Annotated in this window: 59 protein-coding genes, 1 rRNA gene, 1 pseudogene, 1 riboswitch and 2 other annotated features (1 of these 64 running past the window's edge); of the genes and pseudogenes, 47 read left to right on the forward strand and 14 right to left on the reverse strand. The window is 36.5% G+C overall.

Annotated elements, in window-relative coordinates:
• A 5S ribosomal RNA gene (gene rrf / locus JZO71_RS05780) occupies positions 1–89 on the forward strand; the annotation flags it as partial.
• A gap of 61 nt (positions 90–150) precedes the next feature.
• On the opposite strand, the gene JZO71_RS05785 is transcribed toward rrf, so the two are convergent.
• The 4 genes from JZO71_RS05785 to JZO71_RS05800 form a co-directional block, all read right to left on the reverse strand.
• Positions 151–627 carry a glutathione peroxidase gene (locus tag JZO71_RS05785; RefSeq protein ID WP_206898605.1) on the reverse strand — a complete coding sequence of 159 codons (477 nt, stop codon included), beginning with the start codon at positions 625–627 and terminating at the stop codon, positions 151–153.
• Between the two features lie 94 nt (positions 628–721).
• Positions 722–1180, reverse strand: a complete 459-nt coding sequence (locus JZO71_RS05790; protein ID WP_206898606.1) for an S-ribosylhomocysteine lyase — start codon at positions 1178–1180, stop codon at positions 722–724.
• A 116-nt stretch (positions 1181–1296) separates the two neighbouring features.
• Positions 1297–2448 (reverse strand): cystathionine gamma-synthase, encoded by a 1152-nt coding sequence (locus JZO71_RS05795; RefSeq protein ID WP_206898607.1) that lies wholly within the window; start codon positions 2446–2448, stop codon positions 1297–1299.
• 11 nt (positions 2449–2459) lie between these two features.
• Positions 2460–3377, reverse strand: a complete 918-nt coding sequence (locus JZO71_RS05800; RefSeq protein WP_206898608.1) for a PLP-dependent cysteine synthase family protein — start codon at positions 3375–3377, stop codon at positions 2460–2462.
• A 429-nt stretch (positions 3378–3806) separates the two neighbouring features.
• Here JZO71_RS05800 and efp point away from each other — a divergent pair, with 429 nt between their 5' ends.
• The gene (gene efp, locus JZO71_RS05805) at positions 3807–4370 is read left to right on the forward strand and encodes an elongation factor P (RefSeq protein ID WP_206898609.1); all 564 of its coding nucleotides are present in this window, start codon (positions 3807–3809) and stop codon (positions 4368–4370) included.
• 82 nt (positions 4371–4452) lie between these two features.
• Here efp and JZO71_RS05810 read toward each other — a convergent pair whose 3' ends face one another.
• On the reverse strand, positions 4453–4725 hold the full coding sequence (locus JZO71_RS05810; RefSeq protein WP_206898610.1) for a hypothetical protein: 273 nt from the start codon (positions 4723–4725) through the stop codon (positions 4453–4455).
• Between the two features lie 155 nt (positions 4726–4880).
• Here JZO71_RS05810 and JZO71_RS05815 point away from each other — a divergent pair, with 155 nt between their 5' ends.
• The 3 genes from JZO71_RS05815 (at position 4881) to JZO71_RS05825 (ending at position 6733) form a co-directional block, all read left to right on the forward strand.
• On the forward strand, positions 4881–5549 hold the full coding sequence (locus tag JZO71_RS05815; RefSeq protein ID WP_206898611.1) for an NAD(P)H-dependent oxidoreductase: 669 nt from the start codon (positions 4881–4883) through the stop codon (positions 5547–5549).
• A complete protein-coding gene (locus JZO71_RS05820; protein WP_206898612.1) occupies positions 5546–5719 on the forward strand; it encodes a hypothetical protein in 174 nt (57 codons plus the stop codon). The genes JZO71_RS05815 and JZO71_RS05820 overlap by 4 nt, the downstream gene beginning before the upstream one ends.
• A gap of 144 nt (positions 5720–5863) precedes the next feature.
• Positions 5864–6733 (forward strand): LysM peptidoglycan-binding domain-containing protein, encoded by an 870-nt coding sequence (locus JZO71_RS05825; RefSeq protein WP_430733280.1) that lies wholly within the window; start codon positions 5864–5866, stop codon positions 6731–6733.
• A gap of 79 nt (positions 6734–6812) precedes the next feature.
• On the opposite strand, the gene JZO71_RS05830 is transcribed toward JZO71_RS05825, so the two are convergent.
• Positions 6813–8186, reverse strand: coding sequence for an amino acid permease (locus JZO71_RS05830; protein ID WP_206898614.1), 1374 nt, complete (start codon positions 8184–8186; stop codon positions 6813–6815).
• Positions 8187–8436: 250 nt separating this feature from the next.
• On the opposite strand from JZO71_RS05830, the gene JZO71_RS05835 reads away from it, so the two are divergent.
• The 7 genes from JZO71_RS05835 to JZO71_RS05865 all read left to right on the forward strand — a co-directional run bounded on the left by JZO71_RS05835 (position 8437) and on the right by JZO71_RS05865 (position 16039).
• A complete protein-coding gene (locus tag JZO71_RS05835) occupies positions 8437–9180 on the forward strand; it encodes a metal ABC transporter ATP-binding protein (protein WP_206898615.1) in 744 nt (247 codons plus the stop codon).
• On the forward strand, positions 9177–10031 hold the full coding sequence (locus JZO71_RS05840) for a metal ABC transporter permease (RefSeq protein ID WP_206898616.1): 855 nt from the start codon (positions 9177–9179) through the stop codon (positions 10029–10031). The genes JZO71_RS05835 and JZO71_RS05840 overlap by 4 nt, the downstream gene beginning before the upstream one ends.
• Positions 10018–10950: an Mn/Fe ABC transporter substrate-binding lipoprotein EfaA gene (gene efaA, locus JZO71_RS05845; RefSeq protein ID WP_206898617.1), complete on the forward strand. Its 933-nt coding sequence runs from the start codon at positions 10018–10020 to the stop codon at positions 10948–10950. Before JZO71_RS05840 ends, efaA begins: the two co-directional genes overlap by 14 nt.
• A 250-nt stretch (positions 10951–11200) precedes the next feature.
• Positions 11201–11950 (forward strand): hypothetical protein, encoded by a 750-nt coding sequence (locus tag JZO71_RS05850; protein ID WP_206898618.1) that lies wholly within the window; start codon positions 11201–11203, stop codon positions 11948–11950.
• A gap of 60 nt (positions 11951–12010) precedes the next feature.
• Complete coding sequence (gene queG / locus JZO71_RS05855; protein ID WP_206898619.1) at positions 12011–13174, forward strand: tRNA epoxyqueuosine(34) reductase QueG; 1164 nt, start codon at positions 12011–12013, stop codon at positions 13172–13174.
• Positions 13175–13576: 402 nt separating this feature from the next.
• Positions 13577–14182 (forward strand): aggregation-promoting factor, encoded by a 606-nt coding sequence (gene apf / locus JZO71_RS05860; protein ID WP_206898620.1) that lies wholly within the window; start codon positions 13577–13579, stop codon positions 14180–14182.
• Between the two features lie 210 nt (positions 14183–14392).
• The gene (locus JZO71_RS05865; RefSeq protein ID WP_206898621.1) at positions 14393–16039 is read left to right on the forward strand and encodes a phosphoenolpyruvate carboxykinase (ATP); all 1647 of its coding nucleotides are present in this window, start codon (positions 14393–14395) and stop codon (positions 16037–16039) included.
• Positions 16040–16209: 170 nt separating this feature from the next.
• On the opposite strand, the gene JZO71_RS05870 is transcribed toward JZO71_RS05865, so the two are convergent.
• Positions 16210–17322, reverse strand: a complete 1113-nt coding sequence (locus JZO71_RS05870) for an NAD(P)/FAD-dependent oxidoreductase (RefSeq protein ID WP_206898622.1) — start codon at positions 17320–17322, stop codon at positions 16210–16212.
• A 71-nt stretch (positions 17323–17393) separates the two neighbouring features.
• On the reverse strand, positions 17394–18767 hold the full coding sequence (locus JZO71_RS05875) for an MFS transporter (RefSeq protein WP_206898623.1): 1374 nt from the start codon (positions 18765–18767) through the stop codon (positions 17394–17396).
• A 257-nt stretch (positions 18768–19024) separates the two neighbouring features.
• Here JZO71_RS05875 and JZO71_RS05880 point away from each other — a divergent pair, with 257 nt between their 5' ends.
• The 8 genes from JZO71_RS05880 to JZO71_RS05915 all read left to right on the forward strand — a co-directional run bounded on the left by JZO71_RS05880 (position 19025) and on the right by JZO71_RS05915 (position 25340).
• Complete coding sequence (locus JZO71_RS05880; protein ID WP_206898624.1) at positions 19025–19648, forward strand: GyrI-like domain-containing protein; 624 nt, start codon at positions 19025–19027, stop codon at positions 19646–19648.
• Positions 19649–19729: 81 nt separating this feature from the next.
• Entirely contained in the window at positions 19730–20185 is a 456-nt protein-coding gene (locus JZO71_RS05885) for an arginine repressor (RefSeq protein WP_206898625.1), read from the forward strand.
• A gap of 196 nt (positions 20186–20381) precedes the next feature.
• The gene (locus tag JZO71_RS05890) at positions 20382–20588 is read left to right on the forward strand and encodes a hypothetical protein (protein ID WP_206898626.1); all 207 of its coding nucleotides are present in this window, start codon (positions 20382–20384) and stop codon (positions 20586–20588) included.
• 74 nt (positions 20589–20662) lie between these two features.
• On the forward strand, positions 20663–21064 hold the full coding sequence (locus JZO71_RS05895; protein ID WP_067485342.1) for an organic hydroperoxide resistance protein: 402 nt from the start codon (positions 20663–20665) through the stop codon (positions 21062–21064).
• 179 nt (positions 21065–21243) lie between these two features.
• Positions 21244–21918: a two-component system response regulator SapR gene (gene sapR / locus JZO71_RS05900; protein WP_067485340.1), complete on the forward strand. Its 675-nt coding sequence runs from the start codon at positions 21244–21246 to the stop codon at positions 21916–21918.
• Between the two features lie 19 nt (positions 21919–21937).
• Positions 21938–22963, forward strand: a complete 1026-nt coding sequence (gene sapS, locus JZO71_RS05905; RefSeq protein WP_206898627.1) for a two-component system sensor histidine kinase SapS — start codon at positions 21938–21940, stop codon at positions 22961–22963.
• An 88-nt stretch (positions 22964–23051) separates the two neighbouring features.
• Complete coding sequence (locus tag JZO71_RS05910) at positions 23052–23918, forward strand: GRP family sugar transporter (RefSeq protein ID WP_206898628.1); 867 nt, start codon at positions 23052–23054, stop codon at positions 23916–23918.
• Between the two features lie 36 nt (positions 23919–23954).
• On the forward strand, positions 23955–25340 hold the full coding sequence (locus JZO71_RS05915) for an amino acid permease (RefSeq protein ID WP_206898629.1): 1386 nt from the start codon (positions 23955–23957) through the stop codon (positions 25338–25340).
• A 66-nt stretch (positions 25341–25406) separates the two neighbouring features.
• On the opposite strand, the gene JZO71_RS05920 is transcribed toward JZO71_RS05915, so the two are convergent.
• Together JZO71_RS05920 and JZO71_RS05925 are read right to left on the reverse strand one after the other, a co-directional pair.
• A complete protein-coding gene (locus tag JZO71_RS05920) occupies positions 25407–26606 on the reverse strand; it encodes a toxic anion resistance protein (RefSeq protein WP_206898630.1) in 1200 nt (399 codons plus the stop codon).
• Positions 26607–26762: 156 nt separating this feature from the next.
• On the reverse strand, positions 26763–27374 hold the full coding sequence (locus JZO71_RS05925; protein WP_430733281.1) for a 5-bromo-4-chloroindolyl phosphate hydrolysis family protein: 612 nt from the start codon (positions 27372–27374) through the stop codon (positions 26763–26765).
• Positions 27375–27667: 293 nt separating this feature from the next.
• On the opposite strand from JZO71_RS05925, the gene JZO71_RS05930 reads away from it, so the two are divergent.
• From JZO71_RS05930 to JZO71_RS05945, 4 genes are read left to right on the forward strand one after another with little or no spacing between them, the layout of a single operon-like run.
• Positions 27668–28231, forward strand: coding sequence for an NUDIX hydrolase (locus JZO71_RS05930; RefSeq protein WP_206898632.1), 564 nt, complete (start codon positions 27668–27670; stop codon positions 28229–28231).
• A 12-nt stretch (positions 28232–28243) separates the two neighbouring features.
• Positions 28244–28531 (forward strand): cell wall synthase accessory phosphoprotein MacP, encoded by a 288-nt coding sequence (macP, locus tag JZO71_RS05935; protein WP_206898633.1) that lies wholly within the window; start codon positions 28244–28246, stop codon positions 28529–28531.
• A gap of 16 nt (positions 28532–28547) precedes the next feature.
• A complete protein-coding gene (locus JZO71_RS05940) occupies positions 28548–29240 on the forward strand; it encodes a 5'-methylthioadenosine/adenosylhomocysteine nucleosidase (protein WP_206898634.1) in 693 nt (230 codons plus the stop codon).
• A gap of 11 nt (positions 29241–29251) precedes the next feature.
• Positions 29252–29797 (forward strand): isochorismatase family protein, encoded by a 546-nt coding sequence (locus tag JZO71_RS05945; protein WP_206898635.1) that lies wholly within the window; start codon positions 29252–29254, stop codon positions 29795–29797.
• A 272-nt stretch (positions 29798–30069) separates the two neighbouring features.
• Here JZO71_RS05945 and JZO71_RS05950 read toward each other — a convergent pair whose 3' ends face one another.
• The gene (locus JZO71_RS05950) at positions 30070–31977 is read right to left on the reverse strand and encodes a M13 family metallopeptidase (protein ID WP_206898636.1); all 1908 of its coding nucleotides are present in this window, start codon (positions 31975–31977) and stop codon (positions 30070–30072) included.
• A gap of 224 nt (positions 31978–32201) precedes the next feature.
• On the opposite strand from JZO71_RS05950, the pseudogene JZO71_RS05955 reads away from it, so the two are divergent.
• From JZO71_RS05955 to JZO71_RS06015, 13 genes and pseudogenes are all read left to right on the forward strand, one after another.
• A pseudogene (locus tag JZO71_RS05955) lies at positions 32202–32726 on the forward strand (C39 family peptidase); the annotation flags it as partial.
• Between the two features lie 77 nt (positions 32727–32803).
• Entirely contained in the window at positions 32804–33778 is a 975-nt protein-coding gene (locus JZO71_RS05960) for a ribose-phosphate diphosphokinase (RefSeq protein WP_206898638.1), read from the forward strand.
• Between the two features lie 186 nt (positions 33779–33964).
• Positions 33965–35101 (forward strand): IscS subfamily cysteine desulfurase, encoded by a 1137-nt coding sequence (locus tag JZO71_RS05965; protein WP_206898639.1) that lies wholly within the window; start codon positions 33965–33967, stop codon positions 35099–35101.
• A 138-nt stretch (positions 35102–35239) separates the two neighbouring features.
• Entirely contained in the window at positions 35240–35587 is a 348-nt protein-coding gene (locus JZO71_RS05970) for a DUF1831 domain-containing protein (protein ID WP_206898640.1), read from the forward strand.
• A 648-nt stretch (positions 35588–36235) separates the two neighbouring features.
• On the forward strand, positions 36236–36400 hold the full coding sequence (locus JZO71_RS05975; RefSeq protein ID WP_242590442.1) for a CAT RNA binding domain-containing protein: 165 nt from the start codon (positions 36236–36238) through the stop codon (positions 36398–36400).
• 86 nt (positions 36401–36486) lie between these two features.
• A complete protein-coding gene (locus JZO71_RS05980; RefSeq protein WP_242590444.1) occupies positions 36487–36867 on the forward strand; it encodes a PTS sugar transporter subunit IIA in 381 nt (126 codons plus the stop codon).
• A gap of 99 nt (positions 36868–36966) precedes the next feature.
• On the forward strand, positions 36967–37845 hold the full coding sequence (locus JZO71_RS05985; protein ID WP_206898641.1) for a ketose-bisphosphate aldolase: 879 nt from the start codon (positions 36967–36969) through the stop codon (positions 37843–37845).
• 16 nt (positions 37846–37861) lie between these two features.
• Positions 37862–38170, forward strand: coding sequence for a PTS fructose transporter subunit IIB (locus tag JZO71_RS05990; RefSeq protein WP_206898642.1), 309 nt, complete (start codon positions 37862–37864; stop codon positions 38168–38170).
• A 16-nt stretch (positions 38171–38186) separates the two neighbouring features.
• The gene (locus JZO71_RS05995) at positions 38187–39284 is read left to right on the forward strand and encodes a PTS fructose transporter subunit IIC (protein ID WP_206898643.1); all 1098 of its coding nucleotides are present in this window, start codon (positions 38187–38189) and stop codon (positions 39282–39284) included.
• 11 nt (positions 39285–39295) lie between these two features.
• On the forward strand, positions 39296–39802 hold the full coding sequence (locus JZO71_RS06000) for a D-lyxose/D-mannose family sugar isomerase (RefSeq protein ID WP_206898644.1): 507 nt from the start codon (positions 39296–39298) through the stop codon (positions 39800–39802).
• A 466-nt stretch (positions 39803–40268) separates the two neighbouring features.
• Positions 40269–40844, forward strand: coding sequence for an LOG family protein (locus JZO71_RS06005; RefSeq protein WP_206898645.1), 576 nt, complete (start codon positions 40269–40271; stop codon positions 40842–40844).
• The gene (locus JZO71_RS06010) at positions 40844–41284 is read left to right on the forward strand and encodes a nucleoside 2-deoxyribosyltransferase (protein ID WP_206898646.1); all 441 of its coding nucleotides are present in this window, start codon (positions 40844–40846) and stop codon (positions 41282–41284) included. The genes JZO71_RS06005 and JZO71_RS06010 overlap by 1 nt, the downstream gene beginning before the upstream one ends.
• Before the next feature lie 15 nt (positions 41285–41299).
• A complete protein-coding gene (locus JZO71_RS06015) occupies positions 41300–42001 on the forward strand; it encodes a deoxynucleoside kinase (RefSeq protein ID WP_206898647.1) in 702 nt (233 codons plus the stop codon).
• Between the two features lie 43 nt (positions 42002–42044).
• Here JZO71_RS06015 and JZO71_RS06020 read toward each other — a convergent pair whose 3' ends face one another.
• Together JZO71_RS06020 and JZO71_RS06025 are read right to left on the reverse strand one after the other, a co-directional pair.
• The gene (locus JZO71_RS06020) at positions 42045–42224 is read right to left on the reverse strand and encodes a hypothetical protein (protein WP_206898718.1); all 180 of its coding nucleotides are present in this window, start codon (positions 42222–42224) and stop codon (positions 42045–42047) included.
• A 174-nt stretch (positions 42225–42398) separates the two neighbouring features.
• The gene (locus JZO71_RS06025; RefSeq protein ID WP_206898648.1) at positions 42399–42821 is read right to left on the reverse strand and encodes a hypothetical protein; all 423 of its coding nucleotides are present in this window, start codon (positions 42819–42821) and stop codon (positions 42399–42401) included.
• Positions 42822–43022: 201 nt separating this feature from the next.
• Here JZO71_RS06025 and JZO71_RS06030 point away from each other — a divergent pair, with 201 nt between their 5' ends.
• The 6 genes from JZO71_RS06030 (at position 43023) to JZO71_RS06055 (ending at position 49971) form a co-directional block, all read left to right on the forward strand.
• Complete coding sequence (locus JZO71_RS06030; protein ID WP_206898649.1) at positions 43023–44003, forward strand: LacI family DNA-binding transcriptional regulator; 981 nt, start codon at positions 43023–43025, stop codon at positions 44001–44003.
• 17 nt (positions 44004–44020) lie between these two features.
• Positions 44021–45418 carry a glycoside hydrolase family 1 protein gene (locus JZO71_RS06035; RefSeq protein ID WP_206898650.1) on the forward strand — a complete coding sequence of 466 codons (1398 nt, stop codon included), beginning with the start codon at positions 44021–44023 and terminating at the stop codon, positions 45416–45418.
• A 265-nt stretch (positions 45419–45683) separates the two neighbouring features.
• A complete protein-coding gene (locus JZO71_RS06040) occupies positions 45684–46265 on the forward strand; it encodes a hypothetical protein (RefSeq protein WP_206898651.1) in 582 nt (193 codons plus the stop codon).
• Between the two features lie 61 nt (positions 46266–46326).
• Positions 46327–46734, forward strand: coding sequence for a GNAT family N-acetyltransferase (locus JZO71_RS06045; RefSeq protein ID WP_206898652.1), 408 nt, complete (start codon positions 46327–46329; stop codon positions 46732–46734).
• 96 nt (positions 46735–46830) lie between these two features.
• The gene (locus tag JZO71_RS06050) at positions 46831–48909 is read left to right on the forward strand and encodes a sulfatase-like hydrolase/transferase (protein ID WP_206898653.1); all 2079 of its coding nucleotides are present in this window, start codon (positions 46831–46833) and stop codon (positions 48907–48909) included.
• A gap of 192 nt (positions 48910–49101) precedes the next feature.
• Positions 49102–49971 carry a helix-turn-helix domain-containing protein gene (locus JZO71_RS06055; protein ID WP_206898654.1) on the forward strand — a complete coding sequence of 290 codons (870 nt, stop codon included), beginning with the start codon at positions 49102–49104 and terminating at the stop codon, positions 49969–49971.
• A 466-nt stretch (positions 49972–50437) separates the two neighbouring features.
• Here JZO71_RS06055 and ndk read toward each other — a convergent pair whose 3' ends face one another.
• Positions 50438–50893, reverse strand: coding sequence for a nucleoside-diphosphate kinase (ndk, locus tag JZO71_RS06060; RefSeq protein WP_206898655.1), 456 nt, complete (start codon positions 50891–50893; stop codon positions 50438–50440).
• Positions 50894–51092: 199 nt separating this feature from the next.
• Positions 51093–51269, forward strand: a riboswitch (M-box (ykoK) riboswitch).
• Positions 51270–51643: 374 nt separating this feature from the next.
• Between ndk and mgtA the strand changes: the two genes are divergently transcribed.
• The 4 genes from mgtA to JZO71_RS06080 all read left to right on the forward strand — a co-directional run.
• The gene (gene mgtA / locus JZO71_RS06065; RefSeq protein ID WP_206898656.1) at positions 51644–54292 is read left to right on the forward strand and encodes a magnesium-translocating P-type ATPase; all 2649 of its coding nucleotides are present in this window, start codon (positions 51644–51646) and stop codon (positions 54290–54292) included.
• Between the two features lie 214 nt (positions 54293–54506).
• Positions 54507–55808 (forward strand): glycoside hydrolase family 73 protein, encoded by a 1302-nt coding sequence (locus JZO71_RS06070; protein WP_206898657.1) that lies wholly within the window; start codon positions 54507–54509, stop codon positions 55806–55808.
• Positions 55809–56045: 237 nt separating this feature from the next.
• Entirely contained in the window at positions 56046–56723 is a 678-nt protein-coding gene (locus JZO71_RS06075; protein ID WP_206898658.1) for an HAD family hydrolase, read from the forward strand.
• 71 nt (positions 56724–56794) lie between these two features.
• Positions 56795–57033, forward strand: a binding site (T-box leader).
• 35 nt (positions 57034–57068) lie between these two features.
• Positions 57069–57307 (forward strand) — a binding site (T-box leader).
• A gap of 63 nt (positions 57308–57370) precedes the next feature.
• Positions 57371–57671, forward strand: the start of a protein-coding gene (locus tag JZO71_RS06080) for a methionine ABC transporter ATP-binding protein (RefSeq protein WP_206898659.1). Its footprint extends 773 nt past the window's final position; 301 of the gene's 1074 nt are visible here — the first part of the coding sequence; its start codon is at positions 57371–57373; its stop codon lies off the right edge, out of view.

Below are 57671 nucleotides of genomic sequence, written 5' to 3' on the forward strand. Positions count from 1 at the left end.
CCTGTAACCATGCCGAACACAGAAGTTAAGCTTCTTAGCGCCGATTGTAGTGAGGGGTTGCCCCTTGTGAGAGTAGGACGTCGCCACGCAACGGTAAAAAACAGATGAGTGATTAAGCTCATCTGTTTTTTTGTATTCTTTTTACTATGATTATTCAGCAAGAAGTTTTTCAATGTCATCAATCATTTTTTCAGGAGAAGTTTGTGGAGCAAAACGTTTGACGACGTTCCCATCTTTATCAATCAAGAATTTTGTGAAATTCCATTTAATTGCATTGGTCATGGTACCAGGCGCATTTTCCTTCAAATAGGCGAATAAAGGATCAGTAGTTCCCCCATTTACTTCGACTAATTGATGCATTGGAAACGAAACACCATAAGTAGTTCGACAAGCTTGTGCCGCTTCTTCAGCAGAATCTAGTTCTTGTTTAAACTGGTTAGAAGGAAAGCCTAAAACAATCAATCCTTTTTCTTTATAGGTAGTGTAAATTTGTTCAAGCTGCTCAAATTGTGATGCAAGCCCGCATTTTGTTGCAGTATTAACGATGATCATTGGATGGTTTTGGTAGTTGTTTAAAGAGTAAGTGGTTCCATTTTTCAAAGTCGCGTCAAAATCATAAACTGTCATAAAAATTCTCCTTTACGAATTGAGTAAGTACATATTTATTATAGAACAAAAAAACTGAGAAGCTTAGATAAAAGCTCTCAGTTTTTTAGTTAAATTAGGCAAAGACTTCAGACCATTCGTCGCGTTTTGCTAAGAATTCACGTGCTAACTCTTGTGCACCTTCTAAAGTATGGCTTGCAGCCCAACCACATTGTGTTTCATTACTTGCAGGTACTTCAGTAGCTTCAAGAACATCCTTCATTGTTTTTTCTAAAACATCTAGAACATCATCATAGCTTTCATGATTTAGCACAGTTAAATAAAAACCGGTTTGGCACCCCATTGGAGACCAGTCTACAATGTAGTCAGCATGATTACGAATCAGTTCAGCAGTTAAATGCTCAAGTGAATGTAAGCTTGGCATATCCATATGCTCTTTGTTTGGTTGCTTGAAGCGGACATCATATTTAATAATCACATCACCATTTTCACCAGTTTTGCGATCGGCAACACGGATATAAGGTGCTTTTACTTTTGTGTGATCTAGATTGAAACTTTCAACGTTCATTTTCATGTAAATTCCCTCGATTCATTTTTTGTTCAGTGGTAATAGCTAAATTCTAACATTTATTTAGAATAAGTTATAGGTGCATCCATGATTTTTAACCTTATTTCTATAAATGAAGAAATTTACTTAATGATTTTCATTTTATCAAAGGCTTGAGTTAAGTCTGCTAATAAGTCCTCGACATGTTCGATACCTACAGAAAGACGAATCAATCCGTCTTTGATTCCCGCTTTTTCCCGCTTATCTTTTGGAATAGAAGCATGTGTCATAATCGAAGGAACTTCAACTAAACTTTCCACGCCACCTAAACTTTCTGCTAGAATAAATAATTTTAATGATTCAACAAAAGGTACTGCTTCTGCATCTTCTTTTAAGTCAAAAGAGACCATACCACTAAAACCGCTCATTTGTGTTTTTGCAATCTGATAGTTTGGATGACTTGTTAGTCCGGGATAATAAACCGATTCAACAGCTGGATGATTCTCAAGAAAATTTGCTACTGCCAAAGCATTTTTTTGATGTGCCTCCATTCGCACGCCTAAGGTCTTGATCCCACGTTGGATAAGCCAACTATCCTGGGGACCTAAGACTGCACCTATAGCATTTTGTAAAAAACCAATTCTTTCTGCTAAGTCTGCTTTATTAGTGGTGACTAAACCAGCAACAACATCACTATGCCCGCCGAGATATTTTGTCCCACTGTGAACAACGATGTCTGCGCCAAGTGCTAGTGGCTGTTGGAAATAAGGTGTCGCAAATGTATTGTCAACAATCGTTAAGAGATCATGTTTTTTTGCCATAGCAAGGCTGGTTTTTAAATCAGTGATTTTAAGAAGTGGATTACTTGGTGTTTCAAGATAAAGTGCCTTAGTGTTTGACTGAATTGCTTGTTCAATTTGTTCAAGATCACTTGTATCAATAATTGTGTATGCTAAACCAATTTTAGAAAATACTTTATCAACTAGACGGAAAGTTCCGCCATAAACATCATCACCAAGTAAGACATGATCACCGGGTTCAAATAGCGAGAGAACCGTATGGATGCTTGCCAATCCTGAGGAGAAGGCAAAACCTTGGATCCCACCTTCAAGATCTGCAATTAGTTCTTCCAATGCAAAACGTGTAGGGTTACCTGAACGAGAATACTCGTATTTTTTTGGTTGACCAACACCATTTTGTCGATAAGTGGATGTTTGGTAAATTGGAACGCTCACGGCACCTGTAGTTTGGTCTTCACTAATACCACCATGAATTAATTTTGTTTGAATATGCATGTTCATTCCTCCTATAAATAAATGTTTTTTGAAAGATAACGGTCACTTGCGTCTGGGAAAATGGTTACGATCGAGCTTCCTGCAGGTAATCGTTGTGCTTCTTTGAGAGCTGCTGCAAAAGCGGCACCACTTGAACTGCCAACTAATAATCCTTGGTTTTTAGCCAAAGCACGTGTGTAATAAAATCCTTCCTCATCTGAAATAGTTTCAAAACGAGTAATAGCTAAGGAGTCAAGAAATGGAGGAATGAATTCCACACCAATTCCTTCAATTTCATGAGAACCTGCTTTGCCGCCATTTAAAATAGAGCCTTCTGGTTCCACACCGATTAGTCGAATATCACTTAGCTGTTCCTTAAGATAACTTGCTGTGCCAGAAAAAGTACCACCACTACCAATTCCAGCTACGAAACTATCTATTTTTCCTGCTAGTTCGTCACCTAATTCTGGCCCAAGCGTGTGATAATAAGTTGCTGGATTATCAGGATTTTCAAATTGTTTTGGTAGATAAACATTTTCTAATTCAGTTGCTAATTCCTGGCTTTTTTTGATAGCACCGAGCATTCCGAGTGAAGTAGGTGTATGAATGATTTCTGCACCTAACGCTTTCATAAGTTGTTGTTTTTCAATACTAAACTTTTCTGGTACTATGAAGATCGTTTTTAAATGATAATTTAAAGCAGCTAAGGCTAATCCAATTCCGGTATTGCCGGCGGTTGGTTCAATGATTGTTGTATCTTGGTTGATTTTTCCAGTTTTCAAACCTTGTTCAATCAAGTAAAAACCAAGTCGATCTTTAACGCTACCTCCAGGATTCAAATATTCAAGTTTCGCATAGATTTTGGAACCTTTTGGTATTTCATAAGCATTGTGCGTAAATTCAAATAAAGGTGTTTTGCCAATATAATCATGAATCGTTGTTAGTATCATAGCTTCCTCCTAAAAAAATTCGATAAAAAAGGAGCTGACTATTAAATCAGCTCCTAAGTATCATAAATTCGCCGTGTTTTCCAAAAGAATACACGTAAATTATGAAGGGCAGTTAATAGACACGACAAATAGTATGCTGCTTTTTTGCACCATACAACAACAAGTAGTCAATTGGTTGAAGTTACGTTGTTTGTTCATCATGTCTGTTCCTCCAGTAATAATTTCATCAAAAATAGCATGAAAAAATGCCAGAGTCAAAGGATTTGACGATTTTTAGTGATAGGAATAATTGGATAGGGTGCATGATAAAGTGAATCACAGAAGAAAATGAAGAAGTGTTGCTAGATAAAAATGAAGATTTGCTAGTCTTATCCACTGTTGTTTGATACAATAAAAAAGATGATGATAAACAAAAAAGGAGCAATTTAAATGATTTCAGCAAGCGATTTAAAAGCCGGTATGACATTTGTACAAGATGGAAAATTAATTAAAGTTTTAGACGCAAGTCACCACAAACCTGGTAAAGGAAATACGGTTATGCGTATGAAACTAAAAGATGTTCGTTCTGGTGCAACATATGATACAACTTTCCGCCCAGAAGAAAAATTTGAAAAAGCACACATTGATACAAAAGCTGTTCAATACTTATACACAATGGATGATACAGCATTCTTCATGGACTTAGAAACATATGAGCAATATGAGATTCCCGTTGAAACAGTCGAAGAAGAAATGAAATACATCTTAGAAAATATGGAAGTAAAAATCCAATTTTTCGGTAGCGAAGTAATTGGTGTACAATTACCAACAACTGTTGTTTTACGTGTTGTTGAAACACAACCTTCAATCAAAGGTGCGACAGTAACTGGTTCAGGTAAACCAGCGACAATGGAAACTGGCTTAGTTGTCAATGTTCCTGACTTTGTTGAAGTAGATGAATTATTAGAAATCAACACAGCTGAAGGTTCTTATATCAAACGTGCCTCAAAATAATAAAAGATAAAAAAAGCCGCAAATCCCAATGGAGGGTTTTGCGGCTTTTTTTAAGGAGAAAATCAATGTCGAATCTAAATGACTAGTATGTGACAGTAGTATCTTCATTGGTAATTAGTTGAATGACATGAGCCAAAAATTTTTCAGGATCTTCTCCTACTAATTTTTCCTCACGTTTTCCATCAAGTAAATGATATATTTTTTGGTCATCTTGTAAGAGATAGTAGTCATTTTCACCTTCAATATGGAATGCTTGAAGATCATCTGGAAATTCAATATGGATGTCAATTACGCTGATTCCACCTAAACGACTGGTTAAATAATCTTCTACTTCTTTTGCTGTTACAGTTTTCATATTATTCGCCTCTTTGCTTTAATACTTTTATTATATACCTATCAAAAAAGAGTGGGGTAAAAAACGTCTTGCTAAAGATGAGGCATAATGATCAACGAAGTCTATTTGTTATGCTAAACTATGAAACAGTATGAAGAAGAAAGGACGTAATCGTGATGAAGACATTAGTAATTGTCAGCCATCCCAATCTTCAAGAATCATTAAATCAACAATTTTTTAAAGAGGCCTCCAAATCGCTTGCGATTACGTGGCATCATTTAGAATCTGTCTATCCAACCGGAGAAATCAACTTAAATGACGAATTAGCGTTGCTAGCGGCGCACGATCGCATCATCTTTCAATTTCCTCTTTATTGGTATAGTGCGCCTGCACATTTAAAAATATGGCAAGACACAGTTTTGGCTAAAGCAAGCAAAGTGTTGCAAGGAAAAGAATTTGGTGTGGTAGTAACGACTGGCGTGGCGGAAAAAGAATATCAAGCAGGTGGTAAAGAAGAGTTCACCTTGTCTGAATTTTTGCGCCCGTATCAACGAATTGCCCACAAATTTCAAATGAATTATTTGCCTCCATTTGTGTTAGCACAATTTATGTATCAGACTTCTGAGGTGCGATTTGAACGCTTGATTGCTTATCAGCAATATCTTTCTTTAACTGGAAAACCAAGTCTTGTTCAGCGAATCAACTGGTTTCTTGAACAAATAGAAAAAAAGTCGCATTTTTCAGAACCGCAAAAGTCCTATCTTCTAGATGGCTTAAAAGAACAACAAGAAATGATTGAAGATTTGACCTTCACATTGGGTGAATTAAAGGAGGAAAATGAATGAATAGGGAGTGGTTACAACAACAAATTGACGAACTAAATGAAAAAAATGTTCATTATGAAGATGCTGCTTTGTTATTTGAATTAAAAAAATTAGTCAAAGAAAGCGATGAGCGAATCACTCAACTTCAGGGAGAAATTGATGGGAAATCATGGAATCATCGTGAGTGGTAAAAAGGATTAGAAAATTTTAAGAAATAAATGTGCATAACTATTGTTATTTGTTACAATGAAGATAAGGCATAACACTATTTTTAACATAAATTATTGGTGGTGAACTTATTGAAAAACAAAAATGAACGAGATGAAAATGTTCGGATGTCTAGGAGGCGTCAGCAAAAGCAACGAATGCAAAAAAGATTGTTGATTATTGGTGCCTGTTTGGTAGCAGTCTTGGTGATTGGCGGCTCAGTTTGGGGATTGACGCAGTTCGGAAAATCAACTTCTAGTGCCAAAGAAACACCTGAAACAACTGTTTCTTCAACGCAAAAAAATGAAAAAAAAGCGAAGAAAAAACAAAGTAAAAAAGCGACAAAAACAACGGATAGTTCAACAAAATCATCAACAGAAACGAGTAGCACAGATAAAGAGTCAGCAGATGAACTACAAACGATTTTGACGACTTACTCAGAGAAGTTGACTGAACAAACACCGATATTGATTGATGAATATCAAACAGAAATTCAATCAAATCAAAATGGGGTTGCAGGATTATCTTCGATTGCGAATCAGAAAGCATTAGCACTGCAAGCAATTTCAAATGAAGGAATCAGCAAATTAAAAGCTACACACCAAGCAGATACTTCTTCAACTGTCGATATCAATTCTTTAGTTGATCAGTTATCAAGTAAATACACAACTGAAGTAGCAAAAATATCCGATATTTATTTACGAACAAGCAGCGCGCTACAAGCTGAAGAAGCGAACAAACAAGAAACAAGTAGTTCGACTTCAGAAGAAACAATGACTTCCACAGACGAACAGACGGCTGAAACAATAAATAGTCAAACGACCGATACGTCAGAGACTGTGACGAGTCAAGCTGCAACAACTGTTGTCTTAGCTGGTGAAGGCCCTAATCAAGTTGCACAACGTACGGGTGTACCAGTGGAAACGATCTTAGCATTGAATGGGATGACGATGGATGATTACTTCTTAACTCCCGGCGCTGTCCTTCAACTGCAATAAGTAATAAAAAAACTGCGAGATGTTACTACCTCTAGAAAAATTTCTTTTCAAGAGTAGAACAGACTCGCAGTTTTGTTGTTTAAGCTTTCTTCACTCGTTTTTCACGAAGAAAGTAGTGAATCGTCATAAAAAATAAAAAGGCTAAACCAATCAGCAAGGAAATTCTTGTTTCGGGATTGATAAACATAAAACAAAGAATAATAGCTAAAAACAATAAAGTTAAATAATTGGTATAAGGGGATAATGGCATTTTGAATGGATGCTCAGTCATTTGTTCCGCGTGGATTTTACGGAATTTGATTTCACTGATTAAAATGACAATCCAAGGAATCATTCCTGGTAAAATACTTGAACTATAAACAAAGACAAAAATATTTTCAGAGTGAGTAACAAACATTGGTAGCAAATAATTGATGACTAAACCAATCAAGATACCTCCTGAAATTGCAACAACTGGGTAAAAGGGTACCCCATGACGAGACAATTTTAAGAAACGTTTAGACATTTTCCCATTAACTGCCAATGTGTAAATCATGCGACTTGCGCTGAAAATGCCTGAGTTACAACCAGACAAGGCAGCAGTGATTACGACAAAGTTGATCAATCCAGCGGCAAAAGTAATCCCAATTTTTGCGAATGTTTGAACAAAGGGAGACCCAATTTCACCCAGTTGATTCCATGGATAGATACTTACGATAATAAAAATAGCACCAATATAAAAAATAAGAATGCGTCCAATTGTAGATTGAACAGCTTCAACGATTGTTTTTTGTGGATTTTTTGCTTCACCAGCAGTCATCCCAATTAACTCAATTCCTTGATAAGAAGCAATTACGATGGATAAAGCAAAAAAGAAACCTTTCACGCCACCGGTAAAGAAGCCACCATTTTTCCAAAGATTTGAAATACCAATAGGTTGACCGTGATTACCAAAACCAAAGAAGATAACGCCTAAACCAGCAACAATCATTAAAATGATCGTTACGACTTTGATCATCGAAAACCAAAATTCTAATTCACCGAAGGCTTTTACTGAGAACAAGTTAGCTAACATCAAGAAAAGTACTACAGTGATACCAGGAATGATGGTTGGTAAATTCGGCCACCAATAATTCATATACTCACCAACGGCAATGACTTCACTAATTCCAACTACGACATACTGAAAAATATTGCTCCAAGCCGTTAAATAACCAGCAACTGGATGGATATAATCACTTGCGTAATTAGCAAATGAACCTGTAGAAGGGTCGACGTAAAGCATTTCGCCCAGTGCACGCATAATCAAATATAAAAACAATCCGGCAACAGCATAAGCAATCATGACAGAGGGACCAGTCCAGCGAATGGTTGAAGAGGCACCCATAAACAATCCAACACCAATTGTCCCTCCCAACGCAATCATTCGAATATGACGTGCGCTAAGACTTCGATTTAATTTTCCTTCTTCCATACAAAAACTCCTTTCATAATTTAGAGAATAAGCCAACACATTCGATTAAATTTATCAGTCAAAAAAATAAATTATTGATAAATAAAAACAGTTATTAAATTAATCTCTTGATGTGATTTTACAGAAAGGATTCAAAAAACGCGAGAAGAATTTTAATTTAACTACAAATTTTTTTGTTGAAAATGTTTTCTTAATAGGTTAAACTATCTTTAAATAAAAAGTTAGGTAACCCTAAAAAGGAGTGCTTGGAATGGTGAAACCAACAATCAGCGTAGAAAATCTTTCCGTGGCCTATCAAGGAAAGATTGCTTTGAAAAATATATCTTTAACAATTCAATCAGAAAAAATGACAGGAATCATTGGCCCAAATGGTGCAGGAAAATCAACTTTTATGAAATCTTTGTTAGAATTGATTCCCAAATCTTCTGGTACTGTGACGTTTTCAGGGAAATCAGTAAAAGAGGTACGAAAAAAAATTGCTTATGTAGAACAACGAAGTGCAATGGATCTATCCTTCCCAATTGATGTTTTTGGGGTCGTATTGCTTGGAACATATCCTTCGTTAAGAATTGGAAAAAGACCTGGGAAAAGGGAGAAAGAGCGAGCAATACAGGCACTAGTCAAAGTAGGAATGGAAAAATTTGCTGATCGACAAATCAGTGAATTATCTGGTGGTCAATTACAACGAGTATTTATTGCACGAGCGTTAACGCAAGGTGCGGAATGGATCTTTTTAGATGAGCCATTTGTGGGAATCGATGCGGTTAGCGAAAAAAAGATTTTTTCAATTTTACAAGAGTTGCGTGCAGAAGGCAAAACGATTTTGATTGTTCATCATGATTTGCATAAAGTAACTGAATATTTTGATGAAGTGATTTTATTAAATCGCGAGCTAATTGCGGCAGGGACGGTTCAAGAGACCTTTACTTCAAATAATCTGCAGTTAGCTTATGGGGAAGTAATTGGTCAGTTGATAAAGGGGGAGCAAGCATGATTCAATCGTTCGTTGATGGTGTATTAAATTATCAGTTTTTACAATATGCATTGATTACATCTATTTTAGTGGGATTAGCTTCAGGGGTAATTGGTTCATTTATTATTTTACGCGGGATGTCTCTGATGGGCGATGCGATTTCTCACGCAGTTTTACCCGGCGTGGCAATTTCTTATATGTTTGGGTTTAGTTATATTTTGGGTGCAACTGCTTTTGGTGTGCTGACTGCCGCATTGATTGGTTTCGTCACACAAAAAAGTCGCTTAAAAAATGATACGGCAATCGGAATTGTTTTTAGTTCATTTTTTGCACTAGGGATCATTCTTATCTCCTTTGCTCAAAGTGCAACTGATCTTTACCATATTCTATTTGGTAATGTTTTAGCTGTTCGCGAGAGTGATTTATATCTCACCGCAATCGTTAGTGCTGTTGTCTTGTTGTTTATTTTTATTTTTTATAAGGAGTTAAAAATCACTTCCTTTGATCCAATGATGGCAAAAGCCTATGGGTTAAATACAACATTTATTCATTACGCCTTGATGTTCTTCTTAACGTTAGTTGCTGTAGTAAGCCTTCAGACAGTAGGCACGATTTTAGTGATTGCCATGTTGATCACACCAGCTGCAACAGCATATTTGTTAACGAATCGTTTATCGACAATGATTGCTTTATCTGCGAGTTTTGGTGTGTTGAGCGCAATCGTTGGTGTATTTTTCAGTTACAGCTATAACTTACCTTCAGGGGCAACTATCGTATTAGCATCAGCTGTCTTTTTTGCCCTAGCATTTTTATTTTCACCAACAAAAGGTATTTTGTTTCAAAGAAAGGAGCAAACAAATGAAGAAATCTAAATTACTAATCTTGTTATTCACATTAGGAGCTTTCTTAGTAGGATGCTCAACAAAGAGCGAGAAAGCAGAACAAACGAAGGACGGAAAACTGACCGTTGTTGCGACGAATTCCATTCTGGCAGATATGGCAAAAGAAGTTGGCAAAGACAAAGTAACGATTCATAGTATTGTACCTGTGGGAACTGACCCACATGAGTATGAAGTTTTACCAGAAGACATCAAAAAAGCCAGTGATGCAAAAGTCATCTTATACAATGGACTGAACTTGGAAACTGGGAATGGTTGGTTCAATAATTTGATGGAAACAGCTAAGAAAATCGAAGATGAAGACTATTTTGCTGTTAGCCGTGAAGTAGAGCCACTTTATTTAACAAGTGCTGGTCAAGAAACCCAGGCAGACCCACACGCATGGCTAGATTTGTCTAATGGAATCAAATATGTGGAAGAAATCACTCGGATTTTGGGTGAAAAAGACCCAGATAACAAAGAAACTTACGAAAAAAATAGTCAAGAATATCGTCAAAAGCTTGAATCATTGGATCAAGAAGCAAAAGAGTCATTTGCGACGATCAGTGAAGAGAAAAAGTTATTAGTTACCAGTGAAGGCGCATTTAAATATTTTTCCAAAGCGTATCAATTACCAGCGGCTTACATTTGGGAAATCAACACAGAAAGTCAAGGAACGCCTGATCAAATGACTGCAATTATTGACCAAGTCAAAGCATCAAAAGTTCCCGGTTTGTTTGTAGAATCGAGTGTGGATCCCCGAAGCATGGAACGTGTATCGAAAGAAACTGGTGTTCCGATTGCTGAAAAATTATTTACAGACTCAGTCGCTAAAACCGGTGAAGAAGGCGATTCTTACTATGGAATGATGAAATGGAATATCGACGCGATTCATAAAGGTTTATCAAAATAAACAGATCTTAAAGTTGGACAAAAACATTTTTTGTTTTGGTTCAACTTTTTTCTGTTCTTCTGAATTAGTTGTTAAAATAATGTGTCGATGGCAGGCAACGAGTTGAAATAAAAAATCGTCTACAAAAAACATATTTTTAATTCAATGAGCTGGTTACTTGAGATCATAATTTTTCACGTTTTTTTAGACTAATAATGTTTTTTTGCTTCGATTTCCGTTATAGTTAAAGGTAAGAAGGAGAGGTGTAGCTATGAATTTCACACGTAAAGATAAGCATCAAATAAAAGAAGAAGTCTTTCGTTTGCTTGACCAACAAGAAGCGACTGAAAAAGACCAAGACCTTCAATTTCTTGAAACTGAGATGGCAAAATTATTCATAGCGAATGCAACGGATGACGTAGTCGAACCAGAACGTTATGTTGGAAAGTGGATTTTTGATGAGTTTCAGCCACTAGATGAAACGACTGGAATTGGTTACTTTGTTTTCATTTCTGCCGTTGGATTCATACCAGGAGTCTTAGTCAAACAGAATCAAGAAATTCAAACTAAAGCTTGGCCAGCACTTTTTTCTGTCATTGGAACTGAAAATGTTATTCAGAAAATCCAAGCAGCTTATTATAAGAGCTCATTTATTGCACACAGTAAATTAATGAATAGCTATTATAACCAGTTGATGTTAGTAGCACGACCAGGAAAGATCCCACAAACATTTACTTACACACAACAAAAAAATTTACATGAAGATGTTTTATACTCTCGGGATTTATCAGAACTTCCTCAAACAGAGCAAGTACGTTTGCATCAATTGTTGAATACAAAACCAGTTTCTTGGAACTTTTTCCAAGCATTGGATGATAAGAAAAAGTTGATCTCAACGAATTATTGGGAAGTTTTTGTCACTCGTAATCGTTGGTTAAAAGAAAAGAAAGTCGCCGATCAACAAATTGAATTTGTTCAATTGAAAAAAGATAAATTATATTATGGGTTATATAGTCGGTAATCTTGATACCAATAATCTATTACTTAATATAGAAGAAAAATGAAATAAGTGAGGCAATTTATGACTTTAAAGGAAGAAATCATTCGCGAAAGTAAACGACTAGGCATTGATAAAATCGGCTTCACGACTGCGGAACCTTTTGCTCATTTAAGGAAATCTCTGGAAGAACAAAAAGCCGCAGGTCATACTTCGGGTTTCGAACATCCAGTGATTGAAGAACGACTTTACCCAGAAAAAACATTTGATCAACCCCAATCAATTATTTCTATTGCATTGGCGTATCCTACAAAAATTCATGAGGAAATTCCAAAAGATGAAAAAAGAGGACAGTTTGCCCGTGCTTCTTGGGGAATCGATTATCATGATATTTTGCGAGATCGTTTAAATCGTTTGATTGAATTTATTACGACTCGTGGAAAACAGTGGCAAACGGAGGAAGAGTGGCGCTTTGCTCCACAAGTGGATACAGGAGAATTGATTGATGTAGCAGTCGCACAGCGAGCAGGTCTGGGTTTTATTGGACGCAATGGTCTATTGATTACGGAAGAGTTTGGCTCTTTTGTTTATTTAGGTGAAATTGTTACAAATATCGTTTTTGAACCGGATGAACCTGGTGTATTTGGTTGCGGTGACTGCACCCGTTGTATCGACGGTTGTCCCACGAAAGCGTTGCTTGGTGATGGACGAATGAATGCTCAAAGATGCTTGTCTTATCAGACTCAGACAAAAGGGATGATGCCAGAAGAGTATCGGAAAAAAATGCGTAATGTCATTTATGGTTGCGACATTTGTCAGTTAGTTTGCCCTTATAATAGAGGCAAAGATTTCCATTTCCATGAAGAAATGGAGCCGAAAGTTGATGAAGTATACCCCAAACTAAAACCAATGCTTTCCATTTCTAATAAAGACTTCAATCAGCAATTTGGACATCTAGCTGGTTCGTGGCGAGGGAAAAAGCCACTTCAAAGAAACGCATTGATTGCCTTAGCGAATCTGGGGGATCGAGAGTCATTACCAGAAATCGCTCATTGCCTAAAAGATGTTCGTCCTGTGATTCGTGGGACGGCGGCTTGGGCAATCGGACGCTTAGGTGCAAAAGACCCAAAAGAGTGGGTAACTGTTCTGCAAGACGCATTGGCGAAAGAAACAGATGAAGAAGCGAAGCTAGAATTTGAAAAAGCAATCGCAGTTTTACAAACGAAACGAAGAAAAAAACAGAAATAGCTCAAAAGTGTAAGGTTTTTCCTAATTTTTGCTAATTCACTCATTTTTAGTCAGTAATTGTTGTAACAATTACTGACTTTTTTGCTGTTTTTGCATTTTTTTGACTGAAATTCGTTATTTAAGCAAAAAAAATCGCATTTTTCTTCTGAAATTTCTGTCGTAATGTTACAAAATGTCAAGTTTTTGTGAAAAAACATGACACTCTTTGAAAATGTTTTTTCCTTTGGTGCCAAAGGTTTCTAAGACTTTAGACTGAGATGATAGACTGGTGAAATGTTACAAATATTAAAAAAATTGTCATTTTGTCATCAAATGTCATCATTCTTTTACCTATGAAATATTTTCAAATGTTAAAGTTAATGACGTTGAAAGAAACTAAGAGGACATGAGGGAGTTTAATATATGAATTCAATGAAGAAGATCGTTTTAGGAACAACTTTTGCTGCAGGTGCTGCAATGTTTGTGGGAGCTACAGAAGCTCATGCTGACGAAACTTATACAGTTAAATCAGGTGATACTTTATCTACAATTTCACAACAATTTGCAGGTGACAATACTTTAATTAGCACAATTGCAGAAAAAAATTCTATTTCTGATATTAATCGTATCTACGTTGGTGAAGAATTAACAATCCCAACATCAGGTGAAGTTTCAACTAAAGCAGAAGTAAAAACTGAAACTAAACAAGAAACAACAGCAACTGAACAAGCAACTCAACAATATACATACGTTGCACCAGTTGAAACTGTTGAACCAGTAGTTGCAACACCAGCAGCTCCTGCAGCTTCAACAAGTGATGCAAAAGAATGGATCGCTCAAAGAGAATCAAGCGGTTCTTATACAGCTACTAACGGACGTTATATCGGACGTTACCAATTAGATTCATCATACTTAAATGGTGACTACTCAGCTGCCAACCAAGAACGTGTTGCTGATGAATATGTATCATCACGCTACGGTTCATGGGACGCTGCTAAAACATTCTGGTTAGCAAACGGCTGGTACTAAGTCGAGTAACCAACTGAAACCAAAATATTGAATCCAAGGAAATTACTTTTGAGTGATTTTCTTGGATTTTTTTGTTTAAAAAAATCGTGAATTTTGCATATCTAATGTTGTAGAAGAATCAATAAGGGGCGCCGTAAGACAAAAAAATAGTGCTGAGATATAATATTTATAAAGCGTTTTCTATTTTTGGCTTAAAAGGAAGGTGAACGAATGAGTACGATATCAGGTCATCAACAAGCAACAATCAACTCGAATAGCAGTTTATTTTCGAGTATTCGAGTAATTATTGAAACAGCATTTTATGGAAATAATGTACAATTGATTGATCATTTAGCACAGGCGTATCAGTTAGCAACCAAGAGTCCTGGAACGATTATCACAGATCTAGCTGTATCTCATACAGAAGAGTTAAAGCTTCCAAAGGACAGTAAAGTTTTAGTTTTTAATGATGGTGAAATTGTTGGCCGAACAGCGGCAGCTCGCAGAGTAATCGGTGAGCCAGGAATTAGCCAAGTGAAGTATGAAAAAATTTTGCGGGAAGCAATTTATCAAAGCAGAACACGTCAGTTTTATCATGGTGAAGTCATTGTTGGATTGGACCAGGAATTTTCAGTTAAATCACATGTGCTGATTCCTGAAGGATTTGAGAATAATTTATACTCTTATTTATTAAACTTTCAAGTGCTAACAGCAGAGATTGAAACTGACTATCAGCATTCGCAAACGTACGATGAGGGTGACCTGTACATTTTTGCTGATCCAGAATGGCAACACCCAGCATTTCCTGATGGTTTGGTATTGATTGATGCTACGCATAATGTTGCAGCTGTTTTGGGCTTGCGTTACTTTGGCGAGTTAAAAAAAGCAACGCTGACTCTTGCTTGGGCGCTAGCCAATCGGAATGGCTTCATTGCGTGTCATGGAGGATTGAAGCAATATCAATTTCCAACACATCATTACACAATGGCAGTTTTTGGCCTATCTGGTTCTGGAAAGTCAACGATCACTTTAGCGAGACGTGCAGATGATGTAGTCACTGTGTTACATGATGATGCATTTGTTATCTCAAAAACGAAAGGATCAACTACGGCATTAGAGCCAGCCTACTTTGACAAAACACAGGACTATGCTTCAGATGATCCAACAATCACCTCGTTTTTAACGTGTCAAAATGTGGGTGTTACGCTGAATGACTCTGGGAAAAAAGTATTAGTGACTGAAGATATTCGTAATGGCAACGGTCGGGCAATCAAATCACGGTTTGTTACGCCAAATCGTGTGGACCATTTAGATGATAAAATTGATGCAGTTTTTTGGATTATGAAAGATGATGTTTTTCCACCGGTTGTTAAAATCAATAATCCTATCTTAGCTGCAATTTTTGGTGCGACTTTAGCAACAAAACGGTCAAGCGCAGAAAACATTCGGAATGAAGAAGTGGATCAGCTAGTCTTTGTTCCATACGCTAATCCGTTTAGAGTATACCCACTAGCTGAGGACTATCAGGCTTTTAAAGAACTATTTGAGCAACAAGGTACCGATTGCTATATTTTAAATACAGGATTTTTTGACCAAAAAAAAATTACGCCTGAAATCACTTTGAGAAGTGTAGAGGCTATTGCTAAAAAACAAGCGCAATTTTTGCCACTAGGAAAGTTAACAGAATTGTCTTATTTACCGATAGCTGAATTTCCTGAGCCATTTAATGAAGCAACTTATCAAGAACATTTATATCAGCGCTTGACTTCCAGAAATCAATTTATCCAAGAACAAGCAGAGCTGTTGGGTGGCTACCATGAACTTCCTACTGAGGCAACGAAATATTTGGAACGATTATTGAAAAAATTGAAGAAATAAAGGGTGTTAATGAGAACCAAAAAGTTATCTTTAATGGGAAGATAGTGAGTCACGGATGAATGTATTCAAGCTAACTATTTTCAACAGATTTTTTTGGTGAAAGGAAAGTTAAAGAATCGATCAAATAAAAAAAGAGCGAGACAGAAGTCCGCTCTTTTTTGTGTTTACAATCAATCAACTGGCTTTGAAAGATAAGTTTTTATTTCTTTTTGATAATTTTTTTCCGGCCAATTTCCAGTGTTTAGGTAATTCGCTAACAAATACCCGATGTAAGGACCAGTTGTTAAACCGGATGAACCTAGTCCGCTTGCTACTAGTAAAGTAGGATCATCTGGAACTAAGCCGAAGAATGGTGAAAAATCAGAGGTATATGCACGAGTACCCACGCGGAAATGGTAACGCCAATCGTTAATTTGTTCCGGATTTGCTAAAAAGTCTTTCGTGTGAGTAGTAAGCATTTCATAAGCAGTTTCGGTAGGGGTTAAGTCCCACCCACCATCGTTTTCATGCGTTGCACCGACCAAAATTTTACCAGACATGAATGGAATAAAATCGGCTTCGCCATCCAGCATCGCTACAGGCCATTTGCTACTATTTTGATAAGGAGAATCAAAAACTAGAAGTTGTCCTTTTTGGGGCCGAATATCAACTGTATAGCCAACAGTTTCCAGCAAAGGTTTTAATGCGGGCCCAGGTGTAAGGATGATTCGATCAACTATTTTTTCGCCAAACGCACCTTGAACTAACCAGGCATCGCCTTTTGGTTGAAACACCACGCGGTCATTGATGATTGTCACTTGCTGGCGTGTTAAACGTTTTGCAAGTTGAGTTAAATAAGCTTTACCATCAAGCTTTCCACCGCCACTAATGTGAAGTGAAGGTGCTGGTTTAAGTAGTTCAAGCTTAGCGGCTGTTTGAGTGGGTGTTAATAGTTCAATATCACCGATTTCTGGTGCTTCTTTTTTACGTTCCTCCGCTAATTCTGCAAGTGAAATCAATTCATCTTGCGGTCGTAATAAAAGTGTTCCTGAACGATCATAAATGGTTGAATTTAGTTGGAAATCTTGAATCAATTTATCAAAAAAAGCAGCACCGTCTTTAGCTAGTTGATACCACTGTTTGTTTCGTCTTTTTGAAAGCCAAGGAGAGATGATTCCCGCACTGGCTTTGGTTGCTTGGCCAGTGGAGTCATCAAATAATGTGACTTCGAACTTGGTTGTATCTAAATAATTTGCAAGGGTCATACCGATAATTCCACCGCCAATAATGGCAATTTTTTCCATAAAAGAGCCTCCTTTTTCGTTCTCATTCTTACATAAAAAGAAGATGGATGCAAACACCCATCTTCTTTTGCTTATTGCTGTTTTTTATTTAAATAGTAAGGCATAAACTGGGCAAAGCTGATGAGTAGTAAGACAAGTAAAACACCTAATGCTGCTTTTGAACCTAAAGTAGTAGCTGCTTCATAGTGCAACGTGGAGTGGTCTTGTACAAGATTGATAATGATCGCTACTAGCGAGGTGGCAATCGCACCAGAAAACTGTTGAAGCGTGTTGAATAGTGCGTTTCCATCGCCTTGGAACTCTTCGCTTAAGGCATTCATCCCGGTAGTCATCATATTACTGTAAGAAAGTCCAATACCAATCATGTAGAAAACATGACAAGCTACTAACCAAATCAAAGAAGCGTGACCAATCAATAGAACGAGAGCTAGCCAACCAATCATCGATAAGATCAAACCAGCTAAAATTGGCTTTTTAGGCCCATGTTGATCGAGTAATTTTCCGGAGAAAGGAGACAAGATTGCACCAATTGCGGCTCCTGGAAGCATGGACAAACCAGCAATAAAGGCGGTATCTCCTTGAACGATTTGTATGAAGTTTGGCAAGACAAATGAAACACCAAGTAGTAAAAATTGATAAACTAAGAAACTAAATAAAAATAATCGGAAGGTTTTATTTGATAGAATCGATAAGCGGATCAAAGGTTGCTCAATTGTTTTTGAACGTTGATAGAACACTAAGAAACCAATGATTGCGATAATCAAGGCAATCCAGCTAATTAGCTGACCAATCGTGCTCAGGAATGTTAAAGCACCACTGAAAAGTAAACATAACCCTAATACGCTAAGTAAATCTAAGTGACCACTCTTTTCTACCTTTGTTTCTGGGATGGCAAATAGACCAATCACTAATGAGACCAGTAAGACTGGCACAAGAAATAAGAAAATATGATTCCAAGTAAAAGCGGAGGTCAAAATCCCACCATAGGTTGGTCCAATAGCTGGCGCAATCGCTGTAGTCAATGTTCCGACACCAATCATCGCACCGCGACGATTCATGGGTGCATACGTCAAAATGATATGAAACATCAATGGAAGCGCGATACCAGTTGCAATCCCTTGTAATAGGCGTCCTATTAGGAGAATCATGAAAGTTGGTGAGAAGAAATCAACTAGAATGCCGGCAAGAAACAGAAGATTTGAAAATAAAAATAATTTTCGAATACTAAAATTGCGGTTTAAATAGGTTGATAACGGTACGATGATTGAAATCATCAATAAATAAATTGTTGTTACCCATTGGACTTGAGCAGTTGTCAAATCAAATTGCTTGATCAACGTTGGGAAAGTTACATTCATCGCAGTTTCAATCAGAACACCTGCGAAGGACATGATCCCCGTTGCAATCACTGCGGGAACAAGTAGTAGTTCTTTTTGTTTTGTCATACATTTCACCTCTTAAAAATTTCGCAAAAAAAGAGAGAAGATTTCTATTGGAAAATAGAAATCGCCTCTCTCTCGACACGCATTTACGTGTTATCTGTACGATTGTTTGCTGGAGTTATTTTAGCATAGACTCAAATTTTATGTCAATAAAATTAGTCAAGATCCTTCAAAAAGGTTATGATTAAATGGCGTGTGAAAATGGAAACAAACCAAGAAAAACAATCGCAAATACATAAAATAAACTAGGAGAAAAGAAAATGGATAAAATTGAATGGCGTAAAACTGAACCAGGCTATCGAGTAACAAAAAAAACACAGATTTTAGAAATGCCAGCGCAAAACTTTTTCACGATCAAAGGTGTAGGCGATCCAAACCAAGAGGATTTCCAAAGACGCATTGGAGCTTTATACCCGGTGAGTTATGCAATTAAAATGTCACCTAAAAATAATTGGGCTATTCCTAATTACCAACCATACACGGTTTATCCACTAGAGGGTCAATGGGGGTTACAAGAAAAATATTTGCAGGAAAAAGTGATGTTGAAGGAACATTTTGCTTATCAACTGATGATTAAACAACCTGATTTCGTGACACCGGAGATTGCCCAACTTGCAATGAAGCGTTCAGCAAAAAAAATTCCTGAAGACCTGCTTGCACAATTACAATTTGAGACAATCGAGGAAGGTTTAGTTGGACAAATTTTACACATTGGTTCTTACGATGAGGAACAGATGAGTTTTGATAAATTAGCAGTCTTTCTCGAAGAAGAAGGGTATCAGCGGATAGGAAAAGAACACAAAGAAATTTATTTAAGTGATCCTAGAAGAGTGGCGCCAGAGAAACGAAAAACAATTTTACGTGTGTGCATTGCCAAAAAGTAAATGATCAAAAGTAATTTCTAAAGTAAAAACGCCAATAATTGAGTAAATTTGTTATAATTATGGATGAGAGAGGTGTCCAGGATGAAAAAAAGTCAACGACAGGCATTGATTCGCCAAATAATTACAGAATATCCAATTAGTACACAAGAAGAATTACTTGCACGGTTAGAAGAAGCAGGTGTTAGTGCAACGCAAGCAACAATTTCTCGAGATATCCGTGAAATGAAAGTAATCAAGGTTCAAGATGAAGAGCAACGAGTTCGTTACTCTCTGTTTAGTCAACCATCCGTTTCATTAAATGAACAACGTTTGCGTTCAGCTGTTAAGCGGGAAGTTTTACGAATTGAGACCGTTCAGTTTATGGTTGTGGTGTTGACTGAAAAAAATGGCGCAGATGTGGTGACAAACTGGTTAGATGAAGTGGCTTATCCGGAAGTTGCAGCGACAATTGCAGGTTTTGATACGTTTATCGTCGTTTGTCGTTCAGAAAGTGAAGCCCAAGCATTCGCGGAAAAATTAGAAAGTATGCGCGAATAAATAATTAGTAAATAGCTAAGACTGTTTTTGACACAAAGATTGTGGATTCGAATTTTTGGTAGTTATTTACAGGGTGCACTTATGAAAGCGTTATACAAAGAACTTAAGTTGCTGAAAGCTTTGTCTGAGTGTTATGGTGAGTATAAAGTCAAGAAATGGGGAAGTTTCGTAGTTTTCCAGTAATGGAGGAGGAAGAATGATGACGGGGATGATTATTTTTTTGACTGTGTTGGTGTATGGAGTAAATTTTTTAGTATATATGTATCTTAAAATCAATAAAATCAAAGATTATTTAGAAAAAATAGCTATTTATTTTGGAACAAATATGACACTGTTATTTACAAGTGGCATTTTTATGTTTTTTGGTAAATTAGTTGAAGACGGTATTTTAGTATTTGAATGAGCAGATTCTTTGAATAAACCGCTCCACTAGGCTTACACTAGAAATGTAGTAAGAAAGTCGAAAGGAGTAGTACAATGAAAAAATTATACGAAACAGCGATGATTAACCACGGCGGACGAGAAGGTTCAGTCGAAGCACCAAATGGTTCGATGCACATGAAAATCACACCACCAGGAATCCATGCGGAGGGAACAAATCCTGAACAATTATTTGCAGCAGGATACGCTTCATGTTTTAATGGTGCATTGCAACATATGGTTAAAGAAGCAGGCTTAGATGCTGACTCAACAGTTAAAGCACGCGTTTCACTTTACACATTAGATGACGGTGGCTACCAGATTGGTGTCGTTCTAGAAGCCCATGTAGAAGGTGTTAGTGAAGAAGAAGCACGAAAATTAGTTGATGATGCACATGAATTCTGTCCTTATTCAAAAGCAACTAAAGGAAATATCGAAGTACAAGTGGACCTTGTCTAAAAATACTAATGAAGTAATACTTGAACGTAAGAGCTGACTTAGCTGTCAGTTTTTACGTTTTTTATTTTTGATCCGGACAAACATTTATAATCAATTATAAAGAAAAGGAAACCACAGTTGTCATGGGCTGTGGGGTTTGCTATTGTAGATGCAAGAAGAAAAACTAGGAGGAGCAGTCGATGGCAAAAATCATGGTAGTAGAAGACGAAGAAGTCATTCGTCAACTAATTATGGAAGAGTTAGAAAAGTGGCAATTTGAAACATTTGGAACAACTGATTTCAATCAGGTTTTTTCAGATTTTGAAGAAGAAGCACCGCAATTAGTGTTACTAGATATCAATCTGCCAGTTTTTGATGGATATTACTGGTGCCAAAAAATCCGCGAAGTATCAAAAGTACCAATTATTTTTATCTCCAGCCGCAATACAAATATGGACATGATCATGGCAATGAATATGGGAGCAGATGACTTCGTAACCAAGCCCTTTCAAGTAGATGTGCTGATTGCTAAAATCAATGCCCTATTGCGTCGTTCATATAATTATACAGAACTTTCCAGTGAGATGATGAGTCATAATGGGATCACGCTAAATGTTGATAATGGAAGCATGGAGATTGATGGAGAGATCATTGATCTAAGTAAAAATGAGTACCGACTATTGTTTATTTTAATGAAGCAACATGGAAAAATTTTGAGTCGCGAAAAGCTATTACGTGCTTTGTGGGATGATGAACGTTTTGTGGATGATAATACACTAACGGTGAATATCAATCGCTTGCGAAGAAAAATCGAGCAAGCTGGAATCATGGGATATATTGAAACAAAAGTTGGACAAGGATATATCGTTCCTTAGAAAGGGCGGATAATAGCCAATGAATTTTTTTAGGTATTTAAAAGATCAATGGTCTTTGATTTTAGGCTGGCTTTTTTTTGTAGTATTAACGGCTTTTGTTATGTGGTTAGCCCCCAATATAGAAGTAGATTGGGAAACGATTGCTTATTTAGCTGTCATCCAGAGTGTTTTTCTAGCGTTTTATTTACTGGATGGTTATCTTGGAAAACGCCGTTGGTGGGCACACTTGGCAAATGTGAAAGAACATTCTCCATTGCAAAGTTATTTGGAGGGTGGCCATACGGAAGAAGAAAAGCTGGTTGAAGAATATATCAATCAACTGATCCGAGAACATCAGGAATTGATGCAACAAGCAATCAGTAATCAACAAGATCAGAAAGATTACATTGATTCATGGGTGCATGAAATCAAAGTGCCGTTAGCAGCTTCAGAATTGTTGGTACGTTCGATTGAATTTGATATTGATGACAAAAAATATATGTTGTTAGAAAATGAACTGTCAAAAATTGATGAGTACGTCGAGCAAGTTTTATATTATGCACGCTTAGATAGCTTTTCGAGAGATTATTTAATTCAAGAGTATAGTCTAAAAGGAATCATCCAACCTGTGATTCGTAGTCAAGCTAATTATTTTATTCAGAAACAAATCCATTATGAAATTGTTGGCGAAGATGCGATGGTATTAACCGATGCGAAATGGGTTGCTTTTATTTTCAAACAATTATTAAGCAATGCAATCAAATACACACCAAGTCATGGGGAAATCATCATTTTAATTGAAGCGACAAATCAAGGAGTAACTTTAGCAGTGAAAGATTCAGGTATCGGGATTCCTGCCGAAGATGTGAAGCGAATTTTTGATAAGGGCTTCACAGGTGTCAATGGGCGATTGACACAGCAACATTCAACTGGGTTAGGCTTGTACTTGGCAAAGAATTTAGCAGAAAAATTAGGACTGAAGTTAACAGCAGAATCAATCCAAAATCAAGGTACAACAATGACTATTTTATTTCCAACCTTAAATTTCTACAATGAAGAACGTTAGAAAATCGTTAGAAAAGAAAAAATTTGCTTGTGTTGTTAACGTTTTCCCTGATAAGTTTCTTTACATGTGAAATAAAAGGAGAAAAGTTATGGAAATATTAATAGCATTAATCCCTATGCTTGCTTGGGGAAGTATCGGCTTAGTCAGCGGAAAAATTGGTGGCGATGCCAATCAACAAACGTTAGGAATGACAATCGGGGCATTCTTGTTTTCTTTAGTCTTGTTTTTTGTAGTAAATCCAGTAATCACCCCTTGGATTTTCTTGATTGGATTTTTATCCGGTTTAGCATGGAGTGTTGGACAAAATGGTCAATTCCATGGAATGAAATTTATGGGTGTATCTGTAGGGCTACCATTATCAACAGGTTTTCAGTTGATTTTGAATACGATTGCGGGCGCGGTGTTCTTCCATGAATGGACGCAAACAAAAGATTTTATTTACGGTTTCATTGCTTTAGCGTTACTTGTAAGCGGTGCTTATTTGACTGCTCGTCAAGATGAAGACGGAAAAGTAAATACAGATAATAAAATGCTTGATTTTGGAAAGGGTTTTAGAGCACTAATCTATTCAACATTAGGTTATGGTGTCTACACCATCATCATTACTTGGGCACATCTTGACGCATGGTCAATTATTTTGCCACAAAGTGTTGGGATGATCTTAGGTGCAAGCTTTTTTGCCTTCAAAAAAGTTAAAGTCGATCAATTTGTTTGGAAAAACATGATTTCTGGTTTACTCTGGGGAATCGGGAATATTTGTATGTTGTTAACAGTTAAATCACTAGGTTTAGCAGTAGGATTTTCTTTATCACAAATGGGGATCATCATCTCAACTTTAGGTGGTATTTTCATTTTGGGTGAACACAAAACCAAAAAAGAAATGGTTTATGTGATTGTTGGTTGCCTTCTAGTCATTTTAGGTGGTATCCTTTTAGGGTATATGAAAACAGTTTAATCACTGTTTTCCAACCTAAAATGGGGAGGAACTTCAATGGATTTATTTCGTAAGAAAAAGATCGAGCTCAATCAAACGAGTGGTATGAAAAAAGAATTAAAAACATCGGATTTGATTATGCTAGGTATTGGTGCAATCATCGGAACCGGGATATTTGTAGTGACAGGAGTTGCGGCCAATCAAAATGCAGGCCCAGCACTGTCACTTTCGTTCGTTCTAGCGGCAGTTGTTGTCATTCTGTCAGGATTAAGTTTTGCTGAATTTGCTTCACGCGTGCCAATTCTTGGTGGTCCGTACGCATATCTATATGTTGTATTCGGCGAATTTATCGCATGGTTGACTGGTTGGTTACTGATTAGTGAATTTCTATTAGCTGTTTCATCAGTTGCATCTGGTTGGTCTGGATATGTTCAAGGATTTTTAGCTAGTCTGGGTGTAGAGTTACCTACAGCGTTGACTGGGGGATATAATCGTGAAAATGGCACATATCTGGATTTAATTGCAGTCTTAGTTGTTGTGTTTGTAACGTATATCGTTTCGCTAGAAGCAAAGAAAGCTTTGCGTTTAAATAATGTAATGGTATTTGTTAAATTTGGAATTATTGCTTTATTTATTGTTGTAGGAATCTTTTTTGTGAAACCTGCAAACTGGACCCCATTTACACCATTTGGTTTTTCGGGAGTGTTGGATGGTGCAGCATTAGTTTTCTTTGCCTTCTTAGGTTTTGATGCGGTAGCGATGGCAGCAGAAGAAGTGAAAAATCCGCAAAAAGATGTGCCAAGAGGAATTATTGGTTCGATTTTGATTGCAACTGTTTTATACATTGTAGTGACATTGATCTTGACTGGAATCGTACCATTTACAGAATTAGGTGTGAGTGATCCGGTAGCTTTTGCAATGCGTTATGTAGGTCATGGAACGGTCGGAGCTGTTATTGCAGTTGGAGCGATTTTGACGTTATTAACAGTGACCATTTCAATGATGTATTCTTTGGCACGTTTATTGTTTGCAATTAGTAAAGACGGTTTATTACCAAAATACATGACGGAGATTGACGAAAAACATCGGACGCCTAAAAAAGCAACTTACACAGCTGGTGTGGTAGCAGTCTTTTTTGCGGGGGCGTTTCCGCTTGATATTTTAGCTGAGTTGACCAATATCACTGCATTAACGTACTTGATTTTGGTGAGTTTAGGGTTATTGAAATTAAGAAAGCAATTTGGGCAACCAAAAGCGGGAGAATTCAAGGTACCACTTGTGCCAGTTCTACCGATTATTTCTATTTTGACTTGTGTCATATTGATGTTACGCTTACAGGCAATTACGTGGATTGTTTTTGCAATCGTTATGCTGATTGGACTGATTATTTACTTCACGTATGGGTATAAAAACAGTGTCATGAATCAAAAACAAGGTGAATAATAATTAAATAAGTACAAGATAAAAGCTAGAACAAATAGATTACTATTTGTTCTAGCTTTTTTGATTTTATTGAGTTAAATCCAGTAATTTTTGTTTTAAGTCTTCTTCCATATTTGACAATTCAAGTTCGGCATGACGACGTTTTTCTTTACCTTCTTGTTGGATACGCAAGGTTTCTTGGATTGTTTCAACGAGGTCATTTTGTGTTTTTTGCAATGTTTCGATGTCCACGATTCCTCGTTCGTTTTCTTTCGCTGTTTCAATAGCAGAAATTTTCAACATTTCTGAGTTTTTCTTCAGTAAGTCATTGGTTGTTTCAGAAACTTGACGTTGTGCAGTGACTGCGTCTTTTTGACGAAGTAAAGTCAATGCAATAACAACTTGGTTTTTCCATAATGGGATCGCTGTTGCAACCGAAGCTTGGATTTTTTCTGCCAGTGCTTGGTTTGTGTTTTGGATCAACCGAATTTGTGGTGCTTGCTGAATCGTAATTTGTCGGGCTAAACGTAAATCATGCGTACGTTTATCTAAACGATCTAAAAATTGGGTGTAGTCGTTCGCAATCTGGACATCCATTTGGTCGCCTGTTTCTTCAGCTTTTTTCATTGCCTCAGGAATCGTCGTTTTTTGCAATTCTTCCATTTTTAGTTCACCAGCGGCAATATAAATGTTTAAAGCATCAAAGTAGTCTTTATTTTTTTGATAAAGTTGCTCAAGCATCAAGTTATCTTTTAATAGGCCATCTTTTTCTTTGTCTAATTTGACAGCAATTTTGTCGATTTGTGCACCTATTTTTTGATATTTGGCAGTTACTTCATAAATGGATTGTTTTACTTTACCAAAAACACGCTGGAAAATATTTCCTTCGCCAGCTCGTAACTCGTCGGGATTTGCTTCTTGCAAACGATACATCAATTCTGTTAAAGAATCCCCAACAGGACCAATATCTTGTACTTGTACATGATTCAGCATAGATTGTGAAAATTCACTTAGCTTAGTTTGTGCAGCAGAACCATAGCTGATAACTGATTGCGCATCAGTAGCATCAATCTTTCCGGCAAGCTGTTTTGCTTGTTCTTGTCTTTCTGGGGGTAGTTTATCAATCAAACGTGCGGCTACTTGTTGTTCTTGTAAAGCGTTGATTTCTGCTTGTTGTGTTTGAGTTAATGTATCTGTCGGTGTTGAAAAAGGATTGTTTAACAGGTCATCTAACGTACTATCTACAGGTGTAACATTTTTTAGTTCATTTGGATTGTTCTTGTCCATCTGAATTCCTCCTTAGGGCTTGTGGTGAACTTTTTAAAAAATCTGAGAGACAAAAAATGGACAGCTAAGTTTGAAAATAACTCGAAGCACACCGAAAAAGCGGCAATTGCTTCGAGTCATTAGCTGACTATTTAAGTGACTCAGAAAAGATAAAGATTAGTCTTCTTCACTTCTATTATCACGTTTTAAGTTTTGTTTCGCAACTGATATCTCTAAATCTAAGTCATCTAAATCATCTGATACAAATTGTTGATAATCTTGTGTAATCAAGCTGGCAAGTTGATCGATGATCTGTGCACTTTCTTCTAGTTTGGCATAAGTCTGCTTATTTTTGATTTCATGATCATTGATCTCAATATACTTATCCGTCAAATCAATGAGGTTTGGCAGATGTGTGTAAAGAAAGTGACTCGCATCATGTAAACGATGTGGCTCTTTGACCAATTCTTTGAAGAGTGCCTTGGCAGCTTTGACTGTGTCATGACGAAGATCAATTGCTTTTAGTTTTGCTGTTTGATTTAAGTTTACTTGAAGTCGATTGATTTGTGTTTTTGTGTGATTCATCGTTTCTCGGAAAAAATTGATTTCGCTCGGCGTCATGCCAACTTCTGTATAGTGAACTTTTAGATCATCTGATAGTTCAGGAATTTCTTTTGAACGTTTCTTATTCTTTCCAGAACCAAATAGTTTCCATAAGACTAATAAAATTCCGGCTAAAATGATGATGCTACTAATTAGCGAAGAATCTCCACTAAATGAAACAAACATCAGGATTAGTCCGATTCCTAAAATCCATGGCCATTTTCGTTTTTTCATAATATGCCCTCCAGATTATTCTTTCCATTGAGTATCTATCATTGTTTCTGTTGTCTCGGTTCAGTTCCCGTTTACATCTTTTATTTTAGCATATCCAGCTTAAGAAAGAGTATCGGGCTAAGGATGGATTTTCATATTTTAGGAAAATTCTAAGGTTTTTCTATGGTAAACTAATAAGGAGTTTTTAGGAAAATTGAAAAAATAGAAAAAAGCAGTTATTATTACAAAAGAAAGCAGGAAGTAGAATGCTTAGTTATGACCAGTTTGAAGAAAAAACAATGATGCGTAAAGAAATTTTTCATGGAAAAATTATTGATGTTGCTTTAGATGAAGTTCGTTTGCCTGATGGAAAAACCGCTCAACGTGAATTAGTTTTTCATCCGGGTGGCGTAGGAATCATTGCTTTTGATGAACAAGAACGTTTATTGTTAGTTAAACAATTTAGAAAGCCACTCGAAAAAGTGATTTTAGAAATTCCTGCTGGTAAAATTGACCCGGGAGAAGGACAAGAACCTGAATTGACTGCGCGCAGAGAGCTAGAAGAAGAAACTGGTTATCGTGCTCAGGATATGATCCACGTTACTTCAATGTATTTATCACCAGGTTTTGCTAATGAACTGCTGCATGTTTATCACGCAACAAACATCGAAAAAGTTGTAAATCCATTAGCCCAAGATGAAGATGAAGTATTAGAACTTTATGCGTTGACGATGGCAGAGGCAAAACAAGCAATGACGGAAGGGCTCATTTGTGATGCAAAAACCATTTTTGCGATTCAGTATTGGGCATTATTGTCTAAAGGAAAGTAGAGGGATCGGCTGATGGCCAAAGGACCGCTGATTACGCGTTCAGAATTACGAAAACGACAAAAAGAACAGATGAGAGAACCAGTTGATGAAGCCAATTATCAGGTAAACAACCAGAGTGACCTAGAGCCGGCTAACAGCTCAAATTTTTATCGTAAAGTAAGTAAGAAGAAACAAAAGACAACCAAGACTCGAACAAGTGAGCGAGAAAAAACACATAAATGGAATGTTTTTTTGATGAAAGCATTAGCGATTGTAATCTTGTTGCTTTGTGTTGTGATCTTAGCAATCATATTTATTTAAGAGAGAAGGAAATTTTATGAAAATCGGTATTATCGGAGCAATGGAAGAAGAAGTAAAAATTTTGCGAGAAAATTTAAGCGAACCTCTATCTTGGGAACGTGCGGGGGCATTGTTTATTTCTGGATCGCTAGGAAAACACGAAGTTATCGTTGTTCGTTCAGGCATCGGCAAAGTATTAGCATCTGTCACAACTAGTTTGTTGATTCAACAATATGGTGTGAATATGGTTATCAATACTGGATCTGCCGGTGGTATTGGTGAGGGCTTAGCTGTTGGTGATATTGTCGTTTCAGATAAAGTTGCCTATTTTGATGCAGATGCCACAGGATTTGGTTATAAACCAGGGCAACTACCAGGAATGCCTCTTTATTATGAAGCAAGTACTTATTTACGTTCAGAAATGGTGAAGGCAGCAAACGCAACGAACTTGAATGTAAAAGAAGGCTTGATTGTGACTGGTGATACTTTCGTAGATTCTCCAACAAAAGTACAAGAAATCTTAACGAACTTTCCAGAAGCACTAGCATGTGAGATGGAAGGGGCAGCGGTAGGACAAACTGCACGCCAATTTAATATTCCTTTCTTGATTGTGCGTGCAATGAGTGATACAGCAGATCATTCAGCTACACAAACATTTGATGAATTTATTGAAGATGCAGGTAAACGCTCAGCGGAAATGGTTATCCAATTTGTTAAACATCTTGTTTAAGGAGGAAACACGTGAAAGCATTAGTGTCGATTGATTATACAAATGACTTCGTTGCAACTGATGGGAAATTGACAACGGGTGCTGCTGGACAAGCAATTGAACCAGCAATTACAGCACATACCCGTGAATTTATTGAAGAAAATGAATATGTGGTATTTGCAATTGATGCCCACGATCCAAAAGATTTATTTCATCCAGAGAATCGTTTATTTCCACCTCATAATGTGATTGGGACTGATGGTCGGAATTTGTTTGGGAAATTAGCACCGCTTTATCAAAAATACCAAGAACAGGAAAATATTTACTGGATCGATAAAAGACATTATTCGGCTTTTAGTGGAACAGACCTGGACATTCGCTTGAGAGAACGAAAGATTACAGACGTATATTTAACTGGTGTCTGCACCGACATTTGTGTTTTGCACACGGCTGTTGATGCGTATAATTTGGGCTATAACTTATTTATTTATAAAGATGCTGTGGCAAGCTTTGATGAAATTGGTCATGAATGGGCGCTCAGACATTTTGAAAACACGTTGGGGGCAACGATTGTCTAAAAGGTTGTGAAAGAAGTGTTTATTCCAATAAATAAGAATAAATTTTCAAAAATTACTTCCCAAAAATTTGTGAAATTTAGACTCATTTTTAAGGAGTTACTTCTTGAACCTCGTGAAGGTTACAGCACAAAACACTTAGCTCTATTTAGAGAATAAAAAGTTTACCTTCACCAAGAAAAAATAAAAAAAGAGGACTGTTCAATCAGTCCTCTTTTTTTATAGCTCTTTCGTTATCAAATATCCAGAAAAAGACAGAAGGTTAAGTATTTACATTACCAAATATGCACACGCTTTTCTGGTGCACGATACATAGCATCATCTGGAGTAACGTCGAACGTAGCATAAAATTCTTCTAAATTTTGTGGTTGGATATTTGCACGAAGTTTTGCTGGTGCATGAACATCTACTTGCAATAGCAATTGTTGATATTCTTTTTTTGCTTTGGTACGCCAAATGGTTGCCCAGTTGACAAAGAAAGATTCTAAGGAAAGATCTTCTTCACCTTTCGCAGCTTCCAAGGCACAGCTTAGCCCGCCTGCATCTGCGATATTTTCTGAAACAGTGAGTTTTCCATTCACAGCGCCATCTGCAAATTCAATTCCATCAAATTCTTCGATCATTGCTTTTGCTTTTTCTTGGAAATGAGCTAAGTCATCATCTGTCCACCAGTTGTTTAAATTCCCATATTCATCAAAAAGTGCGCCGTTATTATCAAAGGCATGCGAAATCTCGTGTGCAATGACAGCACCAATGCCCCCAAAGTTTGCAGAACTTGATTGATCCAAACTATAAAAAGGTGCTTGTAAAATTGCTGCTGGGAAAACAATGATATTTCTAAATGGATGGTAATAAGCATTGACTGTGTCAGCACTCATTTCCCATTCTGTTCGATCAACTGGTTTGTTCCATTTGCTGAAACGGTCAATCAACACTTTTTTACTAAAATCGAAGGCATTTGAAAGTAGAGTGCCACCTTCTTCAGAAGATACTGTTTGGAATTGATCAAAAATCGCTGGGATTTTCTCAGGATAACCAACTTGAATACCTAATTTGTTTAATTTAATGATTGCTTTCTCACGCGTTTCGTCACTAAGCCAATTGTTTTCTTCTAATCGTTTTTGATAAACAGCAATCATCTTTTCTACCATTTGTTCAACATCTTTTTTGGCAGCTTCACCAAAATATTTTTTGCCGTAATAATCTCCTACGACTTGGTCGAATTGGCCGGAAGCTAAATAGAAAGCCGCTTTCTTTTGTGGCATCGCTTCATCAGCGCCAGAAAGGGTACGAGAATAGATACTGCCGATTTGTCGAAAGTCTTCTGAAAGATAGCCACTTAAGGAACGTACCGTTTTAACCAATAACCAACTTTTCAATAATGAAAAATGGGCATCAGTTAGTAACTCATTCAAATGTTCAAAGTAAACGGGATCCGTTACGATTACTTTATCTGGCTGTGTGCCAATCAAACCAATTGTCAATTTTTCTAAGTCTAACTTTTTGCTGTAACCGACAAACGTTTCAAATGATTTTGGGTTATACATTTTGCTGTAATCGGCATTTTCTTCCGCACTTTTTACGTGTGGAGCAATCAGTTTATCAAATTGGATAGCTTGTTCCACGATTGCTTCAGCATGTTGTTTTTCTTTACCAGTAAGCTCTAATAACTGAACCATCATGTCAAAAAACACCGACAAAAGTTGTGCACCGTTTGGATGTTCGGGTGTGTAATACGTTTTATCAGGCAAAAATAAAGAAGGGGAATAAGCAAAATAAGCATTTGTTTGCGCATTTTTCATATCTGCATCAACATCAACTGTGAATGGCAACGCAAATCCTTCCAATGTCCAATCAGGAAACAGTGCATTTAAGTCAGAATAAGAATTGATGGCTTCGATTTTTTCCAATAAAGGTAAGAGCGGCGTTGCGCCTAAGTCATTTCGTTTAGCGTAATCGTTGGCCAGTTGATAATAGGCTAGAAAGTTTTTCATTTTTTCGGAAGAAACTTTTTTAGGATGTGCAAGTAAGTCGTCTACTTCTCCCATCAAAAGCTGATCGATTCCTTCGACTAAATCTTGAAATCCACCTGTAGCAGGTTTGTCAGCTGGAATTTTCGCTGTCTTTAGCCAGTCTTCATTGACTGCTTCAAAGAAATCTTGTTTCAATCGTTCTTTATTCATTCATCAGTCACTCCTTTTTTCTCGTGAACTCATTATCTAACAAAAAGTTTTTTTAAACAAATACTATGGTGTTTGTCGATTTTTTTGTAAGAAATGAACAATCAAAGTCATTTGTTTTTTAGTTGGCATCTATTATAATGAAAAAAAGGAGGCGAAGGCAACTGAAATCAGAAATGAGAGAGTTTTCTTCAGCTGGAGCAGCCAATCAAACAATGAAAGATCAGTGGATTGGTTTGCCAGAAGAACGTTTTGAGAAATACCAGAACTGGAAAACCCCATCAGGCTATTTATGCGGCACTTATGCAGCGGCAGTTTTGTTAGCTTATTATCAAGATTACCGACAAGAGTTCGCATTGCCGGAACGGATTCGTGTCAAAGAAAGTCCAGATGAAACTATACTAATTGATTTATTACGTGCTTACATCCAACCATTAGGAATGCCGACAATTCCGTTACAAGTTAGTCATGGACTCTCTCAGTTTTTAAAAGCAATGGGAGAAGAGCAACGTGCTAGAGGAACCTTGTTTGGATCATGGCAACGTGCTACCAAACGGATTCGTCAAGGAAAGCCCGTGTTAGTTGGCTTGTTGAAAGGACTAGGAAGTACCTATGGAAATCATTGGGTGGTTGCTTACGCATATTTTGAGTCATCCACAGGAAAACGCTATTATAAAGTGCATGATAATTGGGGAAATACGAAAAAAATCATACCAGCAAGCTGGACGAATGGAACTGTTTCACTTTCGTAACAATTTGCTGAAATTACCAGAAAATATGTTGAAAGTATGTTAAACTAACGTGGAATAGAAGTTTTAGGGAGGCCTACATGAGTAAAAAGTATCAGGATGACACGCTGAAAATTTTTAGCTTGAATGGAAATCGTCCATTAGCTGAAAAAATTGCAAAAGTGTTTGGGACAGAACTAGGAAAAAGTGTAGTAAAACAATTTAGTGATGGTGAGATTGCAATCAATATTGAAGAAAGCATTCGCGGGGATCATGTTTACATCGTTCAATCGACGAATGCGCCGGTAAATGATTATTACATGGAACTATTAATCATGATCGATGCAATGAAACGTGCAAGTGCTAAAACAATCAATGTTGTTTTACCTTATTATGGCTACGCACGTCAAGACCGGACAGCAAAGCCTCATGAACCAATCACAGCAAAATTAATCGCTAATTTAATTGAGGAAGCTGGAGCAACACGTGTCTTAACATTAGATTTACACACAGTTCAAGTACAAGGATTCTTTGATATTCCTGTAGATAATTTATTTACGATGCCACTTTTTGCACATTACTATCGCGAACTTGGCTTAACCGGTGATGATATTGTCGTTGTTTCACCAAAAAACAGTGGTGTCCAACGTGCGCGTAGTCTTTCTGAATACTTGGATAGTACTTTGGCAATTGTTGATCATGCGGACGACGCTGACTTAGATAGCGGTTATGTGATTGGTGATGTTGAAGGAAAAACATGTATCATGGTCGATGATATCTTAAATACAGGTGCGACATTTGCACGCGCTGCGAATGTTTTGAAAGAAAATGGTGCGAAAGATATTTATGCTTGTGCCTCTCATGGATTACTTTCAGTACCTGCAAAATCCATTCTAGATGGCGCACCAATCAAAGATATTTGTATCACTGATTCTGTTTGGACGAAGGACGAATTCCATCCAGAAAACTTGACGATCATTACTTGTTCGGAACTAATGGGTGAAGCCGTGAAACGAATTCACGAAAACACGCCAATGAGTCCATTGTTCAAGTTAGAAGAAAAAGCTTTTGACTAATCAATCGAAAGGTTGCTAAGCAAAATGTGAGAAAAGTGAGTAGTTTCCTCAAGTTGTTTGAGGCGCTACTCGCTTTTTTTATTCAAAAGGTTGCTTACTTTTTGTGAGGAAAAAGGATTTATTTTTGGTAAGTAAGCTATTCTGTGCTAGAATGTGCCTAGCTATAAGTGGAAGGGATGAAACAAGGTGGAAAACATTTATTTGGATCATGCGGCGACAACACCAATGCATCCTCAAGTAATCAAAGCAATGACTGACATCATGAATGAAACATTTGGCAATCCTTCAAGTATTCACGGCTTCGGAAGAGTAGCACATGAAAAACTTGAAACAGCACGCCAAATGATTGCGGACACATTGCAGGTGAAGTCGCATGAAATTATTTTTAATAGTGGTGGAACTGAAGGCGATAATACAGCAATTCTTGAAACAGCTTTTGCAAGACAAAATGAAGGGAAACATTTGATCACCACGGCAATCGAGCATCCTGCAGTATTGAATACGATGAAATATTTAGAAACGCAAGGATTTGAAGTGACTTATTTGCCTGTTGATGAAAACGGGAATCTTTCAATCATTGACTTCCAACAAGCGTTACGTGAAGATACAATTTTAGTTTCAATTATGTATGGGAATAATGAAATTGGAAATTTAATGCCAATCAAAGAAATCGGTGAGTTGTTGGCAGAACATCCTGCTTATTTTCACACTGATGCTGTCCAAGCTTATGGAAATCAAACGATTCGCCCGGAGGCTTTGGGAGTTGATTTGTTAAGTGTTTCTGCACATAAAATCAATGGGCCAAAAGGTGTTGGGTTCTTGTATAAACGTGATGGTGTGGCTATCCCAGCCTTGCTTTTAGGGGGGGAACAAGAAGAAAAACGACGTGCAGGAACAGAAAATCTAGCAGGTATCTGGGGGATGGCAACAGCTGCAACGATTTTAGATGAGAAAGAACGTCAAGCTAGAAGTGAAAAATACCAAAAATTCCAACAAATGATTTTAACAGCGTTAGAAAATCACGGAATCGCGTACCAAGTGAATGGTGATTTAGCGAATAAATTACCTCATGTTTTGAATTTGAGATTACCTGGTGTGACAAATGACTTATTGCTTATGAAGTTGGATCTTAGAGGAATCGCTATTTCAACAGGATCAGCATGTACAGCAGGAAATATTGAACCTTCTCATGTGTTAGAAGCAATGTATGGCGAAGACACACCAATCCTAAAAGAATCCATTCGAATTAGCTTTGGTTTTGGGAATACGGAAGAAGAGATTCAACACTTTATCGAACAATTGCTTTCAATTTTAATAAAATAAAAAAAGGACGGAAAACGAGATTTCGTTTGACCGTCCTTTTTTCTTGCCCTTTTGTAAAACTTTTGTCAAAGAAGCTAGTAAATTAATTTAGAACCTTTTATAATTGAGATAGAAAATAATTTTATCGAGGTGAAGAACGTGGCATTTGAAAAAACAGCGACAGTTCTTGGTGCAGAAACTAGTTATCGCTTAGCACCAAGTGCAAAGCGATATACACTGAGAGATAATGGCTTTATTGAAACAAATGGAGGAAATTACCAATTGATCCGCCCTTTAGATGCAACTCCACAAAGCAAAGAAGGATTTAAATTAAAAATAACTGTATCAAAAGACATTGAAACATTAAAGATGTCGATCACAACAGCTAATGGTCTAAAGGCTGTGAATATTTTCAAAGATCCGAAGCAAAAAATGAGTCAAGATAAGTTTTACTTCTTGATGGATGGAATGATTAGCCGAGGCCTATTTGAAAAAATTGAAGATTAAGCAAAAAATAACTCACCTCTTAGATGAATGAGAGGTGAGTTATTTCTTTTTTATAACAAACATATCTATTAGTAGATTATTCTATACTATTTACAAAGCTTGGATACTCAATATTTATCTAGAAAAGTAATTTACGCATTTTTGGTAAAAAAACACCCCAATTTTTTGTAGTTTTTATGTTTTTCTTGACTACTGGATACGCTATCAGTATCATAAGTGGCAGATAGAAACAGCCAAATAAAAAAGGCACCTCGGCAAATGGTGGCAGCCAAATGCTGAGGCCTTGAATCAGTCAACCAAACGGACCAATCAAGTTTGCCATAGTCAACGCAATGCATCGACCTCGTTCATTGTAACGAATCTGGAAGTATAAATCTAGTTTTTTAGAGAAATTTTCTAGAGGATGTATTCGTTTTATTTGCTATGCTGAAAGGTATTGGACTGATTGGTGTCCGATACCTTTTCTTTTGTCTTAAAATACGCGTAAGAGACAAAAACTACTAAAAAGTAGCATGATTTTTGCTAAAAAATTACAGTAGTGAAGATTTTTATGATTTTGTTGTCTTTTTTCATCATTTGGAATATAGTCTGCGTATTAATTTACGAAGGCGCATTTCAATGTGGCTGTTTCTGTCATAAAAAGGAGGCATGCAGGTGCAAGTGATTTTGATATTGAATCATAATGCAGTCGTTGCAAGATCGAAGAAAGGAGAGTGGGTGCTCATTAGACGAGGAATCGGATTTGGTAAGAAGGTCGGTGATATCGTCGAATCGAAGAATGTAGAATGTATGTACCAAAAAATATCAACATGAAATCTAGGGGAGTTACTGTCTGGCAGGCTTGACCCATTCCAAAGTTTGGAGTGAGTCAGGTCTATTTTTTTTAGGAGGATGATTGGTTGGAAGCACTTGATATTCGGGAAATTATTCATAAAGATTTACTTGTTGTAGATTCAAAAGCAACGACCAAAGGGCAGATTCTGAAAGAACTGGCCGATTTGCTAGAACGTAAAGGTTACGTAGCAAGTTCAGAAATCTTTTTAACAGATGTTTACCAGAGAGAAGCAGAGGGAACTACTGGTATTGGTCAGGGAATCGCGATACCTCACGGCAAATCAACTACTGTGAACCAAACTGTCATTATCATCGCTACTTTAGCACAACCAATTCCTTGGGAAACACTTGATGATCAAGCTGTCAAAGTTGTTCTTTTATTTGCAGTAAAAGCGGAGGATGCCAATCTTAAGCATCTGCGGTTATTACAAAAAATTGCCAGTTGACTTGCAGATAATGAATTTATTCATGAATTAAAAGAAGTAGAAACAGTTGAAGCTTTATATCAATTAATGATTAACAAATAAAAAGGAGTGTCGATCAATATGTTAGTAACAGGAAAAGAAATTTTAGCAGTGGCAAAAGAAAAAGGATTTGCAGTACCAGCATTCAATGCGGGCTCTGGTCAGTTGTTGAATGCAGTGATGGAGGCCTGCGAAGAAGCAAATGCGCCTGTCATGATTGCGATTCACCCAGAAGAATTACGTTTTTTAACAGATAGTTTTGTTTCACAAGTAAAATATTTAGCAGAAAAAGCAACGATTCCTGTTTGTATCCATCTGGATCACGGAGCTAGTTTTGAGCAGGTCATCCATGCAATCCAATTAGGGTTCACATCTGTAATGATTGATGCCTCCCATCATTCGTTTGAGGACAACGTAGCGATTTCTAAAAAAGTCGTGGAAGCAGCACATGCAGTGGGTGTCTCAGTCGAAGCAGAATTAGGAACAATCGGTGATACAGGGAATACTGTTGAAGGTGGCGTTAGTGAAATCATTTATACAGATCCAAAAGTTGCACAGAAATTTATTGAAGAAACAGGTGTAGATAGTTTAGCTGTGGCAATCGGAACAGCTCATGGAATTTATCCGAAAGATGTTGATCCAGAGTTGCGTTTAGATATTTTAGAAGAAATTGAATATTTGACGGATGTACCATTGGTTTTACATGGTGGTTCAAGCAATCCGGATGATGAAATTGCAAAAGCTGTAGTTATGGGTGTCAATAAAATCAATATTTCTAGTGACATCAAAATCGTTTTCGCAGAAAAACTACGTGGAATTTTAAATGAAGGAAATCTGGAAATTCGTGAACCAAATGTGTTGTTCCCACCATGTATGGAGGCTACAAAAACAGTTGCATTACAAAAAATCCACTTATTTAAAGCTGACAATAAAGCTAAATACTACACTACATCTAAATAGGAGAGGAGCTTAGTCTATGAAGATTGTTGGAATTGCTGCATGCACAGCGGGAATTGCGCACACTTATATCGCCCAAGAAAAATTACTTCAAGCTGCTAAGGAACGAGGACATGAGATCCATGTGGAAACACAAGGATTGGCTGGTACGCAAGATGCCTTGTTATCAAGAGATATCGAATCTGCCGACATTGTGTTGATTGCTGCGGATATCAAGGTAAGTGGTCGTGGTCGTTTCACAGGAAAACGTATCGTGGATGTGCCTACAAGTCTAGTTGTCAAATCACCAAATAAACTGATAGAAAAACTAGAAGAGATGCTCAAATAAATTTCAGGAGGACAAAATGGATAAAATCAAGACTTTAGGCATCAAAAAACATTTGATGACTGCAATTTCATTCTTTTTACCAATCGTTGTTGCTTCAGGTTTTTTATTAGCAATTGGAAATATGCTAGATGGTGTTGCAATTGAAGATTTTTCTGAGGGCTTTGCATTTGCAGATACACTAACCTCAATGGGAAATTATGGGTTAGGTTTGCTGCCAATGGTTGTTTCTTGCGCAATTTCTTATTCTATTGCTGACAAACCGGGAATTGCCCCTGGTTTGATTATTGGAATGGTTGCAAAAGGAATTGGCGCTGGTTTTCTAGGAGGAATGCTTGGTGGGTACGTTTCGGGAATTATCGTAGTACTCTTGACAGCGGGGATCAAAGTACCTAAATGGATGGAAGGACTGATGCCAACGCTTGTTTTACCATTTCTTAGTTCATTGATTGCGGGTTTAGTGATGTACTATGTGATTGGTACGCCAATCAATTGGTTTACGAATTTGATCACGAACTACTTGACTGGCTTAGATACTTCTTCACTTTTCTTATATGGTGCAGTAATTGGTGTGCTTTCTGCCATTGATTACGGTGGAGCAATCAATAAAGTCGTCTTTGCTTTTGTCTTTGCTTTATTCTCAGAAGGAATCTATGAACCTGTGACCGTTCTGATTTTGGCATCAATGGTAACTCCTTTTGGTTTGACGATGGCATTTTTCCTTGGAAAAATCATTCAAAAAGAAATTTTTAACCGCCAAGAAATCGAAACGTTAAAAACAGCTTTTCCAATGGGGATTTGTCAAATTACAGAAGGTTGTTTCCCTATTGTATTGAATGATTTAGTCCGAAATGTTATTGCTACGGGTGTTGGTGGTGGAATCGGTGGTGGACTAAGTATGTTATGGGGAGCTGATAGTCATATTCCTGCTTCCGGAATGTTTGCTGTCGCTACGATGACTAGACCTTGGGCGTTCATAGGTGCATTAGTGATAGGTTCGTTTGCTACTGCTGTAACGATTTTGGCTTTGAAGAAACGCGTGGATCCAAATGCAGAAGTTATAGTGGTCGAAAAAGCAGAAGCAGAAATTTCTTGGGATGATCTGACAATCAATTGAGGAGAATAATGATGGACTATCAAACAAAAGTAAAAAAACTCTTTTTGGATTCTGGAATGGTTTTTACAAATAAAGAGCTAGAAACAATTGAATTTGTTGACTTTGGATTAGGTGCTATCGAAATTGAAGGACTAAACTTATTTGTATATGAAAATAATGAGCGATATTGTGGAAAAGAATTAGCTTTGTTACCTTATCAAACATGTCCAGAGCATCGACATCCGCCGAGAAAAAACGATGTTGGTAAAAGAGAAACTTTTCGGTGTCGGAAAGGAATCGTCTATTTATATGTCGAAGGAGAAGGACCAGAAGTTCTATCATGCAAATTGCCTGAAAACAGTCAAGCAACTTATACAGTAAGAAAAGAAATTATTTTACAGCCTGGTGATCAGTATACGATTGAGCCCAATATCAAACATTGGTTTCAAGCAGGTGAGACTGGGGCTGTAGTAACGGAATTTTCTTCTAGTAGTGATGATGCGAGTGATATTTTCACTAATCCGCTGATTCAACGGTAGTAAAAGGGAAAAACAGAAAACCAGACTACTTGAAGAATAAAAAATAGTTAGTTCCTTTTGTCAAAAAAAGATGGAAGAGGTTAGAATTTTTTCTGGCCTCTTTTTTGCGTTTTGCGAAACATATTTGTTTAGTGAAACATAACAAATAAAAAAAATTTTAGAGAAAAATTTGAAAATAGGTTAATCAAGTTGAAGAGATGAAACAACCTGTGTTTGAAAAAAACGTGTTATTCTTTCACACAAGATAATAAATAAGCGAATGGGAAAGAAAGTCATTTCAGTTGTCAGAAAAAATGTTATTTTTTTATCTTTTTCATGAAAAAGATAAAATAAAAATTTTATGGATAAATCACTATATATAGTATGTTTTTTGTTGTATACCACTAAAAATGCACAAAATCTAGTCTTTTATTTTAAAAAAACACGAGTAGAATGAAGATAGATTTTAAAGCGAGGAAGTGTTTTTTTGAAACTGACTGTTTTTTGTGGTTCCCGTTTTGGCGAAAAAGAAAGTTATAAATTTATTGCCCAAACGTTAGGAAGATATATGGCACAAGAAGAAATAGAGCTGGTTTATGGTGGTTCGAATGCCGGAATCATGGGAATTATTAGCCAAACTGTGCTCGAAAATGATGGGAAAGTTACTGGAATCTATCCAACTGGTTTATTCGAAGCAGAAACGCCAGCCGAAGAAGTAACGACATTCATTTCAACAGAAACAATCGATGAGCGAAAAGAGTTATTGTTTAGTGAGGGTGACGCTGTTTTGGTGTTTCCAGGAGGATTGGGCACACTAGAAGAATTTTCTCAACTTCTTTCGTGGATCGCTATCGGATTAGTACCAGAAAAACCAATCGGTATTTTGGATATTGGTGGGTATTATACAGGATTAGAGCAGCTATTGAAGAATTTTGCCAAAGAAGGATTTATGGAAGAAAAATGGCTGGATCAAGTCGTTTTTTCAAATAACCCATTAAAGTTAGTTGATTTATTAAGAGGGGCGCATCACGAGAACCGTCCTTTAGTGAAGGAGATTTATTAATGAGCCAGATTTATTTAGCAGGACCATTTTTTTCAGAGGAACAAGTTGAACGCATTCAACGAATCGAGCAAGCACTAGAAAAAAATATCACTGTTTCAACCTTTTATTCGCCACGACATCATCAAGAAAGCAATTATGAAATGTTTAGTGCAGGATGGGCACAAGAAGTGTATCAACGAGATATGACAGAAGTAACCGATGCGCAAATCGTAGTGGCTATTTTAGATTTCGAGCATCAAACGATTGATCCTGGTACGGCTTATGAGCTAGGTGTTGCGACAATGTTAAACAAACCAATAATTATTTTTCAAGAAGAAACAGTACCAGTGAATTTGATGGTTACGGAAAGTCTTCATGCTTATTTAAAAAATGACGAAGAAATTCAGCAATATGATTTTGAAAAAATGCCGAAACAAGCATATATTGGTGAGTATTTATAGAAAAGGAAGGGTTGTATGTCAGTGATTTTAATTTCAGGAACAATTGGTGCAGGAAAAAGTAGTTTAACAGATATGCTTGCAACTGAAATCCGCTCAAAACCATTTTATGAAAGTGTAGAAGATAACGAGGTGTTACCACTTTTTTATTCTAATCCAGAGCAGTACGCATTTTTATTGCAAATATTCTTTTTGAATAAACGATTTTTGGCGATGAAAAACGCGTTAATCAATGATGATAATGTTCTTGATCGTTCAATTTATGAAGATAGTTTATTATTTCATCTAAATGCAGATCTTGGTCGCGTGACGGATATTGAAGTACAGCAGTATGATAATTTATTGGATACGATGTTGAATGAGTTAGATGACGTAGCACCTAAAAAACGTCCTGATCTGATGGTTCATATCAAAGTTTCTTTGGACACGATGTTAAGTCGAATCAAAAAACGCGGTCGTGATTATGAACAATTAGAAAGTGATGAAACATTATACAATTATTATCAACAATTGAATGAACGTTATAACCAATGGTATGAAAACTTTGATGTGTGTCCTAAGATCCAGATTGATGGGGATCAATTTGATTTTGTTGAAAAACCAGAGCATGCGAAGGAAGTCATTGAACAAATCAAACAAAAATTGATTGATTTAGAAGAAGCGCCTGCTGGAAGTTATTACACAGACAATCATTTAGCAAAAGGACAAGAATTAGGATAAATAAAAGAGGCATCGTGATTTTCTCACGATGCCTCTTTTTAAATTAATGTGGCTTATTGCTCACTTTTTGAATGTTATCTGGAACGTACGCATCAAAGGATTTGAACGAGTCTTTAATCAGTTTATGGCAGTTATCACAAATGCTTAAACTTCCTTGATCGCTAAATTCTGTATGGATATTTTTATTACTGGTGCATGTACAATAGTCATGACTATCAAATATATTCATTTTTTTCTCCTTAGTAACCAATCTAACTTTCCCAATATAACAGAAAAAAAGAAAATAGGGAGAAAAATTAAGATAATTTAACGTGTTATAGTTTTTTATTTTTTTTATAAAAAAAGCAATGACGAATTATGGATTGTCATTGCAAATCATATGCTGGATCATCATTGTTTAAATGCTATAAACGTTCCCATCTTCATCTTTTATCTGATAGTTACCAATTTTAGTAAAGACAATGGAAACTTCTTTTTTGTCTGCCATCCCAGTAATTGTGTAAGTGTCACCTTTTGTGTCAATCTGAATGGATGTTAGTATAATGTTTTCGCTGGACTCAGAAGAAGTTGTACTGTCTTCATTGTAGGTGCGTAACCATTCCATTTTATCCTCGGTAAACGTGATTTTTCCACTAACTAAATTCATGTTTTTACGCACTTTCAAAGAATAAACACTATTTGAAATATCAGTTTTTTCTGCTTTAAGCGTAGAAGATTCGGTGGTTTCGTTCGTTGATTGGTTTGATCCACCCAGCATATTACAGCCAGTTAAGGTAAAAAGTACCAGTCCTAGAGTAAATATAGCCAATAGTTTCTTCAAAATACTGCCTCCGTCTAATAGGATAAAGAAATTATACCATTTGAATGAAAAACAGGAAACTAAGGATTGTAAAAATGTTTTTAAGGAAAACGCTTAAAAAGTAGTTGCAACTTAGGAAAGTGTTTGTTATATTATTTTTGAACCGGTTCAAAAATCGGTAGAACAAATAAATATACTTCACTACAAAAAGAGGTGAACAAGGTGAGTTCAATTCGTGAAGTAGCCAAATTAGCAGGTGTCTCTACAGGTAGTGTCTCACGTTACCTCAATGGTCAGACGCTAAAAGTAGCCAATATGGAAAAAATCGCTGCAGCAATCGATCAATTGAATTACAAAGAGAATATTATTGCTAAGGGGTTAAAAAATAATCGAAGTTTTTCAGTCGGATTGTTAATGAATAATTTATCAAGTCGACTAAGTGCGGATATCGTAGCAAGTATTGAAGCCTTGATGGAAGCCAATGGTTACAGTTTGTTTTTAAGTTGTTTCAATGGTGAAGCGCAATTAGTTTCACAAAAAATCGACTATCTGCTTTCGCATGCTATTGATGGACTGATTCTTTTTGAAGCAGACGAAACTTGGCCGGGAATGGAAAAATTAGCAAAGCTAACGATTCCAATTATTTCATTAAACACGCCTAATCAGTTGGAAAATGTGGATTCGATTTTGGTCAATGATCGCAAAAGTGTACGCGAAACAATTGAACAAATGATCGTGATGGGCCATCAGTCAATTGGTATTATCGCAGCACCACAAACAGAATATGTGGCTAGAGAGCGATTAGCTGGAGCATTAGAAGCTAAAAAATATAACGAAAAAGAAATAACTATTAACATTTACACGGGCGATTACTCACGATTGAGTGGTTTTGATGGTGCAAAAGAATTACTAACCAAAAACATAACAGCCTTATTTGTTTGTAACTATAATATGTCTATTGGAGCACTTGAATATTTTAACAAAAGTGATCAACAAATTGACCAAGAAATTTGTTTTGCACACTACGACTATTTAGATGAGCTGCAAACAGTCTTACCAGAACGAATGATCATTCAACAACCTGCTGCGACGATCGGCGAATTATGTGGGAAGCGTTTAATTGAAAGAATGGAACACCAGCACATAAGTGGTAAAACGATTCTTTTAGAAAATAAAATTTATGGAATGAACAAAAATAATTAAAAAAAGAGGACGAGCAAATGACAAACTATCAATTTCCTGAAAATTTCTGGTGGGGTTCAGCAGCAAGTGGCCCACAAACAGAAGGACGCGTAGCAAACGATGGTAAAGGTGATAATATTTTTGATTATTGGTATGCAAAAGAGCCAGAAAAATTTTTTGATGAAGTAGGGCCAGGTACAACATCACAAGTTTATACCAAGTACAAAGAAGATGTGCAATTAATGAAGAAAACAGGACACAATTCTTTCCGCACATCGATTCAATGGAGTCGTTTGTTACCAGATGAATCTGGTGAAGTAAACCAAAAAGCAGTTGATTTTTATAATAGTTACTTTGATGAGTTAATTGCAAACGGGATCGAACCATTTGTAAATCTGTATCACTTCGATATGCCGATGTACCTTCAAGAAAAAGGTGGCTGGTTAAATCGTGAAACAGTTGAGGCTTATGAACGGTATGCAACGATTTGTTTTGAGTTATTTGGACAAAAAGTCAAGAAATGGTTTACTCACAATGAACCAATCGTTCCTGTTGAAGCCGGCTACTTGTATCGTTGGCACTACCCTGAAGAAGCAAACATGGAACATGCTGTGCAAGTTGGTTACCACGAAGCTTTATCCTCTGCGCTTGCAATCAAAGCGTATCATTCGTTAGCTTTACCTGGGAAAATCGGGATCATTTTGAATCTAACACCTAGTTATCCACGTGATGAGAATAATCCGGAAGACGTCAAGGCAGCAAAATTAGCTGATGCATTCTTTAATCGCTCATTCCTTGATCCAGCTGTTAAGGGCGAGTTTCCACAAGAACTGATGGATGTATTAAAAGAATTAGATTTGTTACCTGAAGTCAAAGAAGGTGACAAAGAAATCATCAAAGAAAATACAGTTGATATTTTAGGAATCAATTATTATCAACCACGTCGAATCAAAGCAAAAGAAACACCAATTGATGAAGCGCTTTCGCCAATGCCAGAAGATTTCTTTGATAACTATGAAATGCCTGGTAGAAAAATGAATCCTTATCGTGGATGGGAAATCTATGAAAAAGGAATCTATGATATCTTAATTAATGTTCGTGACAATTACGGAAACATAGACTGCTTCATTTCTGAAAATGGCATGGGTGTTGAAGATGAAGCAAGATTCATTCAAGAAGATGGGATGATCCATGATGACTATCGAATTGAATTTGTAACCGATCACTTGAAGTATGTGCATCAAGCAATCCAAGAAGGAGCCAATTGTTTAGGGTATCATATGTGGACATGTATGGATAACTGGTCTTGGACGAATGCTTACAAAAATCGTTATGGTTTTATTTCAGTTAATTTAGCTAAGGATGGCGAGCGTACGATTAAAAAATCGGGCCATTGGTTCAAACAAGTTTCTGACCAAAATGGATTTGATGCGTAAGAAATATAAGTGAAATTTATTCAAATTCTCAAAAATAAAATAAAAACTGTGGTTAAATCACGTAAAGATTTAACCACAGTTTTTTTACTAGGAGAAGTGTTATTGATTACAATGAAATTTTATAGTCAAGTTGTCTTTTCAATGACAGTTTGCTTATTTAAAAAAATAACTAGTTATTTATTATTTTTTTACAGCTTTTTTACCTTTAGATTTCATTTTTTGTATATAATAGAACAGGTAAATTCAAATAGGAGTGGAAGAAGGTATGAGAAAGAAACGTCCCGTTCTTCTCTTTTGGTTAATTGGTTTTTTCCTTTTACTTACTTTATCTGTAACGATTTCTGGACGAATGACAACAGAAATCGTTCATACAAAAACGGAAAAAATCGTTGCGAGTAAAGAATCAGTAGATAAATTTAGAAAAGAATTCTCAACCTATTGGTGGGAAGACTATAAATTTGAAGCCGACTATGATCAAGGCGAATTAATGATTTATTTACCAAAAGGAAAAGAAGAAAACCAGTTTACAAATATCGATGATGTTTTAAGCGCAATTTCCTTGAGACAATATCAGTTTAAAGATAAACGACTCACAGTGTTACTATTATCAAATTCGGGAGATCCACTAGCCCGATTAAAAAATGGAAAAGTGATAGAAGGATATTCTGACAAGGTAGATAAAAAAGTAGTAGCCAGTCGTTTAGCAGAATGGAAAAAGACAAACACGCCAACAAAAACCAGTGATTCAAGTCATCCAAAAACAATTGACTCAACAAATACACCAGTATCAACAAATTCGTCTGAAAGTACATCTACAAGTAATCATCTTTCTGGGACGAGCCAGTAATCAAAAATAGCGAAAAAAGTTGTGACAGCTGTCGCAACTTTTTTTAGAAAAGAGGGATAAAGTGATTTCATATCTGAAAACTAAAGAGTTAACACAGCAACAGTTGTTTGAGTTGTATGAAGACGTTGGCTGGACAGCGTATACGAAAGATATTGAGCAACTGCAACAAGCCGTTCAACATTCCTTGTCTGTTATTACTGCGTGGAAAAAGAACGAACTAGTTGGTTTGATTCGGGTCATTGGTGATGGGTTAACGATTATTTATATCCAAGATATCCTCGTCAAAAAAGAAGTTCAAAATCAAGGGATTGGTTTTGAATTGATGCAACAAATTTTATTGGAATATCAAACAGTTCGCCAAAAAGTCTTACTAACAGAAGAGGCGCCAGCTATACGTCATTTTTATGAAAAGTGCGGGTTTACTTCGGCAGATAAAGGCGACACAGTCGCTTTTGTCAACCTATCTTAAAATATAAAAATTTATTAAAAAAAATCGTCTTTTAGCTTATTCTCATTTTTTAAGTTCAAAATGTACGAAAAAAGTGAATAGAGAGAAGTGATGGTCGTGACCCCAATCAAAAAGTGGTGTCAAAATCGTTTGTTTATTGTTATTTTGGCAGGTGTGTTTTTTTGGTTAAAAACTCTTTTAGCCTATTATGTTGATTTTTCTTTAGGTGTTGAGGGAATTGTCCAAACGTTTATCTTATGGATTAATCCAATTGCAACAACGTTGTTATTATTTGGGGTATCTTTGTATGTGAAAAAAGCAAAACCAGCGCTATTTTTACTATTGCTTTTAGATGTTTTGAATACAGCTCTGTTATATTGCAATATTATTTTTTATCGAGAATTTACTGATTTCATTACAGTTAAATCAGTTCTAGGTTTTTCAAAAGTATCACAAGGACTGTCAGGAAGTTCCTTTTCTTTAATGAAACCTCACGATATTTTGTATTGGTTGGATATCCTGATCTTTCTTAGTTTGCTAATTTGGGTAATTGTCAAAAATGTACCCATTAAAAGTCAACCAGTGAAGAAACCAATGGCAATTGCAATAAGCTGTCTTGCTGCATTTATTTTTTCTGGAAACTTAGCGTTGAGTGAAGCGAATCGTCCGCAATTATTACAGAGAACCTTCGATCGTTCTTATATTGTTAAGTATCTAGGTATTGACGCGTACACGATTTACGATGGAATCAAAACAGGAATGACAAGCAGTGTTCGTGCGCATGCAAGTAGTAACGGAATCACTGAGGTCTTAGATTACACGAAAGGCCATTATGCGGAACCTGATACAAGTATGTTTGGAATAGCAAAAGGAAAAAATATTATTGTGCTCCATTTGGAAAGCTTTCAACAATTTTTGATCAATATGAAGGTTGATGGACAAGAAGTGACACCTTTTCTTAATAGTATTTTTGACAATCAAGCAACTATTAGTTTTGATAATTTCTTTCATGAAGTGGGACAAGGAAAAACAAGTGATGCGGAAAATATGCTAGAAACTGGCACATTTGGTCTACCACAAGGATCATTATTTACTGAACTAGGTTCTGATAATGTTTTTCAAGCAGCGCCAGCTATTTTAAAGCAAAACCAAGGCTACACAAGTGCTGTGTTCCACGGAAATGTGGCTAGTTTTTGGAATCGAGATCATGTGTACAAAAATTTAGGTTATGACAATTTCTTTGACCGTTCTTACTTTGAAGATACGGATGAAACTTTGGGCTATGGTATTTTAGACAAAAATTTATTCAACGAGTCGGTCGGCTATCTTGAACATTTGCAACAGCCATTTTATACAAAATTTTTATCTGTAACAAATCACACGCCTTATTATACTGATGATAAGAACTTTGATTTTCCAGGATTAAATACTGGTAACAGTACAGTAGATAATTATGTACGAACAGCTCATTATCTTGATCAATCATTAGAACAATTTTTCACTTATTTGAAAGCTTCGGGTATTTATCAAAATTCAATGTTTGTTATTTATGGCGATCATTTTGGAATTTCAAATTCTGATAACAAAGATCTAGCGACAGCACTGGGTAAAGATGCGAATACTTGGAATGAATTCGATGATGCTCAAATGCAACGTGTACCATTGATGATTCATATTCCGGGGTATACAAACGGAAAAGTTAATCACACATATGGTGGAGAGATTGATGTTTTACCAACATTACTTCATTTAGTTGGTATCGACGATAAAAATTATGTTCATTTTGGGACAGATTTATTGTCTGCTAAACATGATCAGGTCGTTGCCTTTAGAAATGGTAATTTTGTTACTCCAAATTACACTGTTTTGGGGAATAAAACATATGATAATAAATCAGGAGAGATTCTAGATACTGAGGCTCTGGGTATTCAAAAAGAAATCACGAGAGATCAAGACAAAGTGAAAAAAGCGTTAAGTTTGTCAGATAAATTGAATCAAGAAAACTTATTACGTTTTTATGTACCAGATGGATTTACGACGATTGATCCACAAAAAATCGATTATCAAAAAGAAGCAGAAAAAAATGAAACAATTGAACAGCAAAAAGGAAAAGAGTCAACTAGTGTCTATTCCAAAAATGGGAATAGAACAACTAAAAATCTATATCCTAAAATTATAGACTCTACTGTGAATTAAATAGCCAGTTTGAACTTCTGAAAAACAAATTTTTGTTTTTCAGAAGTTTTTTTTATGTTTTAATATTTTTTTCCTTTTTTACGTATGTAAATAGTGAACCCAGTAATTCTTTTATTACACGTATCAGAAAAAATGATAAATTTGGTAGCCATTTCCTACTGGCAGTACAATAATTTAAGGAGGAACACAGCAATGCATGACGGTAGATTGATCAGAAGCCTACGAATCAGTAAAAAATTAACTCAAGCCGAGTTGGCAGAGGGGATTTGTTCGAAAACATCATTAGTAGGACTGGAAAAGGGAACAGTAAGGAAAATTGCATTTACGACCTTACAAGAAATCTTAGCTCGCTTAAATGTGTCTTTAGCAGAGTACGAAGTTTTGCGCCACCGATTGGAAGAACCAAAGAAAAGTAGAAGAGCGAGACGTTTATTAAGTAAGGTACAAGAAGAAAATTTTGATCCATATAAGGAAGTGGGAAACAATCGAAAACGATTCAAGCAAACGGGTGATTTATATTACTTAGTGTTGAATATCCACATGTTTTTAAAAACTGATAGCCAAATGCAAAAAGAATTACAATTTGAATTTTTGCGTTATGAATGTAAAAAAATTGAAGACTATTTTATGCGAATACAAGAATACAGTCAGTTTGAAATGACAATCCTAGCTGAGCTACCTTTTTTATTTAGCGAGTCCTTCATCGAAAACAACTACGTGAAAATCAAAAAAAGATTGCGAAATTTCTCTTTGACAAATAATCCTGATCAATATATGGATTTATTTTTATTAAACTTAACGAATCATTATATTAAGAAAAAACGATTTAAAAAAGCACGGAATGTCAATGATGATTTAGCGAGGAGCCTTGCAGCAAAAGCTAAGAATTTAATTATTTATGAAACATTAATGATGAATTATCAAAAGCAGATGATTCTTGTTGGATTGGGCGAGTTGATTGACGAGGACGAGTGTGATCAACTGTTTTCTGTTATGGAATATAGTTTGGGCAGACAGCAGCGCAAGCAGTTGGAAGAACAATTTCGCGTACTTTTACCCTAAAAAAGGACGTGTAAGGCGTGTCTCGTTCAATAATTAAGAATATAATTCCAGAAATTACTTCTCATATTTTTGAATAATTTAGGTTTGTTTGGGAGGAGTTTTTTAGGGAACGCCTTGGATAAATGTTGTGGTGCAAAGCGCTTAGCTTCAAGTAATAAGGACGCTCTTCTAAAAATAGCTTTCCATGTTTTTATGAAAAGAGGACTTATTGCTAAAGAAGCTGCTTTGGGAACACCTTGGATATGGCTGTGGCGCAAAGAGTTACCTTTTGAAGTGAGGTAACTTACTAGTGGAAAGAATGTTTGGGTAACCTGAAGAGGATGACAAAGATTTATGAAAAAGTTACTTAATAGATTATTTTGACAGATTTTCTTTGAAAGAAGCAGATAGTCGAATTGCGATAGTCGGTAGCTAGTTAGGACAAAAAAAGCTAGGAATAGAATATCCTAGCTTTTGGTAGTGTATTTTAAGATGGAAAACTGCTACTTTCTAGCATAGCTTCCTGTTCATATTGATAATGTGTTGGTGGGAAGAATCGAGCAATCTCATTTTTTGAAGCATCACGAGAATCCGAAGCATGAATGATGTTTGCCGTTCCGGGAAGTGCAAAATCTCCGCGAATTGTTCCAGGCATTGCATCCACAGCCTTCGTAGCGCCAACCATTTTTCGGACAATATCAATGACATCATCGCCCTCTAGTACAAGATAAACGACAGGACCAGAGATCATGTAGTCAATCAATTCTTGGAAAAAACTACGACCAGCTAAGTGTTGATAGTGTTCTTTTGCAAGCTCGGGAGTCATTGTTGCTAGTTTCATGTCAACGATTGTTAGCCCTTTTTCTTCGAACCGTTGAATAATACGACCAATTAGATGTCGACGGACACCATCTGGCTTGATAATCACAAGCGTGTGTTCCATAATAATCACTCCTTTTGTCCATTACTATAGTTTCATTATAGTAATGAAAAACTTTTATGACAAATGAAATTCGAAAAAATATTGTTTTTTGTTAAATAATCCGAGAAAATAAATGCACTTTATTTGCGAAAGAAGAAAAAAATTGAAAATAAATTTGACATTTCTGTCAATCGTTGTTACAGTAACCACTGGAAAACTAAATAAGATTTGTTAGGTGAGGCTCCTATACAAACACAGGCTACTGCCCAAAAATGTCGAGAGACGCCAATGGGTAGAACAGGAATTGTCGATCTAAGGCTTTTCATAAGGTAGCTAAAGGCAGAGGTATTTGCTTTTTACGTTGTATAGTGTCAAAACTCAACGATGAGATCGAAATAGCTTCTTTTTGCTGTGCTTATTTCAACCTTTCGCTGAGTTTTTGGCGAAAGGTTTTTTTGTTGCCAACCTAACAGCTTAAATGTTAGTAATCCAAAAAGTAAGGGAGCTGATTTTTGTTGGGACATTGATGTGGCAGGTACGAGCAGATTTTTGTAAAGAAAAAGAACAGATTTATGAGAGCGTAAGGGAGATGAGAACAAATGGATGACAGTTTACCGAAACCGAGGGGACAAGAGAAAAGTAAAAGTTTGCTGAAACTATTATCTATCTGTTTTCAGCCCACTTATGTAAAAATGCTTCTCTCTTGACCCGAAAAATAGGAAAAATAGTACAATACCTGTCTGTTTTTCTGATACAAGGGAGAGAATAACAATGGAAAAAAAGAAAGATACACAAAAATTATATGCAAGTTTTGCACAAAAAAGTGAACGCGCATTATTTGACTTATTCCATAGCAGTGAAAAAGGAATGAGCACAGAACAAATTGAACAATCGAAAGAAAGCTATGGAGATAACACGATTTCATATGGAAAGAAAACACCTTTTTTAATTGAAGTATTGAAAGCTTATGTTACACCATTTACTTTAGTACTGATTGCTTTAGGGATTATTTCGTTTATTACAGAATATTTATTACCAGCTCCAGGTGAGAAGGATCTATTCGGTGTAATTATTATTTTTAGTATGGTAATTGTGAGTGGTACAATGACCTTGATCCAGTCAGTTCGTTCAAATCAAGCAGCTGAGAAATTAAAATCATTAGTAAAAGTGACAGCCGCTGTAAAGCGACAAGGTAAATACCAAGAGATTCCAATGGAAGAAATCGTTTGTGGTGACTTAGTTCGATTATCTGCGGGTGATATGATTCCTGCAGACATGCGATTACTCTCTGCAAAAGATTTATTTATTTCACAAGCAGCTTTGACAGGTGAAAGTTATCCTGTTGAAAAGAATGCTTTAGTTGCAATGGACGGAAGTAAAAGTGAAACAAGTTATGAAAATCTAGCGTTTATGGGAAGTAACGTAATTAGTGGAAGTGCTACAGGAATTATCGTAGCCGTGGGAAACCAAACTTTGTTTGGCCATGTAGCACAAACGTTATCTGAAAAACCAATCAAATCAAATTTTGAATTGGGCATCCACAAAACATCAATGCTATTGATCAAGTTCATGGCGTTGATGGCACCAACCGTGATTGTCATCAATGGATTGACTAAAGGGGATTGGCTAGAAGCGTTCTTATTTGGATTATCTGTTGCAGTTGGTCTAACGCCAGAAATGTTGCCAATGATCGTGACAACCAACTTGGTTAAAGGCGCTAGTGTGATGGCAAAAAAAGGAACAGTTATCAAAAACTTGAGTGCAATTCAAAACTTTGGCGCAATTGATGTTTTATGTACGGATAAAACAGGAACATTAACTCAAGATAAAATTATCTTAGAATACCATATGAATTGTGAGGGTGCTGAAGACGACCGAGTATTGCGTCATGCATATTTAAATAGTTATTATCAAACAGGTTTGAAAAATTTGCTTGATGTTGCGATTATTGATGAAGCGGAAGAAACACTTGATACAACCAACACTCGTTACAGAAAAATAGATGAAATTCCATTCGATTTTGAACGTCGTCGAATGAGTGTTGTTGTAGAAGATATGACAGGCAAGACACAGATGATTACCAAAGGCGCGATTGAAGAAATGTTGAGTATTTCTAAATTTATCGATTTAGAAGGAGAAGTTACGCCTTTAACGAAGGAAAGAAAACAGGATGTTTTGGAAAAGGTAACAGCTCTTAATGAAGACGGATTACGTGTAATTGGTGTGGCACAAAAAACAAATCCTAGTGTAGTCGGAGAATTCTCGGTCAAAGATGAATCAGAGATGGTGTTGATTGGTTACTTAGCGTTCCTTGACCCACCAAAAGAAACAACGAAACAAGCACTGCAAGCATTGAAGGATCACGGAGTGGCTGTAAAAGTGTTGACTGGAGACAACGAGTTAGTAACGCGCTCTGTTTGTCGTCAAGTCGGATTAGAAATCGATGAGCTAATCACCGGTGAAAAAATTGCTTCTATGGATGATCACCAACTTTCACAAGTTGTTGATGACAATGATGTTTTCGTAAAACTAAACCCACAACAAAAAGCACGCTTAACAACAGCGCTTAGAAATAATGGACACACAGTTGGGTTCTTGGGAGATGGTATTAATGATGCTCCTGCGATGAAAGTAGCGGATATTGGTATTTCAGTTGATACAGCTGTTGATATTGCAAAAGAATCAGCAGATGTCATCTTATTAGAAAAAGATTTGATGATTTTAGAACGTGGACTTTTAGCTGGTCGCGAAACATTTGGTAATATTATGAAATATATCAAAGCGACGGCTAGCTCAAACTTTGGGAATATGTTTTCTGTTTTGATTGCTAGCACCTTTTTGCCATTCTTACCAATGTTGCCTTTACAAATTTTATTCTTGAATTTGATTTATGATGTTTCTTGTATTTCATTACCATGGGATAAAATGGATCCTGAATATTTAGTAAAACCTAAAAAATGGGAAGCTTCAAGTATTGGTAAGTTCATGGTGTATTTTGGTCCAACAAGTTCTGTCTTTGATATCACAACGTATTTATTGATGTATTTTGTTATTTGTCCAGCGGTTGTTGGGGGAGATTTCCATACGCTGAATGGCACACAACAAGTAGCATTCATCGCCTTGTTCCATGCAGGTTGGTTTGTGGAATCACTTTGGACACAAACTTTAGTGCTGCATGCGTTACGTACACCAAAATTACCATTTATCCAAAGCAACGCAACTTTTGCTATGACAGCAATCACTACGTTAGGGATTGTCGTTGGTTCAGTTTTACCATTCATAAGTTTTGGCGCAGAATTAGGTTTGATGCCATTACCAGGTAGTTATTGGATTTGGTTAATCGTAACTGTTTTAGCTTACTTAACACTGGTTACAGTAGTTAAGAAATATTATATCCATAAATTTGGCGAATTGTTGTAATTCAAAAATTAAGAAAAGCACAAGCATGTGGAACATTTTTTCTCAAGAAAAATTTCTGCATCCGCTTGTGCTTTTTTTAATTTCAATCAAGTTACAAAACGTTACTGGAATGTATCATTTTTAAAATTTCCTTAAGACGAGTATGTTTTTTTGTTAAAATAAAAGTTAGGTGATACATACATCAAATAAAAATACGCGGGAAAAAGGAGAAAAAATGAAAAAAACGATTTTTTTACTTAGTGTGATGGTACTAGGCGGAATCGTTTCAACTGCTACTCCTGTGAGTTTTGCAGATGAAACTGGAGTGAATGATGAAACAGTCGTTCAATCAACAATTAGCACATATGGGGATGCGATTGCTACAACTGAAACACAAGACAGCACAGCCACAACTCAAACAAGCCCTATTACAGACACTGCTGAATCAACTACTGTGGGATCAAGTGAAATAGTAGAATCAACAGTGGAAGAAGCAACACCCGAATCAGAAGAACCATCTACTGATACGCCAGAAGCTACGGAAACGGTGGAAAATCAGTTGGATGATGGAGAGGTACTTGTTCACACAACTCAAACAGATCTTTCGCAATTTGAAGTTTCTATTGCTTCACGCTTCGCGCGTTCATCATCAACTACACAACAGCAATTCATTGATAGCGTGGCACCCTCTGCAAGAACGCTAGCAAGCCAAAATGATTTGTATGCTTCTGTCATGATTGCGCAAGCGATTGTGGAAAGTGGTTGGGGAAAGAGTCAATTAGCTTCTGCACCAAATTATAATTTATTTGGAATCAAAGGTAGCTATAACGGGCAATCTGTTACCTTCCCAACAGCGGAGTATGTGAATGGTCAATGGATTACAGTAAATGCTGCGTTTAGAAAATATCCATCCTACAAACAATCTTTAGAAGATAATGTTCATATTTTAAAAACAACTTCTTTCCAAGCAGGAACTTATTATTATTCTGGTGCGTGGAAAAGCAATACAAAATCTTACAAAGATGCGACTGCTTGGTTAACGGGACGTTACGCGACAGCACCAAATTATGCTTCAACTTTGAACAACGTGATTGAAACATACAATTTAACGCAGTATGATGAAAGCCAAACACAAGTTACTACCTCACCAATGTATCGCTTATATAATCCAAATACCGGTGAACATTTGTATTCATTAAACGAGGGTGAAAAAAATAATTTGCCAAAATTTGGCTGGAAATATGAAGGCGTAGCTTGGTTGGCACCAAATAGTGGTACAAAAGTTTATCGTATGTACAATCCATACAGTGGTGATCATCACTATACGGCAGCTCAATCAGAAATCAATTTCTTGAAGAAACTAGGCTGGCGTTATGAAGGACTAAGTTTTTATTCTGGTGGTTCAAAAGCTATCTTGCGTCTGTTCAATCCAAATGAAAAAACAGGAACGCATCATTACACAATGAGCACGAAAGAAAGAGATTACTTAGTGAAATTAGGTTGGCGCTACGAAGGAATCGGATTTTACGGCAATTAATGATTAGGTAATCAAGCAGAGGACTTCATGAATAAAGAAGTTGCTTTGTAAGTCTTGGATAAATTAAAATAGTAAAAAATGATTGCTTAGAGACAGAGTGCGGAAGTGCTCTGTCTTTTTTTGATTTGGAATGAAAAAAATAGAATAATTTTCGTGAAACTTACACGCATGCTATGATTTTCTCAATGAATCATGCTAAACTAAGGATATTGTTTTTTTGAAAGGAAACGTGGGGAAATGAAAGGCGCAATATTTGATTTAGATGGATTATTGGTTGATAGTGAGAGAGCTTATCGTGACGGTTGGGTTTGGGGATTTGCACAATTTGGGATCGAGATTCCACGAGAAATCGTTAATGCTTGGGGTGGAAAAAACTGGAAACAAAGTTTTGATATCTTAGTTCAATTAGCTGGTAGCCCAGAAAAAGTGCAAGAAGTACGAGAAAAAAGAGAAGAATTTTTTTATGAAAAACTAACGACTGGAGAAATCCAGCTTAAGCCATATGCCAAAGAAGTATTGAGTTATTTAAAAGAACAGAACTTTAAACTTGGTTTAGCAACGACGACTGTTACTAAAAGAGCGACAGCTATTTTAAATCAATTTGAACTAATGGATTATTTTGATACCTTTACTTTTGGAGATGAAGTATCAGAAAACAAGCCTTCACCAGTACCTTATTTAACCGCATTGGAACGAACTGGATTAGCAGCAGATGAAGCTTTTGCAGTTGAAGATTCATTAGTGGGCGCCACTTCAGCCTCGCGTGCAGGCATGGGTGTGTTTCTGATACCCGATTCAAGTTTTGAGCGAAATTATTCGGAAAAAGACAAAGAAAACTTGCAAATTATTGAACAAGGAACAGATTTGAAAGTTGTTATTGATTTTGTGGATAAAAAAACAGCAGGAAATTCTTGAAAAAAAAGAATGAAATTTATGCTTGACTTTCATTTGTTCATCCTGTAAATTAGTCGTCAACAACCAAATAATTTTTTTCGATGAAAAGGAAAGTAAACTTGGAGACTGCGTAGAGAGACTCTGGCTGGTGAAAAGAGTTCAGTATAAGAAAAGTTGAAAATGGCCTTGGAGAAAAATTTGTCGACAAGTAGGCAAATTCGGATTCGTTCGACCGTTAAAACGAACACCAATCTCTCATTACAGATGAGACGTTGGGCTGAGGGAAGGAAACTTCCGAATAAAGGTGGTAACACGATACGTCGTCCTTTTACTAGCATTTGCTAGTAAAAGGACTTTTTTTATATATTTTTCGCGATGAAATGGTAAGTACATTTGTAAAATCTTTAACAGAGAGCTTCGGCATGCTGAGAAGAAGCAAGATTAAACTTTTGGAAAATGGCTATTGAGCGATTCACCCCGAGCAATTTGTAAGGCGGTGACGGCTGCGTCCGATAGCACGCTAGAGTATGTTTGTACTTGAAGAGGAACTGTGTGTGAATGCAGTTCGAACATGAGGTGGTAACACGCAAAAAGGCGTCCTCAAGCAAGCGACACTAGTCGTTTGCTTGAGGATGCTTTTTTTTAGTATCGATAAGGGAGGAGAAAGAATGATTGATTTACGAAATATATCTGTCACCTTTCAACAAAAGGGGCAAGAGATCCATGCAGTAGATTCCGTTAATCTAACGATTGATGAGGGCGATGTTTTTGGTATTGTTGGCTATTCAGGAGCCGGAAAAAGTACGTTAGTTCGGGTAATCAATTTGCTTCAGCCACCAAGTAATGGTGAAGTTTGGATCAACAATGTGGAACTAACCAAGCTCTCACCAAAAAAATTACGTGAAAAAAGAAGAAAGATCGGGATGATTTTTCAACACTTTAATTTGATGAATAGTCGGACAATTTTTG

Origin of the sequence: Candidatus Enterococcus courvalinii (assembly GCF_017315945.1) — a bacterium.
GTDB classification, from domain to species: Bacteria; Bacillota; Bacilli; order Lactobacillales; family Enterococcaceae; genus Enterococcus_B; species Enterococcus_B courvalinii.

Bases quoted from the DNA above. Each gene is read 5' to 3' on its own strand.
- apf (WP_206898620.1), top strand. From the start codon at position 13,577: ATGAATTCAATGAAGAAGATCGTTTTAGGAACAACTTTTGCTGCAGGT.
- JZO71_RS05890 (WP_206898626.1), top strand. From the start codon at position 20,382: ATGATGACGGGGATGATTATTTTTTTGACTGTGTTGGTGTATGGAGTA.
- JZO71_RS05785 (WP_206898605.1), bottom strand. From the start codon at position 627: ATGACAGTTTATGATTTTGACGCGACTTTGAAAAATGGAACCACTTAC.
- JZO71_RS05820 (WP_206898612.1), top strand. From the start codon at position 5,546: ATGAATAGGGAGTGGTTACAACAACAAATTGACGAACTAAATGAAAAA.
- JZO71_RS05830 (WP_206898614.1), bottom strand. From the start codon at position 8,186: ATGGAAGAAGGAAAATTAAATCGAAGTCTTAGCGCACGTCATATTCGA.
- JZO71_RS06035 (WP_206898650.1), top strand. From the start codon at position 44,021: ATGACAAACTATCAATTTCCTGAAAATTTCTGGTGGGGTTCAGCAGCA.
- JZO71_RS05825 (WP_430733280.1), top strand. From the start codon at position 5,864: ATGTCTAGGAGGCGTCAGCAAAAGCAACGAATGCAAAAAAGATTGTTG.
- JZO71_RS05920 (WP_206898630.1), bottom strand. From the start codon at position 26,606: ATGGACAAGAACAATCCAAATGAACTAAAAAATGTTACACCTGTAGAT.
- JZO71_RS05815 (WP_206898611.1), top strand. From the start codon at position 4,881: ATGAAGACATTAGTAATTGTCAGCCATCCCAATCTTCAAGAATCATTA.
- JZO71_RS05850 (WP_206898618.1), top strand. From the start codon at position 11,201: ATGAATTTCACACGTAAAGATAAGCATCAAATAAAAGAAGAAGTCTTT.
- JZO71_RS05810 (WP_206898610.1), bottom strand. From the start codon at position 4,725: ATGAAAACTGTAACAGCAAAAGAAGTAGAAGATTATTTAACCAGTCGT.
- JZO71_RS05915 (WP_206898629.1), top strand. From the start codon at position 23,955: ATGGATTTATTTCGTAAGAAAAAGATCGAGCTCAATCAAACGAGTGGT.
- JZO71_RS05940 (WP_206898634.1), top strand. From the start codon at position 28,548: ATGAAAATCGGTATTATCGGAGCAATGGAAGAAGAAGTAAAAATTTTG.
- JZO71_RS05800 (WP_206898608.1), bottom strand. From the start codon at position 3,377: ATGATACTAACAACGATTCATGATTATATTGGCAAAACACCTTTATTT.
- ndk (WP_206898655.1), bottom strand. From the start codon at position 50,893: ATGGAACACACGCTTGTGATTATCAAGCCAGATGGTGTCCGTCGACAT.
- JZO71_RS05880 (WP_206898624.1), top strand. From the start codon at position 19,025: ATGGATAAAATTGAATGGCGTAAAACTGAACCAGGCTATCGAGTAACA.
- sapR (WP_067485340.1), top strand. From the start codon at position 21,244: ATGGCAAAAATCATGGTAGTAGAAGACGAAGAAGTCATTCGTCAACTA.
- JZO71_RS05995 (WP_206898643.1), top strand. From the start codon at position 38,187: ATGGATAAAATCAAGACTTTAGGCATCAAAAAACATTTGATGACTGCA.
- JZO71_RS05930 (WP_206898632.1), top strand. From the start codon at position 27,668: ATGCTTAGTTATGACCAGTTTGAAGAAAAAACAATGATGCGTAAAGAA.
- efp (WP_206898609.1), top strand. From the start codon at position 3,807: ATGATTTCAGCAAGCGATTTAAAAGCCGGTATGACATTTGTACAAGAT.
- JZO71_RS06055 (WP_206898654.1), top strand. From the start codon at position 49,102: ATGCATGACGGTAGATTGATCAGAAGCCTACGAATCAGTAAAAAATTA.
- JZO71_RS05790 (WP_206898606.1), bottom strand. From the start codon at position 1,180: ATGAAAATGAACGTTGAAAGTTTCAATCTAGATCACACAAAAGTAAAA.
- JZO71_RS05895 (WP_067485342.1), top strand. From the start codon at position 20,663: ATGAAAAAATTATACGAAACAGCGATGATTAACCACGGCGGACGAGAA.
- JZO71_RS05990 (WP_206898642.1), top strand. From the start codon at position 37,862: ATGAAGATTGTTGGAATTGCTGCATGCACAGCGGGAATTGCGCACACT.
- JZO71_RS05835 (WP_206898615.1), top strand. From the start codon at position 8,437: ATGGTGAAACCAACAATCAGCGTAGAAAATCTTTCCGTGGCCTATCAA.
- JZO71_RS05870 (WP_206898622.1), bottom strand. From the start codon at position 17,322: ATGGAAAAAATTGCCATTATTGGCGGTGGAATTATCGGTATGACCCTT.
- efaA (WP_206898617.1), top strand. From the start codon at position 10,018: ATGAAGAAATCTAAATTACTAATCTTGTTATTCACATTAGGAGCTTTC.
- JZO71_RS06070 (WP_206898657.1), top strand. From the start codon at position 54,507: ATGAAAAAAACGATTTTTTTACTTAGTGTGATGGTACTAGGCGGAATC.
- JZO71_RS06015 (WP_206898647.1), top strand. From the start codon at position 41,300: ATGTCAGTGATTTTAATTTCAGGAACAATTGGTGCAGGAAAAAGTAGT.
- JZO71_RS06010 (WP_206898646.1), top strand. From the start codon at position 40,844: ATGAGCCAGATTTATTTAGCAGGACCATTTTTTTCAGAGGAACAAGTT.
- JZO71_RS05795 (WP_206898607.1), bottom strand. From the start codon at position 2,448: ATGCATATTCAAACAAAATTAATTCATGGTGGTATTAGTGAAGACCAA.
- JZO71_RS05950 (WP_206898636.1), bottom strand. From the start codon at position 31,977: ATGAATAAAGAACGATTGAAACAAGATTTCTTTGAAGCAGTCAATGAA.
- JZO71_RS05985 (WP_206898641.1), top strand. From the start codon at position 36,967: ATGTTAGTAACAGGAAAAGAAATTTTAGCAGTGGCAAAAGAAAAAGGA.
- JZO71_RS05975 (WP_242590442.1), top strand. From the start codon at position 36,236: ATGCAGGTGCAAGTGATTTTGATATTGAATCATAATGCAGTCGTTGCA.
- JZO71_RS05910 (WP_206898628.1), top strand. From the start codon at position 23,052: ATGGAAATATTAATAGCATTAATCCCTATGCTTGCTTGGGGAAGTATC.
- JZO71_RS05925 (WP_430733281.1), bottom strand. From the start codon at position 27,374: ATGTTTGTTTCATTTAGTGGAGATTCTTCGCTAATTAGTAGCATCATC.
- JZO71_RS05960 (WP_206898638.1), top strand. From the start codon at position 32,804: ATGAGTAAAAAGTATCAGGATGACACGCTGAAAATTTTTAGCTTGAAT.
- JZO71_RS05840 (WP_206898616.1), top strand. From the start codon at position 9,177: ATGATTCAATCGTTCGTTGATGGTGTATTAAATTATCAGTTTTTACAA.
- JZO71_RS06075 (WP_206898658.1), top strand. From the start codon at position 56,046: ATGAAAGGCGCAATATTTGATTTAGATGGATTATTGGTTGATAGTGAG.
- macP (WP_206898633.1), top strand. From the start codon at position 28,244: ATGGCCAAAGGACCGCTGATTACGCGTTCAGAATTACGAAAACGACAA.
- sapS (WP_206898627.1), top strand. From the start codon at position 21,938: ATGAATTTTTTTAGGTATTTAAAAGATCAATGGTCTTTGATTTTAGGC.
- JZO71_RS06000 (WP_206898644.1), top strand. From the start codon at position 39,296: ATGGACTATCAAACAAAAGTAAAAAAACTCTTTTTGGATTCTGGAATG.
- mgtA (WP_206898656.1), top strand. From the start codon at position 51,644: ATGGAAAAAAAGAAAGATACACAAAAATTATATGCAAGTTTTGCACAA.
- JZO71_RS05865 (WP_206898621.1), top strand. From the start codon at position 14,393: ATGAGTACGATATCAGGTCATCAACAAGCAACAATCAACTCGAATAGC.
- JZO71_RS05885 (WP_206898625.1), top strand. From the start codon at position 19,730: ATGAAAAAAAGTCAACGACAGGCATTGATTCGCCAAATAATTACAGAA.
- JZO71_RS05875 (WP_206898623.1), bottom strand. From the start codon at position 18,767: ATGACAAAACAAAAAGAACTACTACTTGTTCCCGCAGTGATTGCAACG.
- JZO71_RS06040 (WP_206898651.1), top strand. From the start codon at position 45,684: ATGAGAAAGAAACGTCCCGTTCTTCTCTTTTGGTTAATTGGTTTTTTC.
- queG (WP_206898619.1), top strand. From the start codon at position 12,011: ATGACTTTAAAGGAAGAAATCATTCGCGAAAGTAAACGACTAGGCATT.